At 36.3% G+C, this 52,811-nt stretch carries 41 protein-coding genes and 7 pseudogenes; 18 read left to right on the top strand and 30 right to left on the bottom strand.

What is annotated here, in order from left to right; genetic code table 11:
• The 5 genes and pseudogenes from IGK14_RS16840 to IGK14_RS16860 form a co-directional block, all read right to left on the bottom strand.
• Nucleotides 1–725: DUF6414 family protein (locus IGK14_RS16840; RefSeq protein WP_016630100.1), on the bottom strand; the 725-nt coding region annotated here is incomplete at its 3' end.
• Nucleotides 726–737: 12 nt separating this feature from the next.
• Nucleotides 738–1,460, bottom strand: a complete 723-nt coding sequence (locus IGK14_RS16845; protein ID WP_016630099.1) for a toll/interleukin-1 receptor domain-containing protein — start codon at nt 1,458–1,460, stop codon at nt 738–740.
• Nucleotides 1,461–1,633: 173 nt separating this feature from the next.
• Nucleotides 1,634–2,326 carry a hypothetical protein gene (locus tag IGK14_RS16850; RefSeq protein WP_142960515.1) on the bottom strand — a complete coding sequence of 231 codons (693 nt, stop codon included), beginning with the start codon at nt 2,324–2,326 and terminating at the stop codon, nt 1,634–1,636.
• Between the two features lie 48 nt (nt 2,327–2,374).
• Complete coding sequence (locus tag IGK14_RS16855; protein WP_010821312.1) at nt 2,375–2,974, bottom strand: tyrosine-type recombinase/integrase; 600 nt, start codon at nt 2,972–2,974, stop codon at nt 2,375–2,377.
• A 494-nt stretch (nt 2,975–3,468) separates the two neighbouring features.
• Nucleotides 3,469–4,218 (bottom strand): annotated as a pseudogene (locus IGK14_RS16860) (IS256 family transposase); the annotation flags it as partial.
• 62 nt (nt 4,219–4,280) lie between these two features.
• Between IGK14_RS16860 and IGK14_RS16865 the strand changes: the two are divergent.
• Nucleotides 4,281–5,795: pseudogene (locus tag IGK14_RS16865) on the top strand (IS3 family transposase).
• 238 nt (nt 5,796–6,033) lie between these two features.
• Here the strand turns inward: IGK14_RS16865 and IGK14_RS16870 are convergent.
• From IGK14_RS16870 to IGK14_RS16895, 6 genes are read right to left on the bottom strand one after another with little or no spacing between them, the layout of a single operon-like run.
• Nucleotides 6,034–8,580 (bottom strand): hypothetical protein, encoded by a 2,547-nt coding sequence (locus IGK14_RS16870; RefSeq protein ID WP_438712713.1) that lies wholly within the window; start codon nt 8,578–8,580, stop codon nt 6,034–6,036.
• A 22-nt stretch (nt 8,581–8,602) separates the two neighbouring features.
• Nucleotides 8,603–9,430 carry a carbohydrate ABC transporter permease gene (locus IGK14_RS16875; protein ID WP_412917480.1) on the bottom strand — a complete coding sequence of 276 codons (828 nt, stop codon included), beginning with the start codon at nt 9,428–9,430 and terminating at the stop codon, nt 8,603–8,605.
• Nucleotides 9,430–10,344, bottom strand: coding sequence for a carbohydrate ABC transporter permease (locus IGK14_RS16880; protein WP_438712715.1), 915 nt, complete (start codon nt 10,342–10,344; stop codon nt 9,430–9,432). The genes IGK14_RS16875 and IGK14_RS16880 overlap by 1 nt, the downstream gene beginning before the upstream one ends.
• Before the next feature lie 18 nt (nt 10,345–10,362).
• Nucleotides 10,363–11,598, bottom strand: coding sequence for an ABC transporter substrate-binding protein (locus IGK14_RS16885; protein ID WP_412917478.1), 1,236 nt, complete (start codon nt 11,596–11,598; stop codon nt 10,363–10,365).
• Nucleotides 11,582–12,496, bottom strand: coding sequence for an ROK family protein (locus IGK14_RS16890; protein ID WP_438712717.1), 915 nt, complete (start codon nt 12,494–12,496; stop codon nt 11,582–11,584). The genes IGK14_RS16885 and IGK14_RS16890 overlap by 17 nt, the downstream gene beginning before the upstream one ends.
• A gap of 16 nt (nt 12,497–12,512) precedes the next feature.
• Nucleotides 12,513–14,210, bottom strand: coding sequence for a class I mannose-6-phosphate isomerase (locus IGK14_RS16895; RefSeq protein ID WP_412917477.1), 1,698 nt, complete (start codon nt 14,208–14,210; stop codon nt 12,513–12,515).
• Between the two features lie 145 nt (nt 14,211–14,355).
• Between IGK14_RS16895 and IGK14_RS16900 the strand changes: the two genes are divergently transcribed.
• The 3 genes and pseudogenes from IGK14_RS16900 (at nt 14,356) to IGK14_RS16910 (ending at nt 16,584) form a co-directional block, all read left to right on the top strand.
• Nucleotides 14,356–15,075 carry a GntR family transcriptional regulator gene (locus tag IGK14_RS16900; RefSeq protein WP_438712719.1) on the top strand — a complete coding sequence of 240 codons (720 nt, stop codon included), beginning with the start codon at nt 14,356–14,358 and terminating at the stop codon, nt 15,073–15,075.
• A 514-nt stretch (nt 15,076–15,589) separates the two neighbouring features.
• Nucleotides 15,590–16,270 (top strand): annotated as a pseudogene (locus tag IGK14_RS16905) (IS6-like element IS1216 family transposase).
• A 41-nt stretch (nt 16,271–16,311) separates the two neighbouring features.
• Nucleotides 16,312–16,584 (top strand): Fic family protein, encoded by a 273-nt coding sequence (locus IGK14_RS16910; protein WP_438712721.1) that lies wholly within the window; start codon nt 16,312–16,314, stop codon nt 16,582–16,584.
• 156 nt (nt 16,585–16,740) lie between these two features.
• Here the strand turns inward: IGK14_RS16910 and IGK14_RS16915 are convergent, their stop codons facing one another.
• From IGK14_RS16915 to IGK14_RS16940, 6 genes and pseudogenes are all read right to left on the bottom strand, one after another.
• Entirely contained in the window at nt 16,741–18,288 is a 1,548-nt protein-coding gene (locus tag IGK14_RS16915) for a restriction endonuclease subunit S (RefSeq protein WP_438712723.1), read from the bottom strand.
• A 2-nt stretch (nt 18,289–18,290) separates the two neighbouring features.
• Nucleotides 18,291–19,742, bottom strand: a complete 1,452-nt coding sequence (locus IGK14_RS16920; protein ID WP_438712725.1) for a type I restriction-modification system subunit M — start codon at nt 19,740–19,742, stop codon at nt 18,291–18,293.
• A 105-nt stretch (nt 19,743–19,847) separates the two neighbouring features.
• A complete protein-coding gene (gene hsdR, locus IGK14_RS16925) occupies nt 19,848–22,217 on the bottom strand; it encodes an EcoAI/FtnUII family type I restriction enzme subunit R (RefSeq protein WP_201691751.1) in 2,370 nt (789 codons plus the stop codon).
• A 322-nt stretch (nt 22,218–22,539) separates the two neighbouring features.
• A pseudogene (locus tag IGK14_RS16930) lies at nt 22,540–22,657 on the bottom strand (helix-turn-helix domain-containing protein); the annotation flags it as partial.
• Nucleotides 22,658–22,878: 221 nt separating this feature from the next.
• Nucleotides 22,879–23,070, bottom strand: a complete 192-nt coding sequence (locus IGK14_RS16935; RefSeq protein ID WP_231473659.1) for a nucleotidyltransferase family protein — start codon at nt 23,068–23,070, stop codon at nt 22,879–22,881.
• A gap of 346 nt (nt 23,071–23,416) precedes the next feature.
• Complete coding sequence (locus tag IGK14_RS16940; protein ID WP_104872370.1) at nt 23,417–23,851, bottom strand: hypothetical protein; 435 nt, start codon at nt 23,849–23,851, stop codon at nt 23,417–23,419.
• Between the two features lie 969 nt (nt 23,852–24,820).
• Here IGK14_RS16940 and IGK14_RS16945 point away from each other — a divergent pair.
• Nucleotides 24,821–26,011 carry an IS256-like element ISLgar5 family transposase gene (locus IGK14_RS16945; RefSeq protein WP_002324630.1) on the top strand — a complete coding sequence of 397 codons (1,191 nt, stop codon included), beginning with the start codon at nt 24,821–24,823 and terminating at the stop codon, nt 26,009–26,011.
• 481 nt (nt 26,012–26,492) lie between these two features.
• On the opposite strand, the gene IGK14_RS16950 is transcribed toward IGK14_RS16945, so the two are convergent.
• The 3 genes from IGK14_RS16950 to IGK14_RS16960 all read right to left on the bottom strand — a co-directional run bounded on the left by IGK14_RS16950 (nt 26,493) and on the right by IGK14_RS16960 (nt 28,733).
• Nucleotides 26,493–26,807, bottom strand: coding sequence for a hypothetical protein (locus IGK14_RS16950; protein WP_438712728.1), 315 nt, complete (start codon nt 26,805–26,807; stop codon nt 26,493–26,495).
• A gap of 3 nt (nt 26,808–26,810) precedes the next feature.
• Nucleotides 26,811–27,098 carry a type III secretion system protein PrgN gene (locus tag IGK14_RS16955; protein WP_438712729.1) on the bottom strand — a complete coding sequence of 96 codons (288 nt, stop codon included), beginning with the start codon at nt 27,096–27,098 and terminating at the stop codon, nt 26,811–26,813.
• A gap of 135 nt (nt 27,099–27,233) precedes the next feature.
• Nucleotides 27,234–28,733, bottom strand: coding sequence for a primase C-terminal domain-containing protein (locus tag IGK14_RS16960; protein ID WP_002337539.1), 1,500 nt, complete (start codon nt 28,731–28,733; stop codon nt 27,234–27,236).
• Between the two features lie 657 nt (nt 28,734–29,390).
• Here IGK14_RS16960 and IGK14_RS16965 point away from each other — a divergent pair.
• The 5 genes from IGK14_RS16965 (at nt 29,391) to IGK14_RS16985 (ending at nt 33,113) form a co-directional block, all read left to right on the top strand.
• On the top strand, nt 29,391–30,248 hold the full coding sequence (locus tag IGK14_RS16965) for a ParA family protein (protein WP_005230883.1): 858 nt from the start codon (nt 29,391–29,393) through the stop codon (nt 30,246–30,248).
• A 1-nt stretch (nt 30,249) separates the two neighbouring features.
• Nucleotides 30,250–30,606: a hypothetical protein gene (locus tag IGK14_RS16970; protein WP_010731559.1), complete on the top strand. Its 357-nt coding sequence runs from the start codon at nt 30,250–30,252 to the stop codon at nt 30,604–30,606.
• Between the two features lie 336 nt (nt 30,607–30,942).
• Nucleotides 30,943–32,069, top strand: a protein-coding gene (locus IGK14_RS16975) for an IS3 family transposase (RefSeq protein ID WP_438712732.1) whose coding sequence is annotated in 2 segments (ribosomal slippage) — nt 30,943–31,171 and nt 31,171–32,069 — 1,128 coding nt in all. Because the reading frame shifts where the segments join, the coding sequence is not laid out codon by codon here.
• 238 nt (nt 32,070–32,307) lie between these two features.
• Entirely contained in the window at nt 32,308–32,886 is a 579-nt protein-coding gene (locus tag IGK14_RS16980; protein WP_119093559.1) for a recombinase family protein, read from the top strand.
• A gap of 71 nt (nt 32,887–32,957) precedes the next feature.
• On the top strand, nt 32,958–33,113 hold the full coding sequence (locus IGK14_RS16985) for a hypothetical protein (protein ID WP_438712734.1): 156 nt from the start codon (nt 32,958–32,960) through the stop codon (nt 33,111–33,113).
• A gap of 188 nt (nt 33,114–33,301) precedes the next feature.
• Here the strand turns inward: IGK14_RS16985 and IGK14_RS16990 are convergent, their stop codons facing one another.
• Nucleotides 33,302–35,218 carry a BglG family transcription antiterminator gene (locus IGK14_RS16990; protein WP_438712736.1) on the bottom strand — a complete coding sequence of 639 codons (1,917 nt, stop codon included), beginning with the start codon at nt 35,216–35,218 and terminating at the stop codon, nt 33,302–33,304.
• A 190-nt stretch (nt 35,219–35,408) separates the two neighbouring features.
• Here IGK14_RS16990 and IGK14_RS16995 point away from each other — a divergent pair, with 190 nt between their 5' ends.
• From IGK14_RS16995 to IGK14_RS17015, 5 genes and pseudogenes are all read left to right on the top strand, one after another.
• Nucleotides 35,409–35,717: a PTS sugar transporter subunit IIB gene (locus IGK14_RS16995; protein ID WP_438712737.1), complete on the top strand. Its 309-nt coding sequence runs from the start codon at nt 35,409–35,411 to the stop codon at nt 35,715–35,717.
• Between the two features lie 13 nt (nt 35,718–35,730).
• Nucleotides 35,731–37,005: a PTS sugar transporter subunit IIC gene (locus IGK14_RS17000; protein ID WP_438712739.1), complete on the top strand. Its 1,275-nt coding sequence runs from the start codon at nt 35,731–35,733 to the stop codon at nt 37,003–37,005.
• Between the two features lie 21 nt (nt 37,006–37,026).
• Nucleotides 37,027–37,368 carry a PTS lactose/cellobiose transporter subunit IIA gene (locus IGK14_RS17005; RefSeq protein ID WP_438712740.1) on the top strand — a complete coding sequence of 114 codons (342 nt, stop codon included), beginning with the start codon at nt 37,027–37,029 and terminating at the stop codon, nt 37,366–37,368.
• Between the two features lies 1 nt (nt 37,369).
• A complete protein-coding gene (locus tag IGK14_RS17010; RefSeq protein ID WP_438712741.1) occupies nt 37,370–38,881 on the top strand; it encodes a glycoside hydrolase family 1 protein in 1,512 nt (503 codons plus the stop codon).
• Between the two features lie 383 nt (nt 38,882–39,264).
• Nucleotides 39,265–39,945: pseudogene (locus IGK14_RS17015) on the top strand (IS6-like element IS1216 family transposase).
• 32 nt (nt 39,946–39,977) lie between these two features.
• Here the strand turns inward: IGK14_RS17015 and tnpA are convergent.
• From tnpA to IGK14_RS17050, 7 genes and pseudogenes are all read right to left on the bottom strand, one after another.
• Nucleotides 39,978–40,225, bottom strand: a pseudogene (gene tnpA / locus IGK14_RS17020) (IS200/IS605 family transposase); the annotation flags it as partial.
• A 253-nt stretch (nt 40,226–40,478) separates the two neighbouring features.
• Nucleotides 40,479–42,662, bottom strand: a complete 2,184-nt coding sequence (locus tag IGK14_RS17025; RefSeq protein WP_325833186.1) for an alpha-galactosidase — start codon at nt 42,660–42,662, stop codon at nt 40,479–40,481.
• Between the two features lie 23 nt (nt 42,663–42,685).
• Nucleotides 42,686–43,510: a carbohydrate ABC transporter permease gene (locus IGK14_RS17030; protein WP_096741247.1), complete on the bottom strand. Its 825-nt coding sequence runs from the start codon at nt 43,508–43,510 to the stop codon at nt 42,686–42,688.
• A 68-nt stretch (nt 43,511–43,578) separates the two neighbouring features.
• A complete protein-coding gene (locus IGK14_RS17035) occupies nt 43,579–44,430 on the bottom strand; it encodes an aldo/keto reductase (RefSeq protein WP_438712748.1) in 852 nt (283 codons plus the stop codon).
• A 29-nt stretch (nt 44,431–44,459) separates the two neighbouring features.
• Nucleotides 44,460–45,332 carry a carbohydrate ABC transporter permease gene (locus IGK14_RS17040; protein WP_216387729.1) on the bottom strand — a complete coding sequence of 291 codons (873 nt, stop codon included), beginning with the start codon at nt 45,330–45,332 and terminating at the stop codon, nt 44,460–44,462.
• A 131-nt stretch (nt 45,333–45,463) separates the two neighbouring features.
• On the bottom strand, nt 45,464–46,714 hold the full coding sequence (locus IGK14_RS17045) for an extracellular solute-binding protein (protein WP_325833187.1): 1,251 nt from the start codon (nt 46,712–46,714) through the stop codon (nt 45,464–45,466).
• A 352-nt stretch (nt 46,715–47,066) separates the two neighbouring features.
• Nucleotides 47,067–48,098 carry a LacI family DNA-binding transcriptional regulator gene (locus IGK14_RS17050; protein WP_325833188.1) on the bottom strand — a complete coding sequence of 344 codons (1,032 nt, stop codon included), beginning with the start codon at nt 48,096–48,098 and terminating at the stop codon, nt 47,067–47,069.
• 174 nt (nt 48,099–48,272) lie between these two features.
• On the opposite strand from IGK14_RS17050, the gene IGK14_RS17055 reads away from it, so the two are divergent.
• From IGK14_RS17055 to IGK14_RS17065, 3 genes and pseudogenes are all read left to right on the top strand, one after another.
• Nucleotides 48,273–48,791 (top strand): DUF3737 family protein, encoded by a 519-nt coding sequence (locus IGK14_RS17055; RefSeq protein ID WP_428216668.1) that lies wholly within the window; start codon nt 48,273–48,275, stop codon nt 48,789–48,791.
• Entirely contained in the window at nt 48,779–49,441 is a 663-nt protein-coding gene (locus tag IGK14_RS17060; protein ID WP_438712745.1) for an HAD-IA family hydrolase, read from the top strand. Before IGK14_RS17055 ends, IGK14_RS17060 begins: the two co-directional genes overlap by 13 nt.
• A gap of 224 nt (nt 49,442–49,665) precedes the next feature.
• Nucleotides 49,666–50,658 (top strand): annotated as a pseudogene (locus tag IGK14_RS17065) (IS30 family transposase).
• A 213-nt stretch (nt 50,659–50,871) separates the two neighbouring features.
• Here IGK14_RS17065 and IGK14_RS17070 read toward each other — a convergent pair.
• Nucleotides 50,872–51,468 (bottom strand): PBECR4 domain-containing protein, encoded by a 597-nt coding sequence (locus IGK14_RS17070; protein WP_142960517.1) that lies wholly within the window; start codon nt 51,466–51,468, stop codon nt 50,872–50,874.
• A gap of 216 nt (nt 51,469–51,684) precedes the next feature.
• A partial coding sequence (locus IGK14_RS17075; protein ID WP_142960516.1) for an AAA family ATPase occupies nt 51,685–52,811 on the bottom strand: 1,127 nt, incomplete at its 5' end.

The following is a 52,811-nucleotide window of genomic DNA, read 5'->3' on the forward strand; positions in this document are numbered from 1 at the left end:
TAGACTACCCCTGCCAAAACAATATCATATACATCTAAAATCTCTTTACTGCGATCATCGTGAAATGAAGTCAATACTTCATCATTAACTTTTCTAGCCATATACTGCTGAAAATCTAAATCAGATCTGTCCATCGTCCCGACTTTAAATCCCCAAAATGATAAATTCATTTGTTCCAAATCCGCTACGTTATAATTATTAGAAAAAGCATTATTGTTGAATCTGAAGACCTTGAGAGCTTCATCATCAAATGCTAACATTTCATAATACCCTTTACTAAATTTAAGAGCCTCGTACATCTTAGAGATTGATAATCGAATACCATCACTGATTTCAACGTCTCCTTCTGTCATAACAAGGTATGGTGAAATAGTTTGATAATAAGCAATAGAGTTTTTCTCAGGAAATACTTTATGATTTTCTAATTTACATAAGCCGTTCGATTGCTTACGAGATTCAGAGAGAAAATCAGATAGTAATGCATTAGTAATAGATTTTTGTATTAATTTATCTGCGGATTTTCCCAATTGAGCATTCATATCTACACCGACACCAATAAAACCACTAAATAGTTTTGAAAGTCTTGGAGCAATTCCTATATTCCCTGCAACACTAGCTGATTTCTTTGATTCATTTTTTTCATCATGAATCTCTAATAGAGTTCCATTATTCAGTATGGTTAAATAGTCTGTGATAGTACCCTCATCAAAATAAACTAATTTCATATAGATTCCCCTTCAGATAGCCCAATATTTTTTCCATGTATCTTTAAATTCAAGCATATTTGATGGATCAGATAGTCCTAATTTAGTTATAGACGATGCTAGACCACTCATACTATTTACATCATTGATTTTTGTCATTTGTAAACTTGCCAGCGGGGTATCGCCTAAATCTTTATAATTTGTATCAGTGTATAGAACCGGAAATATTTTTTGATTCAACGCCCAAGCAGCCCCCATTTCGGCTAAAGAAAACTTACTCTCTAAAAAATTTTTTGTGATTAAAAAAATAACCACAGACGAATTTGTAACTTCTTTTTTTATTTTCCCGATAAACTCATCTCCGACTTCAATACTACCATTTAAGGATGTACAAAAAACATCTGCCTTCTTAATATCAAAAGCGCTACTTAAAAAATCAATAAATTTTAAAACTATATCTCTATCTTTTGAGCTGTGACTGATAAAAATTTTTTTCATGTTATTTGCCTCTTTCTGCTCTTTCGAATTCTCTATACATAAAATTGATAATACTTCTTCTAATTGACGCTTAGGATTACTATTCCTAAAAAAATATGCATTCTTAAAGTCTTTTTTTAACACGCTATCGCTGAGACTATTCTGAAAAAAAACATTTACATTTTTCATCCATGATATATATTTAGGATTGTCTTCTAAATTTTTCTCATTCTCTTTTCTTAACTCAACACCGCGGCTTATTAATTCTTCTAAATTCATATACTTCTCCTACATATTTTACCACTATCACAGTAGTTTATTCATAAATTACAAATACAATTTGGGATTGGTTAATAAATTAACATTAAATTTATTTTCATTTGAAATTTGACTAATAGATCAATTGGATTTTTCAAAACGCTAGCCAAAGAAATCACTAACTAACATTTTTATTAAAAATCAATTCCAAAAATACAATTAGAATACATAAAATCCAATATTTTTAAAGTATATATATCTTCTTCACTATTATAATATTCTGATAGCACTTCATTAAACCTTTTAACCATTACTTCTGGAATCGATAATAAGCCTGAACCATGATCAAACATAATTTTATTTGCAGTAATAAGAGCAGTCCTCTTATTATGATTCCCAAATATTTGATATTTTGAAATAAATAAAAACAGTCGCAACGCTTTTTCAGTTCCTGATACACTTTGGTCCATTAATTTCTGGTATCGATCCCTTACATCTTCTTCAGATAACATTGGCGGCACATACCTTCCCTGAATAGTCGATACTTCTACTCCACCGGTTCTTATTTCACCAGGAAAAAGGGCATCTTCCGCTGCAACGATCCGATTAATCCGCTTACTTGTCTCTAACAGGGGCTCTTGTACGTCATTTAAAAGCAGTTCAAAGCCTCTTTTTAAGTTAACGACGGTCAGGACATCATCTACAGCCACGTTATTAGCCCGGTTATACTTAATAATCTCTTCTGTTTGTAACAACGTTGTATCTAACCCTTCAAATTTTCCCGCATTATACACCAGTTCCACAATGTTTTTCTTCAATAAATACACAGACTCTTTGCGAGATAAGTGGTATTTATCAGGAAATTTCGGCCGCTTTTCTTCGTTCATCTTCTCACCTCTTGAATTTTTTCTTCTATTATATATGGCATTATTCTGTCATAGATCCAAACTCTTTACTGCGGTATCTTTATCTTCCTGGGTGATCCCAATATAGCGTAAGGTCTCCCGTTGCGAAGAATGGTTGAGCAGCGACTGAATGATCTCTGTTTTGGTCCCTTGCTTGTACAAAAAATAGCCAAAGGTCTTACGCATCGAATGGGGACCAATTTCTTTCAACCCAACCGCCGTTCCAGCTTCATGAATGATCCGCCAAAGGCTTTGTCGGGTCAAAGGCGTATCTGCTCCTTTTCGACTTGGAAACAAATACTTGCTGAAGTCTTGTACTTGCAGCTGCTCAGGAAATTCCGATTGAACATAATCAAGAATCACTTTTCGTAATTTGTTCGAAATGAAAACCGAATTGTGTTTGGCCGTTTTTTGTTCCTTCATGGCCAGACGTTCTTTAACAATCACCCGACCACGGGAAATTTCTAACACGTCACTTAATTTCAGCTGCCTTAAATCGGAGATTCGATACGCCGTATTGATCCCGATCGAAAAAAGCACCAAATTTCGCTGCCCATATTTTCCGGAAGCCAAAATTGCCTTCATGGCATCGATCTTTTTTTTGTCGCGAATCGGTTCCACGCTCTTCATTTTTAGTCCCCTCTCAAATGTTACTTAATATGATTATAACAGATAATAAGTCACATTTAAACATGCTATAGAAAAAAGGCCCTAAAAGAAAAGTGATTTTCTCTTAGAGCCTCTAAGGATGGAGCGATTTTAACGAATGTGACAGAATCAGTTTGTGTCACATTGAGCTTTTGAGATTTTCGGTATGATTTGATTATCTCAGAACATTAATATTGCCCCTTTAAAAAATTTTGTCAGTACTTTTAAGTTATTCTATTATGAAAATTCAAAATTTTCAGTCTATATAATTAACTTATATTCAGTTTTACCAAATGATAAGCTTTAAAAAGTATTCAGAATTTAGTCATGTTATGGATCCAATAAAGTAAATATGGAATATTTATTTTCTCTTGTCTAATTTATAAGAACTAAATGATTTCATCATTGTCTTGACACTTTTAGTTGGGAGCGTCAATAATTTTGTGTAAATGGTTCTTCCCTACTGTAGATTGTTTCTAATTCTCCATCGGTTGACTCAGCATTTGTTCGAGCTCGCCTTCGGCCTGTTGGAAACCTTTATGACTGCGACCTAGGAATTTTTGGTTGTAAGTATCAAAAGACGAGACTAAGAAACGTTCCATCGACTCTTCATTTTGGAACTGTTCCTTGCGGTGGCTGTATTTCTTGATTTGTTTATTGAAAGATTCGATTAAATTAGTTGAGTAAATGCTTCGACGGATACCAGGCGGGAACTCATAAAAAGTCAATAAATCTTGATTTTTTATCAGTGACTGCGTCACTTTAGGATAAGTTTTCTGCCACTTCTCAATCATACTCCCTAAAAAGGTATTTGCCTCTTCCTTTGAGCTAGCTTGATAAACAGCCTTAAAATCATCACAGATTTCTTTTCGATCTTTGACACGTACTTTATGAGCAATATTACGGGAAACGTGAACACAGCAACGTTGGTATTTAGCTTTAGGATAAATCTGGTGAATCGTATCTTTCATGCCTTTTAAGCCATCGGTAATAAACAGTAAGACATCATGATGAACCCCTCTGGAGTAAATGTCCTATAACAACTCATTCCAAACGTAGGTCGATTCAGTCGGAGCAATCGCATAACTTAGTACTTCTTTAGTGCCGTCTTCTCGTATACCAATGGCAATATAGATTGCTTCTTTGGAGACGGTTTGCCGTTTTAAAGGAATATAAGTAGCATCCATGAAAATAGCGACATACTTATTGTATTTTGCAAGGCTTTTATACATAAAAGGGGGTGCGGACATAATCCTGGACTAAAAATGAACACAGGAGGAATGTTCGTATGTTTTCCCACGAAGAACGTGTAAAAGCCATTCAGTTATTTTTAAAGTACGATTGCTCCTATGCCGCTACTATTCGTGAATTAGGCTATCCGTCCGTTGGCGCACTTCGCAAATGGTACAATGAATATTTGATATCTGGAGCGCTTCATCTAGAACACCGAAAAAAATCAAAGTATTCTGAAGAACAAAAACGAGTAGCTGTGAATCATTATTTTGAATATGGACAGTGCTATGCAAGGACGATTCGATTGCTTGGTTACCCTAATCGAGAGTCTTTACGGCACTGGTGTGAAGAACTAGCGCCTGGGGCTAGAAAACTTCGGAAAAGTGCAGTAAAGTTAACCCAAGATCAAAAAGATAACGTGTTGAAAAAATTCTATGCGCCTCAGGCCAACAGAAAAAGCTTAGCTGAAGCCGAAGGCATCAGTAGAGTCACTTTGTATCAATGGAAAGACATGTATCTTGGAAGGGGTTTTCCACTGCGTATGACTCAAGAAAATCAAGAAGAACAAAAAGAGTTACTGTTAACGGAAGTTAAAGAATTGCAAAAACAAGTACACCAATTGCAACTCGAGAAAGCATTACTTGAAGGAGCTACTGAACTGCTAAAAAAAGAAGAAGGCATCAATCTCCTTCAACTGACAAATCAGGAAAAGACACGATTGATTGATGCCTTAAGAAATCAATTTAAATTAAATGAACTTCTTCAACAGCTTCATTTGTCTAAAAGCAGCTATTTTTATCAGAAACATGTAATTGATAAACCAGATAAATATGCTGAAGAACGTCAATTGATCGTGACCATTTTCAACAGTAACTTCTGCTCTTATGGTTACCGCAGAATTCATCAAGAACTAAAGAATATGGGGAAAATTCTTTCTGAAAAAGTTGTACGGATGTTGATGATCGAGGAAAATCTAATCGTTACATTTTCCAAACGAAAAAAATACTCTTCGTATGCTGGTGAGATCAGTACTGCACAACCAAACTTATTGAATCGTAATTTTAAAGCGACAAGGCCTAATGAAAAATGGTTGACTGATATTACTGAATTCAAAATCCCGGCAGGAAAAGTTTATTTGTCGCCAATTGTTGATTGTTATGATGGAGCTATTATTAGTTGGACAATTGGTACCAAGCCTGATGCAGCATTAGTGAATACTATGTTAGATGTTGGACTATCTACACTTCAAAACCAAGAACGGCCAATTGTTCATTCTGATCGCGGGGCTCATTATAGATGGCCTGGTTGGATTGAAAGGATGAACAAAGCAAATTTGCCACGTTCCATGTCAAAAAAAGGTTGCTCACCAGATAACTCTGCGTGTGAAGGCTTCTTTGGGCGATTAAAGAATGAGATGTTTTACCAACGGGACTAGAAAAACACCTCAATAAATCAATTTATGGATCATTTGGATGACTACATCCAGTGGTATAATAATCATCGAATCAAGTTATCTTTAGGAGGACTAAGTCCTCTTCAATATCGGAAGAAACAGGAATGTAATTGCTGAAAAAGGTCCAAAAAAACATCCGCACCCCCCTTATCTAGCATAAATAATGCTTAGTCAAAGACTTAATGTAGTACTGAATATAAAGCTAACAACTGATTTTTTTACTAATTATAAATCTTATAACTCAATATTCTAATGAACGAAGGATGTATATCTTTTTAATACTAAAAAAAATCTATGAACATTAATTCAAATGTTCATAGATTTCTTTAGATGAATCTAGTATCAATTTAGCAACTCAATAAACTATCGTTGCATAGCTAAATGAATTAGGCGCTATTATCAATTCTCTCTTTGGATTATCTACTGGCGCCCCGTAAAAATCCGTTTGCTGAAGTTTTGCAGGCGAGTTATCGCTAACACTAATTTTTCCGGACTCTAAAGAATAGTTTTTTAAGAATAGATTTACGCCCTCAGTACCTCTCTCTACGGATAAGATTTCAGTATTTTCACAGTCTATTGGTAAACTCAAGAAACTCTTCTTCGCGATATCACTCCATGAAACTTCAATTGGGTTATTTACTCTAGTTCCAATAGCAATTTGTTCAGATTTGTTATAAGCTTCAAAAGGTTGTATTAAGAATGTATACTCAATCTCATTTTCATCTGATGCAGAGAAGTTTGTATCCCAATAATTATTGTAGAGCCATGGAAGAAATAGTGGATTTTCATCCCGTGTAATTTCTTTAGACTCTCTTCCAAAAGAAAATCCGTTTAGTTGGATCAATGGTGCATCTGAGGTGGCGAGATAAAAGCCTTTATTATCATCAAAAATCGCAATACTATTATTGAGTGTGAGCCAGTCCTTACTTACTGCTCCAATTTGGTCATCATCTAAACGACAGAGTGTGTTTGCTGATTCAAAAATAGCTTGCCAACCTTTGTCAAAGTTAGTTGGAATGGTTAGATAATGGGCATTAGGTTTATTATTTTGCTTTCTTTTAACTGTCACGCTAACTCTAATTTCTTGACTATCGTCTGTCAAAATTACCCTTCGATCTAACCATTCAACAAAATCATCATTTACATATACACGCTGCTCAAGAACAAGTTCATTTAAAATTCGATAAACTTTTATTTCTGCATGTCTATCTAATACTTTACGCTGGCCAATCCACTCGTGATTCCAAACACTGACAGAATAATTGGCCAATTCTATGTCCCGAGGAAAGAAAGTTCGTCTTTCTGCTTCATTTTTCGACTCATCAATTGTTTCTGTCACATAATCAAATAGGCCAAATTCAGAGTTAGAAGTTAATTCCCAGCCACTGTTTTTATCTCTGATTGACGAGATTGATCCTGTTTCCACATCATAAGCTATTTCATAAATATCATTTTCGAGAATTCCTGTTACTGTCTGATTAACAGGGGTTTCTATCTTTTGAAAATCAGAAATTAAAATTGATTTCGTTTCAAATGGTGCTAACTCGACTTCAGGTCCATAACGTAGTTCGGAAATTTCTCCAATCTGCTCATGAAGATAAAGATTTGATTTTAAAGCCGATAAATACGGGCTATTTTCAAAAAGCCAATCAGGAACTTTCAAGCTTACTTTTTGTGATAAGAAACTAGTATTTGTAAAAGTTAAATACTTGATCTCCTCTAATTGAAATGGTGTCTCTAAATACCCATCTTGAAGTTTATTTAATACAAAGGCACTCTGTGACAAACCATCATAACAGTAGTTTTGTTTTTTGCTTTTTCCGATAATAGCTTGCAAGGAAGTAGAATCCGTTACAGAGTTTGCAGCTCCCCAAGTATGTTCATTATATAGCAATATGTTATCAAGCGATTCTCTCATTAGTCGTTTTGTTTGTTGTGTAATCTCACTATTAGCTATTCCTAGAAGTGAAGCTTTTTTGATATTTTGATTAGCAATTCTGTTATATTTTACTTCCATAGGTGTGCTTCCAGAACCAAAATTCCAAAAATCTGTCCAGTCTCCGGAAACTTTTTTCTCTGTTTTCTCCATTTTAAGAATATCTCTTAGTATTTCAGGAGTTATCATTTCAATCTCGAATTCCGGATAATTATTATTGAATTCTGTAATCAAATCATATAAGCCTGAATCAGGAGAATTGTTATCAAGTAGCGGGGGATTAGTCGCTGTTAAAACTACGTAGTCTTTAGCATAACCTTGTTTATTTAGGTGATTTAGATATTCCGTAAGTCCTTGATACATAATCGAGATATCACGCTTATCCGTTTTTAGGAATTGACTAAACAGAGAATAGTGTTCCCCAAGATAACAAAGTAATTCTCGTTTGGAAGGCGTTTCCCAAATAAAGTCTACGGGTCTCGGGAATGGGATACCACCAAAATGGATATTTTCTCCTGTTAAATAAAATTCAACACCACTATCAATTAACAAATCTGAAAACGACCAAGGTTGTCCATTTATATCATGATTGATGGCTGTCTTAATAGAGATATCTAAGGTTTCTTCAATTTTACGTTTAGATTCCAGTCCCTTTTTTATCTGGAAAGCATCATTTAGAGGTGTTGTATGCATTGGAAGTGCACAAACTGAAATCAAATTATGATTTATCGCATATTTCATGCGTTCAATTTCATCTTCTGATGCATCAGCTAGCCACTTTTTCAAAGGTAGTGTGGCTTCTATCGTCCATCTAAATGGCTTTTCTTCATTTTTATATTTCTCACAAATTTCTAAAGCCTGAGAAATGTATGCTTCCTGTAATTCTAATATTAATTCCTGTGGATGAGTATATCCTAGATCGAAATGACTATGATGAATACAATAAATCTTCTTTATTTCGCTCATATTTCTATTCTCCATTCATTGACTAGCCTTTGACGGCTCCATTCATAAATCCTGATAAGACCTTTCTAGAGAAAAACGCAAACAAGATCAAAATAGGGATCGTGGATAATACTGATGCCGCTAATGCGGTATCCATATTATTAAATAAATTGTTTGTATACTTTACGACTAATAATGGCACAGTCTTCTTAGTATCTGTTTGTAAGAAAATTAGTGGAATAAAGAACTGATTCCAAATATTGACAGAACTTATGATACACACCGAAAATACAACTGGTTTTGCCATCGGGAACATGATAGAACGAAATATTTTGAATTCCCCTGCTCCATCTAGTGTTGCCGCCTCATATAGTTCATCAGGCAATTGACTAAAAAATTCTGTTAGCATCAAGACTGGCATACTAATGGCCGTACCCAATATTAAAACTACGCTGGCATAAGAATCCATCAACCCCATATTTTTAATAAGAAGAAAGATAGGGACAATTCCTAATTGAACTGGAAACATCATCCCGATTAAAAAGAACACGCGTAAAAATCTATTTCCTTTAAACGCATATCTTCCTAAACCATATGCAACAAAAGAGGACAAAATAACCAACAATATGACTGAGAATAGTAAGATAATCACACTGTTTAAAAAATACTTTTCAAAATGGTCATTAACAAACAACTTGACATAATTTTGAATGCTAAATCCTTTGGGAATTCCTAACGTATTCGTCATAAAATCAGCTTTTTCACGAAATGAGTTAAATAATAAGTATCCTAAAATGAATAAGATGAAAAATGCAGCTATCCACATCATGATATTGATGATTTTTTCACCTATGCCTTTGTGTTTATCCATCAATCCTCATCCTTTCTCATAACAAAATACATTTGGGCACTTGCAACTACAAAAATCACTAAAAATAGTACACAAGCGATAGTCGTACCCATTCCCATTGAATTCTCAGATAAGTTCCCGCCCAGAGGATTATTATCACCAAATGCAATCCGATAGAAGAACAAACTGACTACATCAACACTTCCGTCTACACCGCCAGAAATACCACCAAGAATATAACTGTAGTCAAAAATCGTCATTGCCGTAATATATGAAATTAGAGTCAAATTGATAATAGTGTTTTTAATTTGAGGAATAACAATCAGCCATAATCGTTTCCAATAACCCGCACCTTCCATATAAGCCGCTTCTATACTGTCGTCAGAAATCATATTCATCGCTGCGATAAAATACATCATTCCAACCCCAAATCCTGCCCATGAAATCATAAGCCAAACTACATAGATTCCTACACTAGGCATGCCTAACCACGGCTGGGCTAAACTTTCTAGCCCAACTTTAGTTAGCAGTTCATTCACTAATCCGATATTTCCGTCTAATAGCAATGTAAACAGAAATACAATTACCGGTGTTGAGATGAACTGAGGGGAAAAGATAACTGTTCTTAATACATTGTATCCTTTTGTTTTACTATAAATCATATACGCATATATGATTTGTAAAGGAATCATAATAAAAATCGTTAGAATAAACAGCATTAAGCTATGTTTCAATGCATTTAATAGTTGATTAAATAAAACTGGGTTTGAGAAAAGTTCTACATAGTTATTGAATCCCACAAAAACTTTCTCACCAATTCCATTCCATCTATAGAAACTTATACGTGCAGCTGAAAAAATTGGATAGATAACAAAGAGGCAGTAAAAGATAGATCCTGGTGCTATAAACCATAGAAATGGCTTTTTTCGCTTCATATCAATCATCCTTCATTCTTATTTTTCCAGTTCAGCTTTTAGTAAATTAACTGCTTCATCAGGAGTGATTTTCCCTTGCATTAGATCAGGCAATAAAGAGGTCAAAAGTAGGTCTTGAGGTTTTGATGACTCACTTGCTACTTGAGATAATTTGTTATAAATATTTGCACCAACTTCATCAAAATCAGCTAAATCTTTTACCTGATCATCTTTTGGTGTAATATCATCCATCATTGGTACTTCACCAGTCTCATCTTCAATAATCTGTTGTGCTTCTTTACTATTCAAAAATTCAATATACTTTTTGGCTTCTTCAGGATGCTTCGTTTTCTTGGAAATCGCATAAGTATTAATATTACTTGGTCCAGTTTGTGCATATTTCTTACCATCAATACCAGGCAGTGCAAAAGTTCCAATATTCATTCCACTTTCAAAATATGATTTGCTGTTCCATGTCCCATCGGGAATCATTGCAGCTTTTCCATTAGTGAAAAGTAACTTAGCTCCGTTCCCATCTGTTGAGGCAAAGTCTTTGCCAAAATCATTCTCTTTACTATAATCATAAAAATTTTGAAAAACCTTTTCTAATTGATCAAATGATGCACTGGATTTGTCCTTCACAATACTATCAATATCTTGTGTAGCAAGAGCTGCCCCTGTTGTTTGAATATACCAATACCGATCAAAGTCTCCACTGCCTCCTAGTGCAATTGGTGTAATATCGGCATTCTTTAATTTATCTACAATTGTTGTAAACTCATCCCAGCTAGTTGGTTCTTCCAAGCCGTTTTCTTTAAAAATGTCTTTATTATAGAAATAGGTAACATAGGAGATGAAGGATGGTAATGAGCTATATACCTTTCCATCAACCGTAGCATATTCTATCGCTTCCTCAGAAAAGCGATCATAGTTTAAGCCTTCTATTGGTAATAAGTAACCATTCTTAGCCATTTCTGCCATTTTAGTAGATTTATTTCCTTGAACCCAAAATAGATCTGGTAATGAATCTGATTGAACAGCAACATTAATAGAATCCAAAGTACCTGAAAACTGATAATTTAGCTTAATGTTTGGATTTTGTTTTTCAAACTCTTCATTAAGCTTAGTAAATGCTGCTTCATGAACTGCTTGATTATCTGCATCTCCCCAAACATTCAATTCTACTTGATCTTCAGAGGAACTGTTTCCGTTTCCACAAGCAGATAGTGTTAGAATTCCCAGTGCACCAAGTATGATTTTACTGAATTTTTTCATAAATATTTTCCTCTCCATTCTTAATTATAAATAGCCCCTCTAACGTCCGTAGTGTCGTATCTTTACTTACTCTAATTACACAATCATTTCCAAATTCTTTTTCTAGTTCTTGCCCAAAATATTTAAAACTTTTACTTATCTGGCCTCCAAAACAAATCTCTTCTGGTTGGAATATTTCAATATAGGGTCTTATTGCTTCACATATTAAACCGCCAAATTCTTTAAAAACTAATTTTGCATCCTGTGACCCAGATTCCGCTTGCGTAAATAATTCAGCTCCCGAAATTTTCTCAAAGTATTTTCTTTCTATTAATGATTCCAGCCCTCGTGCTGAAATATAGTCATCTATAATTGATTTTTGAAAGACTTCGTTAAAAATCATTCCAGTTGAAGGGATACCTTGCTGACCAATAACTCGACGTTGATCCTCAATGAATGTAGAGCCCAATCCAGTACCGATCGTAAAATATGCGCCTCTACTTGCGTCAGAGTATGCATTCTCTCCTAATGCGAATGCTACTGCATCATTTTCAAAAAATAAACCTGTTTTACAGAACCGTTTATCTGAAGAAATAATTGTTTTGAAAGATTCTGCTAAATTAATACCGTATAGTTGATCAAATTTGTTAAGATCTTTAATCATGCTAATTCCATTTTCATAGTCGAAAGGCCCCGGAAATGCTATTGCAATTTTTTCCACTCTCCAAACTTGCTCATCATAAGGCTCTAACAGATCAAAAAATATATACTCAAAATTTTTGAAAATTTCTTCTTTTGGTGCCGTTGAATTGGCTGGATAGTAATGAATATCCGTATACTTTTTCTTGAACTCATTAGAGAAGATTGCACCCTTTATAAAAGTCCCACCTACATCTAAGCAAATCGCTAATTCTTTCATCTTCAACATCAACATCCTATCTGATATATGCTTTCATAACTTTGTATGTTTTGTCAGATCCTGCTGGGTTCAGCATATATTCACGAATTCCTTCTGGAATAATGAAGGTTTCGCCATAATAGACATCAAAAGGTTCAAATTCATTAGCAAGAGAATTCACTGTAATATGATCTCCTTCAACGAGATTCAACATATTTACACTGTTTTCTGTTTCTTGTCGTATTGGTATGGCGAATTCAAGCCTTCTAGTTTCAATTGCTTCTAATTCGTGCAATCCTGTGTGTTCTTCAGTATAATTTTCTTCAGAATGAATCGTCTGAATCGCGTTGATAAATTCTCTTTTAACAAAATCAGTATCAAAGTCTTGATTAATAACGTGTTTCCCATGTTCAATTGAAATAGGCCTTGGTTTTCCGTCAAGATCGACCCTTCCCCAATCCCATAACTTGAATGTAAATCGATTAGGCGTAGCGCTTATTTCCAGAACCACACAGTTTTTGCCACTGCTATGAACTGTCCCAGCTGGAATTAAAATATGATCATGCTTATTTACTTTAAAGTTATTTACAAATTCTTCATCTGGAAACTCTCCTGAAACTTGTGCATTTTCCAAAGCTTGTACAAGCTCATCCCTGCTAACATTATTTTTTAATCCCAGGTAGACAGATGCACCTTCTTTGCAATCAAGGATATAGTAGCTTTCATCTTGCGTATACTTAGCTCCAAAATTTCTATATGCATAATCTAAAGTGGGATGTACCTGCAGACTTAAATTTTGTCCGTTCATTGTATCTAAAAAATCAAAACGAATTGGGAAGTCTTTTCCAAAACGGCCGTAGACTCTTTGACCTAATAATTTTTGAGGATAAGTATCAACTAAAATCTGTGCTGGCATCTCAAATTCAACTTCTTCAATCTTTGCCAGAATACTATTTTCTTCTGGAACACCATCAAAACTCCAAGCTAAATTACTTTTATCCATTCCTACTTTAAATTTTTCTTGCATCCATTCTCCGCCCCAAATACCTGGATCAAAATAAGGTACTAGTCTAAAGGGTTGCTTCGTAAATTGATTTAATACACTGCCCAAATCCTTTGTGGCAATCATTTTAGGGACTTCTATATCGTTAGAATCAATATAAAAGTTACTTTTAAGTAGTTTTTCTCGTCTAAGGTCATCTCCTGCTGGCCACTCAAAATAATACGAACGCTTTAACTTCTCTGCGAATTCACTTTCTTTATATGCCATCCAATTTTTGGCACCTTTTTTGTACCCAAGCTGTAATTCCCAGCGAGAAATATCCATATAAATAAGAAGTTCAGATTCAATAACTTCAGAAGCACATACTCCAATAACGCATACTCGATTTTTCACACCAATTTTTTTAATCGCAGATCTTACTCGTTCAAAATTTAGAAATTCGACAAATTTTCTGTGTGAAAATCTACCGAAGACAAAATCGTCTGTTAAATCAGGTTCTATAATCGTAAATATCTGTTGTGGTGATAAGAATAACTCTTCCGTTAATAATATCTCAACATCAGGTGCTTGCTCTCGGATTGCAGAAAGGAGCGGTTCTATATTAATCCCCGGATAAGTTTCAATTGCTGTAGTTTTCTGTTGTCCCCCAAAAATTTTCTCGACAATTTTATCGTAGTTTTGAACTATTTCAATTTTGTCATTTATTGAAATAGATGGTCTTAATCTATACATTAGATTTCCTCCTCATGTATTGCTCCAATGTTATGACAATAGTATAATAGATAAATGAACCGCTTACAATCACTTTTAATGGCTATAATACACTAGCTATTCATAGGTGTTTTAAGCTATTGTTATAACAAAAGGAGAAGTTATTATGAATGAAAACCTACCACTTTATGTTCAGATAACCCAAGAACTACGCGAAAAAATTAAACAAGGAATTTGGGCAGAAGGTTTTAAAATACCAACGGAATATGAACTCTGTGATATTTATCACGTAAGTCGTATCACGGTTAGAAAAGCTCTGGATGAACTTGAAAAAGAAAACTTGATTATTCGGAAAAAACCTATTGGAACTTTTGTTAATCAAAGCAAAGATTTTCAAGCAAAAAGTAACTATACACTTGTAAAAAGTTTCACCAAAGAAATGAACGAGCTAGGGATCACCATAGAAACGCTTAAAGTAAATGTTATCGTCTCACATGCAGACCACACAATTGCAAAATTTTTAAAAATACTTCCAGGTGAAAAAATTATTATTTTGAAACGACTACGAGGTTCTAATAAGAAACCAATTGGTTATTTCATTACCTACTTCAAATTCGAAGATTTCTTTTCACTAGATTCAAATGATTATCAAGGCTCATTTTATGAATATCTAGGCAGTAAAAATATTCATATAACTAATAATCAAGAGGTAGTTGAAGCTATTCTTCCACTACAACAAATAGCACGCATCCTGAAAGTCTCTAATTCTACTCCTATTTTACGTAGATGCCGTTTTACTTCCGATGAAGAACACAACTTTTATGAATATACTGAGTGTTACTATATTGGAAGCGAATATAAATACTATATTGATTTTACTAATTGAAAAAGCATATAAAAAAGTGCCGAGAGCAGGTTAAAGAGAAGATAATAACTTGCTTTCAGCACTTTACATAATTTTTTCGATTTGTACGTTTACTATCTTATTAAATATTTCTATTTAACAGATAAAAACTGTGCTTTCTTTGATTTGCTTAACTAAAGAAATCACAGTTACCTATAATTTAGAACATTCTTCTTTAGCCAGTTTGTAATTCATTAATCGTGGAAGATTTTAGAAGTAATATTTTCCCCCAAATTTCAAGAACAAGTTAGCCACTTTTCGAAAAAAGTGAAATGCCTGTGTTATTGCTAGATTCCGCGGTTGATTTGATCATGAGCTGCAGCATGGTAGTCTGAATTGGACATGTTGGCAGTGCCAGGCTTTCCAGACGAAAGTCATGCTGCAGGAGGCTCATTGTCAAATCAACTTAGTGTTATCTGAAGGGTTCTGTTGCAAAGTTTTAAATCTACTATCAAATAAGGTAGAATAATAGAAAAAGATAGCAGGAGGAATGACGATGAATCATTTTAAAGGAAAGCAATTTCAGCAGGATGTGATTATTGTAGCCGTGGGCTACTATCTTCGTTATAACCTTAGCTATCGTGAAGTTCAAGAAATCTTATATGATCGTGGCATTAACGTTTCTCATACGACGATTTATCGTTGGGTGCAAGAATATGGCAAACTACTCTATCAAATTTGGAAAAAGAAAAATAAAAAATCCTTTTATTCATGGAAAATGGATGAAACGTACATCAAAATTAAAGGAAAATGGCATTATTTGTATCGAGCCATCGATGCAGATGGTTTAACCTTGGATATTTGGTTACGTAAAAAACGGGACACACAAGCAGCCTATGCTTTTCTTAAGCGGTTAGTGAAGCAGTTTGATGAACCGAAGGTTGTAGTCACAGATAAAGCCCCTTCTATTACAAGTGCCTTTAAGAAACTAAAAGAATACGGCTTTTATCAAGGGACAGAACATCGTACCATTAAATAGCTGAATAATTTGATTGAACAAGACCATCGTCCAGTAAAGAGACGCAATAAATTCTATCGAAGTTTACGCACTGCCTCTACCACGATTAAAGGCATGGAAGCCATTCGAGGATTATATAAGAAAACCCGAAAAGAAGGCACTCTCTTCGGGTTTTCGGTCTGTACTGAAATCAAGGTATTATTGGGAATCCCAGCTTAAATCATAGATACCGTAAGGGATTTTATTCTTTATTTAAAACTTTGCAACAGAACCCGCATATCCAATTCGAACGCATTCACCCGTTCTCGGACGGTAATGGTCGAACTGGTCGCATGACATTAAACTATTCCTTATTACAGCAAGGATTTCCTCCTTTAATTATTGAGAAGGAAACCAAAGCTCAGTATATCGAGTTTTTGGGTAATCAAGATGTCGATGGGTTTGTTCAATTTGGAAAGGAAACTTTAAAGAAGGAACAGAAACGTATGCAGGCGTTTGAGAACGCGGAGAAAGAACAGATTAAATATGAATAAAAAGTGATCCAAGGGTATATTACATGTGCCTTTGGGTCACTTTTATTTCCACATATTTATAACGTCAAAAAAACATAACATATAGTGTCTATTGTATCATAATGTTCGCTAGAGGCTGACTTAAAGGGGGCACTACAGAAGGAGGGTGGCTTCTTCTTATACTACTTTTAATTTTGTATTCATTTCTGATGTCCCATCAAATACGGCTTCCATTTGGTCACAAATCGCCATGATTTCATCGATTTTTTCGACGATACGCTCTTGTTCCGCGAGTGGAGGAAGAGGGACTAATAAATTATTCAGCACTTTCATTGGGGGTATATTTTTGATGGCGGAACCTTTTCCTTGAGCTCCATCAGTTTGAATAACATGATTAAAAATCAATCTAAAATATTGTTTATTAATTGTATAAACCCGAATCCTCATTAAGGCTTGATTTATAATTCCTAATCTTGCACCGTCTGGGACAATATACGATTTACCAATTGTTCCTGCACAACTGACTATTATATCTCCGGGCATAACGGTATTAGATGCCATTTTTTCTTCATAGTAGTCTTTAGTTATAAAGTATTCTCCCAGAGTCCAATCATTTTGAATAGCATTCTTTTGCTCATATACTTTTATAGATTCTAATGAATCCTCTACGAATATACTTTTGGTTAATGCACTTCCAAATGGGCCTTTTTTAAAAAAACCTAACTCTCCCAATCTAGTCCATCTCCAACTTTTTGGAATATCGAATGGTATCTCATCCACTTCAATTTCTGGTAGCGGTTTTTCTTTCTTTATCTTCTTTTCTTTAACCAACTTTTCTTTTTCTGTCTGTATCTTTTCGTATAGGACTGATGCTGGTTCATCATTTTCGTCTTGCTCCACCAATACACCCATAATGGCATCCTGAAGAGCTGTTTGGCGCATGTTTCGGATTATAGACAAGGCCTCTTTCTTCTTGGTGCCAATCTGATCAATAACCGTGAAAATTTCCTCTATTTTGGAGACGATACGCTTTTGTTCAGAGAGGGGTGGAAATGGTACTGATAACTGTGCTAATTTTTGACGACTCAGATTGTAGAATGCCTGACCAGATTTATTTGTAATCTCTTCCAGTCTGTCCCTATGAAATCCTGAATTTAAGAAATTGAAAATGTATTTGCTTGTCCAGATATTTTTCAAATATGGGCTCATAATGAGTACAAAACCGCCTGCAGTTACATTCGTATAGTCTTTTTCAATCATTCCGATTTTTCCAATATTTACTAGGCTTGTTACTGCAGGTGAAATCATGTCTTGTTCCTGTAAAATAAGTTCATCTTTTACAAATTCTCTAGATATTAATATATCATCACCTTTTAACTCATAAGAACCTTCAGATATATTTCCACCTCGTAATACTCTTACCATATCGTCAGATTCAACTGATAAATCAGCTTTTTTATAACCCAGTCCGGATTTAATACTAAGCAAACTTCCTAAAGGTAAAAACTTCCAATTTGATGGAACTTCATAAGGATTTTCAGTTGATTCAATGTCCCCTATTTCCAGCTTTTTTCCTCTGCTATTCCTTAGATTCTCTTCCTTTGCCATGTTAAATCTAGATATTAGGTCCTCTGCTGTTCCTTCTTCTGCTCGCTGCTCCACCAATTCCCCGCGTATTGCCATATCCAATACGCGTTTTCGCATTAGTTCAACTGTATCTGCCATTACTACTTCTCTCCTTTCAGAACAGTGGATAGTTCTTCCAGCAGACTTTCAATTTCTAGAGCTTTCCCTTTCAGGTCTTCCATCAATTCATCTAAGGTAAACACTTCTTCATCTTTAATATTTAGCGGATTGCGAATATCAATATTAAAGTTACGTTTTTCAATCTCTTCAATGGTTACTGAATAGGCATTCTCATCTCCATTTTCACGGTATAAATACCACTCACGTGCTCCTTCGATATGTTTTTTCATAAATGGTCGCGTTTTCGTAAACCCATTTTTTAAACCTTCAGGTAGTGGGATTTCATATAAATCTATTTTCTCTGTAGTGCCTTTGTTTTCAAAGAATAGTATATTGGTTTTAATCGACGTATATGGAGCAAATACACCTGCTGGCAATCGTACAATCGTATGCAAATTAAACTCTTTTAACAGTTTTTTCTTAATGTTTACCTTTGCCCCATCTGTTCCAAACAAGAATCCATCAGGTAAAATAACCCCTGCACGTCCATTCTCTTTCAAATGATACATCATCATTGCTATAAAGAGATCGGCCGTTTCTTTCGTCTGCATATCGCTTGGGAAGTTTGCTTGAATGCCGGGTCCCTCAACACCACCGTAAGGTGGATTCATAGCAAAAACATCTACTTTATTCTTATCAGATACTTCACGCACATTGTCTGTCAATGAGTTTCCGCGTTTTATACCTGGTTCGTCAATGTCATGCAAAATGAGATTTGTCATGGCCAACATATAAGGAAGACCTTTTTTCTCAATCCCGACAATGCTTCTATTAATTGTTTCACGGTCTTCCGGGGTTTCTTCTTGTAGACGCAAGTGTTCCAATGCACTGGTTAAAAAACCACCTGTTCCGGCAGCGTAGTCTGCTACAACCTCACCAATTCTCGGATCTAACATTTCTATTATAAAGTCAGTCAACACACGACTGGTGTAAAACTCACCTGAGCTCCCTGCACTTTGCAGACTCTTTAAGAATGTTTCATATACATCGTTAAAGGCATGCCGTTCTTGGTAATCATTAAAGTCTACTTCGTTTAAGATATTTATAATTTTACGAAGCAAAACGCCATCTCGCATGTAATTATAGGCATCTTCAAAGATTGTCTTTACGATTGCTGCTCGTTGTGGTGTGTATTCGTCTACCTCCAAATCTTTCAAAGATGGAAATAATTGATTGTTCACAAAATCGAGCAACGCTCCCCCAGTTAATGCTTTGCCGTCTTTGTGATCCGGTGCCCATGATCGCCACTTTAATTCTTCCGGAATAATCGATTCATAGTTATCATCCATAAATTCCCATTCTTCCTCTTTGGCATCATAAACCTTTAAAAATAATAGCCATACCAACTGGGAAATACGTTGTGCATCCCCATCCACACCTGCATCTTGTCGCATAATATCCTGAATTCTTTTGACTAAATTTTCTATTGTCATGTTAGTGCTCCTTCAACTCATGTTTTATTTGTGAGCTTTTTTCTTAAGTATGCTCCAAACTTTGAAGTATCAAATTAACTCTATTAGAGCTAGTCTGATACTTTTTTAAGCATAAAGAGAATCTTCTAACTCTTTCATCGTTTCAATAAACGAAGCTTTGCCGCCAAAAGATTGCGCAATACTCATAGGGTTTCCAAACTGATTCAATGGATCCAATTTTAACACATGAATATCATCAAAATCAGCATACCCTGTATCTTGATACTTTTGAACCAATGCATCAATAACCTCACGGGCCACACCCGAATAGCTTGCTAATTTTTCAGACTGTTTCGCCCGTTGCGCACGTTCAGAACGTGTCATCATCTTTTGCCCATATGCAACATGAAGAATAAGATCAAAGGCATCATACTCAGAACCAAACTCTTCTTCCAACTCTTCTATTAAGACGCCTTTATCCAAAAGCTCTTCAATGATAACATCTTTTCGTTCTTCTTCCGACCAACGTTTAATGAAGTCATCCATGGTCGAAAATTCAGCTCGGATCGCTTTTTCATTGTATTCACGCATACCTTCTGCTACAATCTTCCCGTCTTTATCATAATAATAGACGGTTTCATTCAGAACGCGTACTGGAACATGGTTCACATAATACTTTATGTGCCCTTCTCCTCCTCCAGCCGGTGCGGGCGGAACATCTCCAGGCTTCTCTTTGTTGTCGGTATCTCCGTCTTCACCATTTGTTAAGACCTCTTCATCATCACCAATTCCTCCCTCATTACCCATATCATGGTCGTCACTAGGCATCTCTTCGCCATCAGTCACGTCAATAACTGATTCTGCAGGCCCATCGAAGTTTGGGTCTGCAAAGAGATTCGTTGCATTACGAAAGTCCATAATCGTAAAATAATATTTTCCAACATCAGTGCGCAGGCGAGTACCCCTACCAATGATTTGCTTAAATTCGGTCACAGAAGCAATGTTCGCATCTAATACAATCAGTTGGACCGTTTTTGCGTCCACACCTGTTGTGAGAAGTTTGCTGGTTGTGACAATAGTTGGATAAGGACTGTTTACATCAATAAAATTGTCTAATTGGGCTAACCCTTCGATATCGTCCCCGGTCATTTTCATGATGTAACGCGAATCCTTTTGCATCATATCTTCATTAAGGGCCACGAGCTCTTTTCGCATCCGTTCTGCATGTTCGATATCCACGCAAAAGATAATTGTTTTAGCCATTCGATCGTTTTTCTTAAGATACTCTGTTACACGCTTGGCTACCGTCTTAGTTCTATCCTCAATGACCATATTCCGATCGAAATCTTTCCCGGTATAGATTCCATCTTTAATTTCTAAGCCATGGATATCTGTTTCACCTTTTACAGGACGGTATCCCTCTACGTCCTTATCCATAGATACCCGCACGATTTTATAAGGAGCTAAAAATCCATCATCAATTCCTTGTTTGAGTGAATAGGTATACAGTGGATTACCGAAATAGTCAAACGTATCAACGTTATCATCTTTTTTAGGTGTGGCAGTCATCCCTAAGTGGATTGCTGAATCAAAATAGGTTAAAATCTTTCGCCAATTTGATTCTTCACGTGCACTACCACGATGGGCTTCATCTACAATAATCAGGTCGAAGAAATCGGGTGAGAATTGTTTAAATGCTTCAATCCCATCTTCACCAGATAACTGTTGATATAGAGACATATAAATCTCAAAAGAACTATCAAGATTTCTTTTCTCAATTTTAGTCATAACATCAGCCAATGGTCCAAAATCATTCGCCATTGTTTGATCAATCAAAATATTACGGTCAGCTAGGTATAACACTTTTTTAATCTTACCCGCTTTCCAAGCACGCCAAATAATTTGGAAAGCAGTATATGTTTTTCCCGTTCCGGTGGCCATAACTACCAACATGCGTTTTTTCCCATTTGCTATTGCTTCAATCGTACGATTGATTGCGATACGTTGATAGTAACGTGGCGTTTTATCTCCTTTTACATAATGATATTTTTCTGTAATAAGTTCTTCTTTTTCTGGATTATTTGCAAAACCTTTCCCAACGCTGTATCTTTGCCACAATGCTTCAGGAGATGGGAAATTCTGCATACGTAGTTCTCTTTCTTTTCCTGTGAAGAAATCATATTCTACAAATCCGTCACCATTACTAGAATATACAAAAGGAATATCAAGTTGACGGGCGTAACCCATTCCTTGTTGTAGCCCAGCTGCAATTGTATGTTTGTTATCTTTTGCCTCGACTACAGCTAAAGGAATGTTGGATATATGGTTTAAGACATAGTCCGCAAACTTAGGATTCGCACGCGTCACTACTTTCCCTCGTGTAATAATACGACCATCTGTAATTCTAAACTCTTCCCGAATTTGTTGTAGTTTGTCCCATCCCGCATTTACAATAGCTGGTGTAATAAAGTTTGTACGTATTTCTGTTTCGTTCATATCTTTTTTTAAACGGCTCACTTCTTTTCCTCCTCTCGAGTTCTCGCTTTTCAACGAGTAAAGCAACTTTATGTTTAGTTTAAGTATATTACAGTCAATTCATTAAACAACTTTTCTTGTTAAGCTGACCTTTCCATAATCGGGTTGAAGGTCATTAGTTTTTGTAAATAGAAGTTACTTTCTTCCGTCTCTTTTCCTGCACAATAATCCGTATAACCAACTTTTTTAATTGAATTGACACTCTTTGATCCCTTTACTCCGGGCATATTTTTGGCGGAATCATAGACATCAAGTAAAGTAACCTCTTCATTAAAAGCTAGATATGAATCGTTTGTCGCGCACGTCCTTAAGCATTGCGCAGTTTTGGAAACGGATTGATTATTTTTGAAATAAGACTCTATGATTACTAGTTCGTCTGTTGTAAGATGGGTGTAGGTCATTTGTACTCACTCCTTAGTAATTCTTTGGTCGGAACTATTTTGAGTGTAGCACAAATGATCTTTTTAGTTGTCTAGCTTAATTTTACAATCGACGAATCATAAATCATTACACAATCTGCTTCTATATTTTCTTTGAGAAGAGGGTTTCTTTTTTTGTTTGTTTCTGCGTTGATTGCACGTAGTGTAATAATGTCTATCTCTTTTTTTAATGCGCTACTTAATTAACTTTTTAACCGAATCACATCAAATATATTGTGGAGCAAAGACCCTTCACCGTCGATTAAAATATCTAATTCACTGGTTTCTGTTGCTTCGTTTCGAGCGTATGATCCAAACAAAAAAGCTTTTTTTATTTCCCATTCAAAAAATATTGGTGTAAATAATTTTTGAATGTCACTAATTGTATAAATCAAATAACCGAACTCCTTGTCTTCAATTTGAATATTAAAATAAAAATGAAAAGCGACAATTAATACTCAGCGTTTAGGAAAAAATATTGATAAAAAAGGGAAGGAACAGGTAAATCGATTGCTACTTTTAGATCAAAAAAGGGAAAGAGCATAAGGTAAACGCACCACTCTCATGTTGAAAGTGGGAAAATAGGCTGTGCCTATTGCGTTTTGAAGAAAATGAATGTGATACCACAGCATAGTTTTTAGCAGTTGTCAGGGAGTTGTTCAGAGACTACTCAAGTAGTCATTTTTGCGAAAAGTAGTCTCTAGGTACCACCATCGATCGTCCTTTTTGAAAGACAAATTTTTACAAATACTTCGCAATCAGATCATTGTAAGTGAGCGATTCTGAATTTAGTTTTTCTTCTTTTGCTTTCTCTTTTTGATTATTAACGGGTCTTTTTTGTGATTTATTTTTTGCTTTTTTTCGCCGACTATTCGCCCATTTTCCTCTTTGTTGTGCCTTTACTTCTTTGTATTTTTCAGAGTTTTCGAGATCAAAAATATCGACGTCCATCGTTTCTGCAAAACTATTTGAATAAATTAAAAGTTCATCCAAACGGTTTAAAAGTGCCCGCATTTGGATATTTTCTTTTGTCTTTAATCGATACAATTCCAAAATAATATAGCGAATTAAGGCACTATCCGTTGCCGAATCTTCCACTGCTAACAGTTCTTTTAATTCTTCTAATGCTTCTCTATGTTCAGGATCAATATAAATTTGCAGCCGTTCCTTTGTCATTTGTTTTCACTTCTTTCAGTCTGTTTATTTTTTAGTCATATATTTTGCTACTTCTTAAGTATAATAAATATAAGCAATTAAAATATTCAGAAACAACGGTGCACATAATGTTAGTGGGTTTTGGTTGTGCTAAACACTTTATATAAATCTTCATATTGTATTATCCCCCTCTATTTGTAACAACCGTCATGCATTTTACGAGCTTTATCTAAATGATCAATAGGATTTATCTTATTTATTCCCTAGTCCATATTGTTTTCCATATGATATTCTAGATAGTCTAAATTATTAGTATAGTGAAGTTTATTCTCTTCTTTACTTCTATTTACCGCCTCACCTATTGTATTAATAAATCTCGATCTTGGTTAATAAGATCAATTTTTAAAACCAAATATATATCCTGATTTCAATCACTGACAACACATAGATTCTTCTTCTCTAACGAATCTATTATAAATTGAGATAGTTCATAATCGCTAGATATTAATTTATCCACTGTCAAATTTGCTGGATTAGATACTAGTATTATAAATGTATTTTAAAGAAAACAAGTGTCTTCTTCATAACTATTACATCTCCTCCATCCTCAAAAATTTATACCAAAAAATAAGAAAACAAATGCAATATAAAGGAGGATTCCCCCTCCCAAAACAATAAAAAAGTAGAAAACGTATTTAGTCGTTTTGCTAATATCATTCGCATTTCTTATCTTAATACTAATAAAAATATAAAACCCTATGAGTATTAAAAGTGGTAGCATTTTGATCAACAATTTTTATCCTTCCTTTGAGAAAATCATTTTGGAACTTTTTTTTTTATGTTAACCGATATTATAATTTAAATTTTAATGATTATTCATACACATTATATGCGTCGAGAGTGTAAAATATTTTGTGTAAATAGAAAAAAGGAAGTCCCTTCTGTAGAATAGAGTTACCACAACACATTCACAGAAGAGAGGACTTCCCTATGAACGATTTTACTACAGAAATTCTAAAGACTCTAGCGAACAAAGGCGATTTGAATGAATTATTCCGTGTCCATTTGGAGAAAGCAGTCAATACGCTTCTCAAAACGGAGTTAACGGCTTTCCTAGATTACGAAAAGTATGATCGCATTGGTTTTAACACGGGTAATTCTCGTAACGGCTCCTATGACCGTACGGTCAAGACCGAGTATGGGGAACTTCATCTCCAGATTCCGCGCGACCGCAATGGTGAGTTCAAGCAACAGACTGTTCCTGCTTATAGACGGACGAATGACACGTTAGAGGAGACCGTCATTCACCTCTTCCGAAAAGGTATTACCATGTCGGAAATCGCAGACTTGATTGAGAAAATGTATGGGCATCACTACACGCCCCAAACCATGTCCAATATAACAAAATCATTTACAGAAGAGGTAACGGCGTTTAAAGGGCGGGAGCTTCATGACCGTTATGCTGCTATTTATATGGACGCAACGTATATTCCGTTAAAGCGGAAAACCGTCGCCAAGGAAGCTATTCATATCGCAGTTGGCATTCGCCCGGACGGATCAAAGGAAGTATTGAGCTATGCGATTGCACCGACTGAATCCATCACGATTTGGGAGGAAATTTTATTGGACCTTCAAGAGCGCGGTTTGAAAAATGTCCTCCTGTTCATCACGGATGGCTTAAAGGGGATGGTAGGAGCGATTAGTCGGTTCTATCCCAAAGCTCGTTTTCAACATTGTTGTGTACACGTTTCCCGTAATATCAGTCACAAAGTGCGTGTCGATGATCGTAAGGAAGTCTGTGATGATTTTAAAATGGTGTATCAAGCCTCATCTAAAGAGGTGGCGTTGGAAGCACGTGGTGCTTTTGCGGAAAAATGGAAAACCAGCTATCCAAAAGTGGTTGAATCGATTCTTTCGAACGATCACTTGCTCACTTTCTATGATTTCCCCTTGGCCATACGCAAGAGTATTTATTCTACGAACTTGATTGAATCCTTTAATAAGCAAATCAAGAAATACAGCCACCGCAAGGAACAGTTCCAAAACGAAGAGTCGATGGAACGTTTCTTAGTCTCGTCTTTTGATACTTACAACCAAAAATTCCTAGGTCGCAGTCATAAAGGCTTTCAACAGGCCGAAGGCGAACTTGAACAAATGCTAAGCCAACTGATTGAGAATTAGAAACAATCTGCAGTAGGGAAGAATCATTTACACAAAATTATTGACGCTCCCTATGCGTCAAGTAAATCGCTATAATTAAAAACTAAGAAATATACTGTAACAACTATACATAAAATAGCAATGTATTTTGAAAATAGATCAACTTCAACGTTAAAAACACTTTTAATTATGTTAGATAAATTAATCGCCATAGTAACTCACCTGGTTTCTTGAAAACTAAAAATGCGGCCGCAATTCTTTAAGAATTTACTAAAGATCTACTCTGAAAAATAAAATAACTTCATTAAATTGAATTAAAACGTTTCTAAATACCACAATTTATTACACTTAAGTCTTTTGATAAAGGTCTACATAAAGATTTACACCATTTTTCTGACAAAATACTACCTGTCCAAATAATACTCATATTCCACCTGTATACATTTTAGAAACATAAGAGAAAGCCTAGTATTCTTTACTCAGCTTGTATAGATACATATATCTATACCTTCAATTCCTTCTTCCAACATTCATAAGACTCAACAGTTGCACTTTTTTTCATTCTCCTACAAATTCCACTAAACAATGACCACTTATAATCATCAAGAATGGCAGTACCTACTCCCCCTAATCCTAAAAAAAACAGTAAAAGTAAATATAAAAATAACATCAGATTCGTCCACAATGACAAAAGAACCATTAAAAGAGAAACTAAGCCAACTGTAACAAATGAAAAGAACAGAATACCATAATAAATCTTCAAAAGAACAGACCATTCTTTGATTCTATTAAGAACAGATAACTCCTCCTCCGTCATCAATCAATCCACCTGTTCTTTCTTCTTTTTTGGATCAATACTCTTTAAAAACCTCTCCTCCAATACCAATAAATGACGATAAACATCATCCATCGACAAGCCTGAAGAAAGACTAAGACAATATAAAAAATCACAAGGTAACGTTTTTACTGCACGGTTCCTTGTTACCCAGCTTGCTACTGTACTCTGCTTATAGCCATGCAACTCACAAAATTGCTCTACTGTCATACCTAACCGCGAAATAATAAATACATTGATCGGGTAGGGATATACAAAGGTATTGATACTCATAGTCAGAAAGACCTCCCACCATATTATTACGTTTGCGATAATATTACTACTCTTTCTTAAAACCAGCAAGCAAAGCGGAGAAAAGAAGGAACGTATCATAGATATAATGTAATAGGCAATTTGCACCTTTTAATTTCAGCCTGTATCGATCATGAACAGATCTGTTTGCACGCCGATCTTATTGGGATCTATCAAGCGTTTCAGTGCTGTCTGGACAAACGTGTATTCTTTTCCAAAAGCTTCTGAGATCGCAGCGAAATAAGCCCCCCGGCTTTCTTTTTTTAGCCGGATAACGGAGCGCATCAATCCATGTATCGAAGCTAGCATAATACCCCCATTACGACCAGCACGAACACGAAAATGAATTTTGTTCTCTTCTCTTAAATGCTTCAGTACTTTGTCCAGGGAACGTTTTGGGATCTTTAAACGTTCAGTTAACTCTTTTTTTGTAGAAATAATGTATGGTTGTTCTTCATAGGATTGCTCATTCAAATAGGACAGTAGATCTTCTGCCCATTCATGACTATGTGAATACTTGCGAACAGCTCTTTCTTTCTTGAATTTCCACCAACCCCGTTTTTTGTTGAATAGCTGCTCTTCAGAAAGATTGGCATCGACCCACTCTTGGCATAATAGGACAATTTTTTCTCTGTGCGCTGCTTGATATTTTCCGGAGTAAGCGGAACGAATGATTCTGGTTAATTCTCGATCAGATAAAGGGTTAGCCAAGCGGTCATTGAATTCTAACATCGTCAATTCACATGCTTCTACTTCGTATCCTGACGAAAAGTATGCCAAAGACAAGGTGAATATGACATTATTTCGACCATATACGCCCTTTTCACCTTGTATTTTTTGACTTTTTAGCAACAGCTGGAACCAGGGTTCATCGACTTGACGAAATTCTTGAGTAGATGGTAATACAAAAACGTTCTTGATCTCCGCTTTTTTGTCCGCATCTTCTCTCATTGACCAGTCGATCCATTCTTCGAAACTATAACGATACTGTGGTTCAAAGAATAAAACATTCTCTTCAGAAGGCATACGTGTGATCCCAAAATGATTGGCATTTACATCAACTGGAAACCGATAATCATTTGAAAATTTGTTCCTTAGATTTTTTGAGATCATTTTGGCCACATTGATCACTTTAAAATTTGATTTCTTTGTCACGTATGCAGGCTTGTCTAGTACATAGAAAGCTTGAAATCCATGCGGTGTACGTAGAATCATTGTCGGCATAAAGCCGATCTCGTGACTGGCCAAGATAATTTCTCCGTAGTCAAAGTTTGGATCCAATGTGTCAAAATCAACAAAGAAAGTATTGATTTGACGCAAATTGTCCTCAGAATGACCTTTTGTAAACATTCTAGCTTCATCAGCATACGTTCCATAGCGAAATACATTTGGTGTCCAATGAGTGAATCGATTATTGTTTTCGATCACCCCTTCTTCTGAAGTGATCACTAGTCCAATCCCCTCAATCATGTGTTCCTTTGAACGGTACGCAAAAATGGCCCCCTTCCCCGACTGATCACTAAAAGAGACCGGTTTTAGGTGGCTGTTTTTATATTTGAATTTACGGATACCATTTTGTAATACTGTCGAATATACGACATCCAAAGAAGCTGCCATGACTTTATTCCTTCCCAAACTAAAAGAGAACACAAATAATCTTAAAGATTTGTGTTCTCCCAATAGCTTAGAAGTCTTAAATGAATGACAAAATAAGCGTGCATATATTGAGTTGCTCGTCAAAAAATGGTAGAATAAGTCTGTAAGTTCGGATTGTCAGTCCGAAAGACTTATCAAAATTACATAAGTGGTTGTCAGCCACTTACATAACTTCTGAGACGAGCGAGAACACATAGTTGTTGTATGTGATTCAGATGAAAGAGTGACCCAATTCACTTTTTTTATCCGTCTCTTTTTTTATTTTTTTTTTTTCAGTTCTATAAATACAAACATAGCATATCTTACTTTTTCCATCTTGTAAACTCTTATTTTTTATAATTTAATATAGTTATTGTCGCACAAACCTATTAATACCAACAATTACATCGGACATTAAAACACTTAAGTACTTAAGTGTTTTAATGTCTTTTTTTAGTACTTAAGTACTATGACGTTTTAAAGTTGCATTTAATTGCTGATAAATCACATTCTAAACATAGCCGAATTAAAAGTACTTAAATACTAAAGGTGCTATTGACCCGTAACTTTCTAGGTGGTATTATTATATTGCATACAAGTATTTTAACACTTTAGTACTTAACTTAAGGAGGTAGGAAAATGAAAAAAAATCGATCGAATTCAGCAGAAATTATTTCGCTAGTTAAGCAAGTCAAAGATCTCGTTGCTGAAAAAGGTGGTCCCATTGTAATTTCTGTTGCAAATCAAAAAGGTGGTGTTGGGAAAAGTGCTACCGTAGATAATCTGGCTGAACTGTTTGCTAGTTTCGATCTTATAACAGATATCGTAGACATAGACGCACAGTCAAGTATAACTAACCTAAAAACTGATCTTAGAAATATCATCGATGAAAATCTACCAGAAATGACTCAAGTAATGCTAGAGGAAGAAACATTAGAGAACATTACTTATCAGATTAAGAATAATCTATTTATTTCCCCAACAACCTTGCGTCTATCAGATGCCGAACTTAACCTAGTTAACGCTACATTAAGAGAACTGATTCTGAAGAAGAACATAGAGAGCCTTGAGACAAAATTTGATATCATTTTGATTGATTGCCCTCCTTCAAGAGGACTGCTTACTGTAAATGCTCTTAGTGCATCAGATTACATCTTAATTCCTGTTCAGTCCGAATACCAAGCTCTAGTAAGTATAGAGTTGCTTTTTTCTACAATCAATAAAGTAAAAAATTCAATTAATCCTAATCTAAAGGAACTTGGCTATGTAGTCACTATGGCAACTAATACAAACCACAGTGACGAAATTATTGAGGAAGTTAAATCTGACGATAAAGCGGAAGTTATTTCTATCATCGATAGAAGCATCGTAGTTTCCGACGCTGGCGTTGCTAACATGTCAGCTTACGAATTTGATTCAAATAATAAAGCTGGCATTGCATACTATAATCTTGCGGTGACAGTTCTACAGAAAATAGTATCAGAAGGAGTTGTATAAAATGGCTAAACGTGTATCTATTAAAGACAAAAATATAGCTAAAACAAATGATATCGACACACTATTTCCTACTTCAAAACCACAAACTTCCAATCAAAATGGAACTAAAAAGAAAATTAATATTCTTAGAAAAATTGAAGATATAATTTCATATTACAAAAATTTTAAAGGCGGTAAACAAGTTTCGATATACTTGCCTGAAGAGATTCATCGAATGGTTAAAATGAAAGCCGCACAAGACGATCGAAATATGAAAGACGTAATGAAAGATTTAATTCTCGATAACTATCTAACTGAGTCGGAAATTAAAGAAGCCTACCGTTCATACGTTGATAAATTAGAAGAAGATAGCAAGTAGACATGAGACACTTTAGTACTAAAACATTTTTATTGTTTAGTGCTAAAGTGTCTTTTTCATACTATCATCATAACACGAACTTTTTAGTATTAAAGTACTTAACCGTTTAAGTGCTTAACCATTAAAACGTTTTGCTACTGACTTCTTTCGACGAAGGCAATCGAAACTTCGTAATCTTTATTTTTTGGATTAATTTTAGGGGGACTCCGCAGCTTCTTATTGTTATTAATTGTCAAATTAAGTTAGACAATTCCTCTTGGTGTTAGTATCAAATCTTAGACAGCTTTTCGTAGAGACAAGAATAAATTAAACTTATCTACGAGAGGATGAATTTTTATGACCCGATATAAAGAAAATTTTAAACAGATGACTGTTGAACTGAATCAAACTGGACGTTCTGTTCGAGGGTTGGCGAAAGAATATGGCTTATCTGAAGCAACGATTTACAAATGGAAGAATTTATATTTACCTAATCAGTCCACAGGACTGACTGGAAAAGAAGTGGCTGAACTGAGAAAAGAAAATGCTCGTTTGAAAGAGGAACTTGAAATCTTAAAAAAAGCCGTAGCCATATTCTCTCGAAAAACCTAAATTCGCTTGTTCAATTTATTGAAAAGTGGTGTAAGGATTACACTGTTTCTTTGTTGTGTCGGTTATTAGAAATCCCTAGAAGTGTCTATTATTTTTATAAGAACAAACCATTGACAGTTACAGAAATCAGAAATAATACGTTGAAAAAGAAGATTTCAACAATTTTTTTTACGAATAAACAACGCTATGGCGCCACAAAGATCCATCAAGTTTTATTAAAAGAAGGTATTTCAGTGTCTCTTAAACATGTCCAAAAGCTAATGAAACAATTAAATTTAAGGTCGATTGTAGTTAAAAAATATAGACCTCAAAGATCTAATAGACCGATTATTTCAAAAGAGAACCTCTTAAATCAGGACTTTTCTACTAAGACTATCTGTGAGAAATGGGCAGCTGACATTACTTACATTCCTACTAAGAAAAATGGTTGGTGTTACTTATCTTCAATCATGGATTTACACACGAAAAAGATTATTAGCTATACATTTTCAAAACGAATTACTGTGGATTGTGTCATTCAAACGCTGAACAAAGCAAAAATGCATTATGACACTCCAGAAGAAATGATTCTACACACTGACTTGGGTAGCCAATACACAGCCAGAGAAGTGGAACAATGGCTTGAAACCAACAAAATAAGGCATTCTTATAGTAGAAAGGGAATACCTTATGATAATGCTGGAATCGAATCTTTCCATGCTTCATTGAAAAAGGAAGAAGTCTACACGACTAGCTACTCAGATTTTGAAGAAGCAAATCGAGCACTATTTAGCTACATTGAAGGGTTTTATAACCGAAATCGAATCCATAGCTCGATTCACTATCTAACCCCACAGGAGTTTGAAGAGTTGGCAAAAGCAAAAATGACGTAACAGTCTCTACTAAAATATGTCCAAGATATTGACTCAAATCCAAATGTAACTTTTACGAGCGTTGGAAAAGGAATAGCAGTGTCCAGAAAATGGTTCATTTCTGGACACTTATTTTTTGGTACGATTCTTCTCAAAAAGAGCTGAAATCAGTTTCCATAAACCCGTTGCAAAATCTATGTTCAATTAATCCCTTTAAATAAAGTTATGGTACAATGAAATAAAAAAAAAAGGTGATTTTTTGAAAATTGGATACGCACGTGTTTCTACTGGATTACAAAATTTGGATCTCCAGGAAGATAGTCTGGAAAAATTTGGCTGTGAGAAAGTTTTTACAGATCACATGAGTGGCGCAAAGAGCAATCGCCCAGGTTTAGAAACAGCGATTGAATTTGTTCGATCAGGGGATACGCTCGTTGTGTGGCGATTAGATCGGCTGGGGAGAAATATGGAAGACTTGATTACGATTGTCAATCGTTTAAATAATCGAGGTGTTAGTTTTCACAGCTTACAAGAAAATATCACGATGGATAAATCAAGCTCGACTGGTCAATTAATGTTCCATCTGTTTGCGGCGTTTGCGGAATTTGAGCGGAATCTGATCCTAGAACGTTCTGCAGCCGGACGTGCTGCTGCACGTGCACGAGGCAGGGTTGGTGGACGCCCCGAAAAGTTAAGCAAGAGTGACTTGGAACTTATGAAGACGTTGATCGATAATGGAACACCTATTAAAACAATCGCCGAAAGATGGAATGTTTCCCGTACAACCATTTATCGTTACCTCAACAAATTAGAAGAAATGAATACTGAACAAGTGTGAGCGATTTGATGCTTTATTCGCGAATCATTGACCATAACCTCAATTGGAATGAAGCCAAAGGAGAGATAACCATGTCAAAACTAGCACTGACTGAAATCCAACACCAAAAAATGAAGAAACTTCTAGACGATACCTATCCGACAGGAAAAATCCTGCTGGTGGACACTAGCGCAATTCCTCTTGAACTAGGAAAAGGAATCAAGCATGTGCAAGATAAGCTTGAATAGTTAAGAGAGGCAGTAAGTAGTGTGGAGGGTATACTAACTTCCTCCCGTGTGAATTTTAACGAGGAATGTAAAAAAATAATATCCGCCACAGGAAAGAAGCTTTCCTGTGGCGGATATTAGAGGCTTATACAGTATTGGTACCATAGATAACGACATATATAAATTGAGCTTGCTTTTTAATTAATCAACTAATTTATGTCAAGTCCATTTATTTGAAGTGCGGTATTAACAAACTCCTGAAAATTTTTCGTATTGAGGAGTTTTGAGAGGACAGCTGGGGTCAAGAACAATTCAATTAGTAGATTGAAAGCATCATGGAAGTATTTCATATCATCTTGAGTAATTCCGATCATTAATAAAAAATTGACTTTATTGTTGGTCCAAGGAATGGGTGAGTCATTGTGAACAACACAAATGAATGAATGATCTGCATTTTGGCTAATCGTATGAGGAATTGCTACATAATTTGTAAAAGCAGTACTAGATATAGATTCGCGTAATAATACATCGCTTATAAAAGATGATTGAATGAACCCGAGTTTCATACATTCTTGTCCCATGAAATTAATGTATGAGGTAGGAGAATCCAGCTTTACATTTCTGAAATATAACTCAGAGTGAAACCAGCTTTTTAGGAACTTTCGTGCTTTTTCAATTTTTTTGTTTTCAACAAGTAAATCTAACGTATCTCGTATACTTCCCAAATTCTTCTTAGTGACAATGGGATTAATTATGATGGTATGAGGGTGATTAAGCGGTATATCTAATGTACTGATCAACAAATCACAATCTGGTTTGAGTACCCAGTATTGAATTGAGGACATTACTTGCCGAATGATTAACTCATTTCGAAAATTTTTCTCTATTTGTTGAACAATATTCTTTTGAAAATTTAAATAGTCCTCAACAATGATAATACACGTGAAGGCCGATTGATGATTCTGGTTGTTTTCCAAATAAGCTCCAAAGTGAAAGGTAATAAATGCAATTTCACTTTCAGATAGTGTGATATTGTATTTTTTTGAAAAAATATGTGAAAAATAAACCGCCATATCATAAATAGGAGCATATTCTGATTTAATTTGTTCCGCAATAGGGTTTGGATAACTTAAATTGAACTGGCTCCGTTCCTTCGCATTATACATATGCAAAGTGAGTTGAGAAATAAATTCTTGATTGAATTCTGAGATGTAATATTTTTTCGAAACATGATTTACCATATCTTTCACAGATGCCGTGAATGCGCTATCAATTATAGAATTTAAGCTCCCAGAATCATAGTTTGTAGACAGAAAAATCAAGAGTAAAATTTGTTGAGAGTCCTTCTCGGGAATTTTTATATCAAAATGCTCTTGGAAGTAGCATGAAATGGTTCCTGCTAACTGAATAATTTCATTTTTCTGTGGAAATTTGGAAAGAAGTTCGGCTACGTCGTCATTTTTTTCAAAACTCTTTAATTCTTCGTTTGAATTTACTCGTATCAAAATAATTAGTATATGAATTAAAAGATTATTCATTGAGAAGTTGTTAATGAATAGTTTGGAATTATCGCAAAGAGTGTACAAACTATTCATTACATTTTTGATATCAAAAGAGGGGAAAATTTTCTCCAAAGTATCTTCGGATGTAAAATAACCGTAATTATTATGAGTAACTAAGTGGCCAATCATTTTTCTTTTGTTTTGTTCAGATCCTGATAAGTAAAAGGCGTAGTTGTGAGAGTGAATCGATAAATTAAATGGAAGAATTATTTTTTTTATTTTTGGAATCAAGTTATTCAATACAGTACTTTCACTTACCATTAAGCCCTCAGATAGATGGAAAACAGATACTCCCTCCGGGGATGAAAGCAGTTTTGAAATAATAAAATAAGAGCGTTCATCCATTAATTGTTCCTTATCATTTGATGAAGGGATAATTTTTTTTAGGCGATAACCACTTTTTGAAGATTCGATTTCAGCTGCTTGTTCTAGAATGATTTGATTGATGTAATTCCGAATGGTTCGCTGACTGACGCCTATTAATCTGGCTAGAGATTCTGCAGACATCCAATCATTTGCTTCATTCAAAATTCTAAGAAGTTCATCAGTCTTAGGCCTTTTCATAAGTTATCACCCCATCATCAATTGACAATATCTCCCTTAATTATAGCTAAAGAATAGGAAATTTGAAAACAACCTTTTTTCCTTCAAGTGTAAAAATAGCTATATTGCCTACACATGGTAAAAAGATTGTTCGAAAGATTTTTGAAAAAGAGGTATTGTTAACTCATCAAAGAAAGGGAGGGGAATTAAGATGGTTAATATTTTGTTAGCTTGTGGTATAGGAGCGTCCACCGGATTTATGGCAGCCAGTATGCGAAAAATTGGGAAAAAGCAAGGATTAGATATTAAAGTAAATGCGGTAAGCAAGTCCCAGATCATGGAATATGCAGATAAGATTGACGTACTGCTCTTAGGGCCACATTTTTCGGCTGAAGTATCAAAATATCAAAAACAGTTAGAAGATTACCATGTTAAGGTTATGTCTATTGACCCAGAGTATTATGCTAGTTTAGATGGAGAAAGTATTCTGACAGATGCATTAAATCTATATAACAGTTAGGTGGGTGTCAATGATGAAGAAGATACAACAATGGATTGAAAAACACTTAGTACCTGTAATTACTAAGATTACTCAGAATTTTTGGTTTAGTATCGTAGCGGATGCAATTTTATATATTGTTCCATTTTCGATGGTTAGCGCAATTCCAAGTCTATGGAACATTGTCCGCACGTTTGCTCCAAGTTTACCAGATCTTTCTCCGATTAGTCAGTATTCATTCGGCTTAATTGGTTTATTCGTAGTATTTATCATTCCGTATAATTGTTTGGTAAAAATGGATAAGAAAGATCGAAGTATGATTGCCGGGTTTACTGGAATTGGAACATTTATGCTCTGTATGAACATGACAACAACTGAATCAGGAACACTTGTTGATCTGGTTAAATTTGGCGCCGGCGGAATGTTTACTTCTATTGTTGTAGGGCTATTAGTTGCGGTTATATATCGCAGTTTAATTAAGTTTTCCTTTTTTGGAGAGGATAGCTTAATTCCAGATTTTGTTAAGAACTGGTTTGATAATATTATTGCGATCTTTTTGAGTTTGTTTATAGGGTATGTTTTTTCCGTTGTATTAAAGATAGACGTATTCTCAATGGTTCAAATTCTAATGAAACCAGTAACTAATTTTGCTCAAAGTTTACCGGGGGTTGTTTTCATTGTTTGCTTACAAAATTTATTTTATTTCTTTGGCGTAAGTGGGTGGGTATTTACTCCTGTTACTCGTTCGATTACTCAAGCAGCTATTGCTGAAAACGCAGCAGCGGTGGCGGCCGGACTAAATCCAACGAATATTTATTCATATGGGTTTAGCCGATATTACCATATCGGTGGTCAAGGAGCGACATTGCCTATTGCGTTTATGATGCTATTCGCAAAAAGTAAGCGCTACAAAATTCTGGGTAAAGCAACTATTATTCCCTCAATTTTTAATATCAATGAACCTTTAGTATACGGTTCGATTGTAAACAATCCGATTATGTTTATCCCGATGATGCTACTGAGTATTATTCTTCCGGGAGTAGCTTATTTATGGATAAATCTTGGATTTGGTTCAGTAAACTATGTGAATTTTGATATGAACTTTATGCCTAATGCAATATCTGCTTTTGTGATGTCCGGAGGAGATTATCGTAATGCTATTTTGGTAATTGTTAACCTCATCATCGCTGCAGCTGTCTGGTATCCATTCTTCATAGCAGCTGATAAGCTTGAACTTAAGAAAGAAGAAAAAAAAGCTGCAGAAAAAGCTGCAAATACACAAGTTGAAAATATTGGCCAAATTCAATAAGAAAGATAAGAGGTTGTAGGTATGAAAACGGAAACGATAGATATTAACACAGTTGCCATGTCAGTTATTTTATATGCTGGGAATGCTCGTGAATCTATCGACGAAGCATTGGAAGCTCTAGAAAGTTTAGATTTTTCTGCTGCTGAAAAGCTTTTGGACAAAGCAGATGAACAGATTTTGAAAGCTCACAATAGTCAAACGTCGATTATTCAAAGACAGGCAGCAGGGGAAGATTTGGAATATTCACTTCTTTTTATTCACGCTCAAGATACCATGATGACAATTAACACGGAATTCAGATTGACAAAAAAGCTATTGCCAATTTTTAAGGCATTGTCTAAGCAAGCGGGAGGAGAAAAATAATATGACAGAAAAGTTTCCAAACGATTTTTTATGGGGTGGCGCTACAGCTGCAAATCAAATTGAAGGTTTTTTCAATGAGGGAGGACGAGGATTAGCAACTTCAGATTTTGCTCGCCTTATTACAGATGAAATCCGGGCTACTGAAGGATCTTTTGATAAACACGTTCCTCACAATGCTGCATCAGCAGAAATGATTGCAGATATGAAAGCAAATCCCCAAAATTGGGAGTTACCAAAAAGACGGGGGATTGGATTTTATAAAACGTATAAAGAAGATATTGCTCTGCTGGCAGAAATGGGATTCAAGGTATTCCGCATGAGTATCTCATGGTCACGAATTTTTCCAAACGGAGATGATAAGCTGCCAAACGAGGAAGGGTTAGATTTTTATGATGCGGTATTTGATGAATGTCATAAATACGGCATTGAACCTATGGTAACTTTGTGTCACTTTGATACTCCTCTACATTTAGCGGAAGAATATGGAGGTTTTTTAAGTCGTCATACTGTGTCAGCCTTTGTGAATTTTGCAGAAACAGTTATTAAAAGGTACAAAGGAAAAGTTAAATATTGGCTAACGTTTAATGAAATCAACAATGTGCTATCTAATCCGTATACAAGTAGTGGGTTAATTTTTGATGGTGCACCGACACCGGAATCGTGCAATCCATATTTGGATCATTGGCAAGAGAAATTCCAAGCCGTGCATAACCAAATGGTAGCGAGCGCTTTAGCCGTAATGAAGTGTCATGAAATAGATCCGGAGGCAAAGATGGGGAATATGTTGTGCCGATTAGAAAATTACGCGGAAAGCACCAAACCAGAAGATCAATTACAGGTGCTTTTTGAAGATAATTTCAATTGGTTCTTTACAGATGTTCAAGCTAAAGGAGAATATCCATATTATATGAAACGTTTCTTTGATGAAAACAACATCGTTATTGAAATGGAATCAAGCGATATAGAAGTTCTTAAACAAGGAAAAGTTGATTTTATTACAATTAGTTACTACATGACTTATGTGATGAGATATAAAGGAGAACCAGTTCCTAAACCGACAGGGCGTCTAGTGTCCGACATTAAGAATCCTCATTTACCGATGTCAGGTTGGGGCTGGCCCATCGATCCTATTGGATTCCGGATTACTCTTAATCACATCTACGATCGTTATCAACTGCCGATTTTTATTTCTGAAAATGGACTGGGTGCTATAGATGAGGTCGATGAAGATGGTTATGTAGTAGATGATTATCGAATTGATTACATGAAACAGCACATTGAGCAAATGGGGGAAGCAATTAAAGATGGAGTAGACGTGTTTGGATATGCTTGGTGGGGACCTATTGATTTAGTATCTTCCGGAACTTCAGAAATGAGAAAACGCTACGGCATGATTTATGTGGATCTTGATGACTATGGTAATGGTTCTGGTAAGAGAAGTCGAAAAAAATCTTTCTATTACTATAAAAAAGTAATTGCTTCAAATGGCAATGATTTAGAAAATGATATTTAAAGATTCAAAATAATATTTATGACTACCAATTTTGAAAAGCAATTTAGACAACAATATAAGAACGCCACTAGCTGTTGTTAGCCTTGATAATGAATTGAGTATTTTATCGAAGGGACATCAATTGCTGACGATATATTTCTGTAATGGATTCACAACTCCATATTCGTAACACTGCTCGGTTGTTTCCGAAAGCTACCAAATTCCAGTAGGAAAGTTGGTGGCTTTTTTGAATTATATAAAGAAAAGCAATAGTGTTGCATAAAGATTGTAGGTCTCCATCTAATATGTTCTGTGAAAAAAGAAAAATATGGTTCTGTTGCAAAGTTTTAAATCTACTATCAAATAAGGTAGAATAATAGAAAAAGATAGCAGGAGGAATGACGATGAATCATTTTAAAGGAAAGCAATTTCAGCAGGATGTGATTATTGTAGCCGTGGGCTACTATCTTCGTTATAACCTTAGCTATCGTGAAGTTCAAGAAATCTTATATGATCGTGGCATTAACGTTTCTCATACGACGATTTATCGTTGGGTGCAAGAATATGGCAAACTACTCTATCAAATTTGGAAAAAGAAAAATAAAAAATCCTTTTATTCATGGAAAATGGATGAAACGTACATCAAAATTAAAGGAAAATGGCATTATTTGTATCGAGCCATCGATGCAGATGGTTTAACCTTGGATATTTGGTTACGTAAAAAACGGGACACACAAGCAGCCTATGCTTTTCTTAAGCGGTTAGTGAAGCAGTTTGATGAACCGAAGGTTGTAGTCACAGATAAAGCCCCTTCTATTACAAGTGCCTTTAAGAAACTAAAAGAATACGGCTTTTATCAAGGGACAGAACATCGTACCATTAAATAGCTGAATAATTTGATTGAACAAGACCATCGTCCAGTAAAGAGACGCAATAAATTCTATCGAAGTTTACGCACTGCCTCTACCACGATTAAAGGCATGGAAGCCATTCGAGGATTATATAAGAAAACCCGAAAAGAAGGCACTCTCTTCGGGTTTTCGGTCTGTACTGAAATCAAGGTATTATTGGGAATCCCAGCTTAAATCATAGATACCGTAAGGGATTTTATTCTTTATTTAAAACTTTGCAACAGAACCGATATACTCATTTTAGGCGGCACCCGAACTAGCATATGAATATAGTCTGGCATTGCACGTGCTTCGATGATTTCCACATCTTTCATTTCACGTAACTTCCTTAGTATTTTTCCAATGTCTTTTAATCATTGTCCATAAATGACTTCCGTCTATACTTTGGTGTAAAGACAATGTGATACTTACAATTCCAACGAGTATGCGCTAAACTTTTATCGTCATTTGACATGAAAAAAATCCTTTCGATACGATGAGCGGTTGGTAGCAACTCACTAGTATATCGAAAGGAGTTTTTTATCGCTAAAGTTACTTCACCCACGCGTAGGAACGCGCGGTTTTCTTGTTTCGCACGCTTTACGCACGAAACTGACTAAAGTCATTAATAAAAAGAAATTTCACGGACATCCATGAAGAGTGTTCGTCAAATCTTTTTTTAGTGCGTAGAGGCGATTTTGTCCCAGCCTCTTTTTCTCAACGTAGCTTTAGTCTTGAAGCTTTTTCAAATAAAAACGTTGCGATACATAATCCCCAGTTAATTCAGGGTCAATATAAAAACCGATATTCATCAGCTCATCACCATAATAGATATCATCATTGAACTGATAGGACCCCTTAGGATCCAAATCGGCCAGTTTCAAATTAAATAAAGGATAAGAAGCTTCAGCCAGCACGCGGAAATAAAAAACTAGCGCCTCGCTTTGATCAGGGGCGGTCACCATCCACGCCACATCGTTACTTTCAAAAGGACTCACTAGGCGGGTGAATTTCCCAAATTGCAACAAGTGACGGTATTTTTTATACTCGGCCACTTGCAGCTTAATGGCTTCTTTTTCAGCTAGAGACAAGGCAGTCAAGTCTAGCTCGTAACCAAAAATTCCGGCAAATGCCGTATCGCCGCGGGTCTCAAGACTTGTGATTCGTCCTGTTTGATGGTTAGGCACGGCTGAGACATGGGCTCCCATAGTGGATAGCGGATAAGCCAGGCTCGTCCCATATTGAATCTTCAAACGCGCGACGGCATCGGTATTGTCACTGGTCCAAGTTTGTGGCATATAATGCAGCATCCCCGCATCAAAACGGCCACCACCACCTGAGCAACTTTCAAACAAAATATCCGGAAATTCTGTGATCATTTTTTCCAAGAAGTCATATAACCCCAGCATGTAGCGGTGACTGACTTCTCCTTGTTGTTCTGGTGCCAATAAAGTAGAGTAGATTTCAGTCATATTACGATTCATATCCCATTTGACATAATCGATATTGACAGTCTTAAAAATCTGGCGCATTTGTCCATAGATATAATCTCGAACATCTTGTCTGGAAAAATCTAAGACATATTGGTTACGACCAAGAGAGCGGCCTCGCTGAGGGACTTGCAAGATCCAATCAGGATGGGCTCTAAAGAGATCACTATCTTCTGAGACCATCTCCGGCTCAAACCACAGCCCAAACTGCAACCCTCTTTGGTGGGCTTCATCAGAGATCCGCTTCAATCCTCCTGTGATCTTGCCTTCATTTTCATACCAATCCCCTAGAGAGGTGAAGTCACTTTCTCGGGCGCCAAACCAGCCATCATCGAGAACGAACATCTCAATCCCCAGATCAGCTGCTTCATCTAATAAAGCCAACAGTTTTTCCGAATCAAAATCAAAATAGGTCGCTTCCCAGTTGTTGACTAAAGTGGGCCGTTCTTGCTGTTGATACTTCCCTCTTACCAAATGTTGATTGATAAAATGATGGAAAGACTGGGACATCTGGTTCAAACCGTTGGCGGCATAAGTCATCATGACTTCTGGTGTTTCAAAAGTCTCTGTTGGCGCCAGCTGCCAAGTAAAGTTAAAGGGATTGATCCCCATCATGATGCGCGTTTGCTGATAAGGGTCCACTTGTACGGTGGTGCGGTGATTGCCGCTATAGATCAAGCAATAACCATAGGCATCCCCGGCAAATTCTGTCGTATTTGGCGCAACTAAGACGGCAAAAGGATTTTGTTGGTGAGAGCTAGATCCTCTTTTACTGTCAATACTCTTGATGCCAGTATGCAAAGCTTCTCGGGTGATTTGTCTTTCCCGTGCCCAAGTACCATTCAATTGGATCAGTTCAAGGGACTGTTGCGGGAAATCCATCGACATGCTAGCCAAATGATCAATCGCCACCACTTGAGACCCCCGATTTTCCACTGCGGTGGAACGCACTAGAACATCACTATCTGGAAACAAGCTATAGCTCAGCGTCAGACGCAGGGCAGCGACTTCATCCACCAAATGGATCTTTAATGTCTGGGCACCATTTGCAGCATAGGTGGCAGGCAGTCCCTTTAGTGAAGGTTTACTATCTAAGATCTCATAAGACTCATAGCGAAAATCGGTTTCCCGACTGCCATTGGTATGTTTGAAATTATAAGCCGGTTCCCGAAAATCGCCATAACCATAGCCAGGATACTCCATCAGTAACGTATCGATGGAAAACAGCCGGTCAGGATGTTGTGGTGGGTTAGGAGAAAAGGAACGGTCAGTTCGTGGATAAGCTAAAAGACCGTGGTAATTGCTGATCGCCTTGCCATAATAAAGATGGGACAGATAACCATATTCCTCGACTTGGATCAAATAGCTAAAGCGCTCATTGCTTAGATGGAAAACTTTGTGGGTAGCATCGTATTGAATCATGGGAAAAATCCTTTCTTTCACGTTTATTTAACAGATCCGCTGGTCATACCGGAAATGATATTCTTCTGGAAGATCAGGTACACGATCAAGATCACTACGATCCCCACCACATAAGAAGCAAAAGATGGGCCGTAATCGCTGAAATATTGACCTTGATAATTGTATTGGAACAAAGGCAATGTCCAGTTGGAAGAATCTTTGTTCAAGATCAACAACGGCAACAAGAAGTCATTCCACAACCATAGGGCATTGATGATCAAGGTGGTGGCATGCATTGGTTTCATCAATGGAAAAGCGATCTGGAAATACATCCTTAATTTGCTACAACCATCGATCTCGGCCGCTTCATCCAGTTCCACAGGGATCGCTTGTTTGATATACCCTACATATAAGAACAATGTTTGCGGGACGGAATAAGCCAGATACAAAATGATCAAACCGCCGATATTTGACAGTCCTAATTTAGTCATCATGGAAGTGATCGGGATCATGATCACTTGGAAAGGAACGAAGATCCCCAAGATCAAGAATGAATACATCAAGGCAAAGGCTTTTTTACGGGAAATATTACGGGCGATGGCAAAAGCCGCCATCGGCACAAAGATCGTGATCAATACGATCGTCACTACTGAAATAGTAGCTGAATTGAAGAAATAATGACCGATACCATCTGAAACCAACCGTTGATAATTATCCGTGGAAAAAGGATTCGGTAAGCCAAAGAAATTATTGGTGATCTGAGAGGTCTCTTTAAAAGAACTGACAACGGTCAAATATAAAGGAACCAAGATCAAGATAAAACCTAAGATCAAGAAGAGATAATTTAAGGGACTACTTTTTGTTTTCATGGTAAACCTCCTATATTTTGCAGCCTGCTTATCAGCTGATCCTTTCAATGAAAGATCCTGATAGTTGTTTAGAAGTCGGTGGTATCCGGATCTTCGGCCTTGCCTACGACACCACCTAAGCTGTCGATGATCTGCATATCTTCGGCGCTGAGTTGGAAATCAAAGACTTCCGTATTTTCCTTGATCCGACTAGGGGTGATCGATTTGGGTAATGGTAAAAAGCCATGTTGCAAGGACCATCTCAACACCACTTGCGCGATGGTCTTGTGATACTTGTCAGCTAATGCCATGATCTCTGGCACTTGGAAGATCCGCCCAGTCCCCAGTGGGGAATAAGCCTCTAATAAAATCTGCTGGTCTTGACAATAGGCGACCTCTGCCGGTTGTAACTCCCCAGGCGCTAAAAACATCTGGTTGACCATCGGCTTGATCTCTGCTGTCTGCAGCAACGCTTCCAGATGATGTTGCCGAAAATTCGATACCCCGATAGCGCGGGCTTTCCCTGCTCGATATAAGGCTTCTAAACCCCGCCACGTCTCCTTATTAGCTTGTTGCCAATGGTCACGGAATTCTGGTGGATTCGGCCAATGGATCAATAATAGATCCACATAGTCGGTGGCCAATTTTTCCAGAGATTCTTCAAAACTAGCCAGTGCTTTATCATAGGTATGTTGATCGTTCCAAATCTTAGTCGTGACAAACAATTCTTTTCGTGAAACGCCACTTTGCTGGATCGCCCCGCCGATACTAGTTTCATTTTCATAGACTTGGGCGGTATCGATATGCCGATAGCCGATCTCTATGGCGGTTTTGACAGCCTTGATGGTGGCTTCACTATCGGGAGCCTGCCCCGTTCCTAAACCTAAAACTGGGATCTTGACACCATTTGCTAAGGTATAAGTCGCAGTCAAATCTTTCATTTCTATCATTAGGAAGTTCCTCCTATCTACTATGCTTCAAAGCGTTTTGATGTTTTGATCTGGATCAATGAGATCACCGCCACTGCCAAGAATAACAAGACAGCGATGGCATTGGCATAACCGTATTGGTTACTCTTGAAGGCATAATTGTAGACCAATAGCCCCATCGTGGTGGTCTTATCACTAGGACCGCCACCAGTCAGTGCGTAGATCAAATCAAAAGCCGTCAAACCAGCTTTTAGTGCCATGATAAAAACCATACTCAAGGAAGGGATCAAATAAGGGATCTCTATCTTCAAGAATTTTTGCCAATTGTTGGCCCCATCCATCGCAGCTGCCTCTAAGATCTCACTGGGGATACTTTGAAGACCGGATAAGAAGATCACAATGGGCATTGCCACCCCTTGCCATAATGCGACAAACAAAACACCCCAAAAGACAGTCTTTTCATCGGCGATCAGATTGCTTTGCAACCAGCTGATCCCCAGTTTTTCTCCTAGTTGAGGAAGACCATAGTTGAAAATCTGTTTAAAGATCAACCCTAGGGTCACGGTACTCAAAACTGCTGGGAAGAAATAGGCTGTGCGAAAGAAGCCCACGCCTTTTAATTTTTTATTCAAGAAACGGGCAATAACGATCCCCAGTACGATCTCACCAACAATAAGTCCTAATGTGAAAATAATGGTGAAGCCCACTGATTTGGCAAATTTCTGATCGGCAAAGACCGCTGTAAAGTTTTTCAAGCCGATAAAGTTGTAGTTCGAGGTCAAACCAGTCCAGTCCGTCAAGCTATAGAAAAACCCTTGGATCATGGGGATATAAAAGAAGATCAGTTGTAACACGATGGGCACTAAGACGAAGAGATAGGCCCAGGTCAAGTTGTGACGTTTTTTAATATTCATGATTTACCTCCAATTAGAAAGGGCACGTAAGCTCGACGTGAAGCAAAAATTTGTCGAGGTCTCTTATCGTGCCCACAATGTTTATTTACTTCGTTGCGATTGTAGATACGACCGGAATATCATAGAGACGATCATTTCTTCATCGTGTCGAAGAAATTATTCAGATTGTCCGCTAATTGCTGCTTGTCTTGTGAATTGACATATTCAACAGTCATATGGTGGAAGGTTTCTTCAGAAGTCCATTCTTTTTGCAACCAAACGATTTGGCGATCAGTAAAGACATATTGCGTAATCCCTTGGGTCTCTGGGAACTTGCCTTCCTGATCCACGGCAGTTACAGAAGTTGGGGCACCATCTTTGTCATAGTATTTTTGCATCGCTTCTTTGGTGGTCATATATTCCACGAATTTCTCAGCTGCTTCTTTATGTTTTGACTTCGCAGAGATGGACAAGGCTAAATCGGCTGCCCCCACGGTCATTTCTTCACCGTCTTTCAAACCAGGGTAAGCAAATGAAGCGATCTTGAATTCTGGTTTTTGGTTTTGGATCGCTGGTAACGCCCAGATACCATTAGGGAAGATCAGTGCGTTGCCCTTTGCAAAAGCCGCGATGGCATCGTCATAAGTAGCCCCGTTGGCATTTTTTTGGCCGTTCCCATGAAGAAGATCCAATTCTTTGGTGACTTCTTGGAAATCGGGATTGCTGGTCTTGATGGCGCCTTTAGGACTATGCACCAACGCATTGTTGGCACCCTCAAAGCCACCATCTACTGTTGCCCAAGCTAATTGGTGGTAACCGTTCAATGTCCAAGCATCCGCTTGGGTCAATGATAAGGCGAAAGGTGTCTCCCCTTTTGCTTTGATATCTGCGACGAGTTTTTCAAATTCAGCCCAAGTTTTTGGTGGTTGTAAGCCTAATTCGTCAAACTTATCTTGGTTGAAGAAGAAGCCCCAGGCGTTACTCGTCAATGGCACGTTATAGACTTTATCATTGATGGCGTAAGTCTCAGCCGCCCCTTCTTTTAGATTTTTCAGATAGTCTTTGCCAGTTAGATCTTCCCAGATACCTGCTTTGGCCCATTCTTGAAAATCAGCATTTTGTGGAAAAACATTCACCACATCCGGTGTGTCATCGCTGGAGATCCGCGTCTTCAAGACCGTTCCTGCATCAGGTACATTGGTGAATTTGACTTTGATATCAGGATTGGCTTTTTCAAAATCATTGATGATTTCTTGCAAAGTCGGCTGCATTTCCTTTTTCTGGCTGAAAAACTCGATCTCAGTTTTGCCACTGGCTGTGTCTTTCCCTCCGCCACAGGCCGCCAAAACCAATAGGCTCACTCCGGAAACTGCCGCTGTAATCCATTTTCTTTTTCCCTTCATAATTACCCCTCCCAAATAGTATGCGCTTTCTTTTCTACACTTTCATCATAATGTTCACTAAATGTTTTGTCAACTGTTTATTACAAAAAAATCGATTTGTTTATTTATTTGTTTTCGATGGATTTTACTTTTGTTACGTAACTATTGTTACGTGTAATTGAAACTAGTTCGACTTCACCTTCCCTTCAGTAAATTTCCGAAGAGCATCCCAATCAAGCAAAAAAAACTTGAAAAATCTACAAAGAAACCACTTCAAAAGTGAAGTGGTTCATCATTTGTTCGGTTTTTGTGACATCGCCAAACGAGATTGTTATAGCAGTCCTTCCTAACTCTTTTCGTGTCCGTTTTTTTATCAAGGGACCGCTGTTTCACTATCCCGCAGAATAATCTCATTGGATAAGGTGACCTGAACGGCTACTTCCCGCTGACCTTGGATCCGTTCCATAGCAAGGCGCACCGCGATCTTTCCCAGCTCTTCTGTTTCAATATTGACCGTGCTCAAAGGCGGGGTGAGATATTCCGACATCTCGATATTATCAAAGCTCACCACCGAGACATCATCTGGCACGCGGTAACCATGCTTTTGCAAACCGCGATAGACTCCCACGGCAATAGGGTCACTGGCCACCATCACAGCAGTAGGCATCTTTTCCTGATTTTCTCTGATCAACTTTTCAGTGACCTTCAAACCCTCGATTGTACTCCAATCACCTAAATAGACTTTCATTTCAGCCTGTAAGTCATGGGCCAACATCCACTGTTGGTAGGCCAAATGTCGCACATCGTTGTTTTCTTTCATCTCTTGACCAGCTTCATCTGTGATGGTCCGCTGCGCACCGATAAAAAAAATTCGGCGGTGACCTTTACCATATAAGCGATCCAGTTGACGGGCCGTCGCACCAGGAAAATCGGTGGCGACTGTGTCGGCCCCGATTTCTAACAATTCAGGACGTGAATCATCCACCACCACCACATGAGGATTGACCTCCCTGATTTTACGGATTACTGCCACCGGTACTTGGCCGATCACCAAGATTGCGGCGCTAGAGCGCAGGTCTTGATAGTCTAAAGTCTGCTCTCCCAAGCGGATCACTTTTTTTGTGGCGATCTTACTCAACTCAGACTGTTGCTGGATTCCGATCCGAATCGAGCGAAAATACGGATCTTCCAACTCTTTGATTTCGGAAACAGTCGTAATCAAGCTCAATACGTGTTTACTCTTGGTCACCCGTTCTTTTTTCTCATAATTAAAATAGGCTACTGCTTCTAAAATTCGCTCTTTGGTTTCTTTGGTGACAGATAGAGTCTTATCCTCATTCAAGACTCTAGACACAGTCGCTGCTGAAACACCCGCCCGCTTTGCCACAGTTCTAATTCCAACCATTTTTCTCACCTCAAGTATGTATTCATGTACACTATAACTGTTTTAAGTTAACAATGCAATGTTTACCTACAGAATTACCGATCTCTGTGGCTACAGAAAAGCAAACAACAATCGCACTAAATTAATTCGCGTCATCTTTTCAAGTGCTAGCATTAATCACAGCGAGAATAGTCAATGTGGCGAGCTCGCCTACTAGAACCGCATCAGTATTCCCGAAACGAAATAATCAAGCCATGTTATATTTACCTTATTTCATCTGTCGTAACAAGTGATGGAGACAAAAATATCATCATTAAAAATTCAAAATTGTTATCAAAAGACGCCTTCTGGAATTGTGAAGATGTTACTGTCTATGATTCAACGATCATCGCCGAATATCTTGGTTGGAATAGTAAGAATTTGCGTTTCGTGAACTGTTATATAGAAAGGGAACAAGGTATGTGTCACATCGAATATCTAGTAATCGATGGCGCTAAAATCATCAATACCGATTTAGTTTTTGAGTACTCCACAGTGGACATCAATGTCACATCAGCAATCAGTAATGTTAAGAACACGTATTCAGGTTCTATTAGCGCTAGTGAGATCAAAGAGCTAATTTTGGAACAACCCAACAAGAAAAAGCTGAAGTTACTAGTAAAATCCTTGGTTTTGATGTTCGTTTTCCAACAGAGCATGAAATGGAACTTCTGAGAATAGATAAATGTGATCCAGTATATGAGATTCAGCGAGTTCGTTATGTAGATGGGCAGGCTAAAAGCATTGAAAATTCTGTTATGCCACTGAATCTGGTTCATGGTTTGAATGAAGAAATCTTGCGCGTTTCAGTATATAATCATATAAGAAGTGAGTTAGGACTTACGATTAGCGCCTCACAGAGAATAATCATTGCATCTAAAGCTGATAAGCTATATGCATGTTGGTCCGAAAATGTTAAACAATACTCTCATCTTGCGACTTTGTTTCCCAAAGTGGAAGAATCATTGACTAAGTTAAAAGAAAATGAGATACAAATTGGGATCGTTACATCCAAAACAAATGAAGAAATGGAAAATGAATTTGAACATTTTGGTTTAAGTAAACTTTTTGATATTTCAGTAACTGCCTCTGATACAACGAAACATAAACCTAATCCTGAACCAATTCTATATGCATTAAATAAATTAGGAAGTTTACCCGGAGAATCAATTTACATAGGTGATTCAATCTATGATATGCATAGCTCACAATCAGCTGGAGCTAAATTTGCTTTAGCAAAGTGGGGAGCAAAAGAAAATCCACTATTCTCAAGTGCAGATATTAGTTTAGAAACTCCTCTAGAAATATTACAACACTTAAAATAGATCAGCTTACTAGCTTACTAAAGAAATTATGTTATTTCATTAACGGTTAACATAAGTGGGGATTATTTAAAGTAATTGTCGTAGCAAGGATTTAAAGTATCTAAATTGTGAAATGAGATTGGTCTACTCACAAAGGTATTGTCACTAAGCAATTTTTGAGTAGTATTCTTTGTGATTTCTGAGTAGCGTAGTTTACTAAACTTGTTTTTTTAGGAGGGTTTTAAATGTCGTATAACCATTTATCGTCTGAAGAACGTGGGCAGATTGAAGCATATGTAAGTGAAGGGGTTTCTCAAGCTGAGATAGCTCGTCGCTTAGATAGGCATAGATCTACGATCTCTAGAGAAATCAAACGTGGTACTGAACAAAGAAAGAAGAATAGTCTCGCTAGTTTACCGTATCAAGCAACAAGTGCGGGTAACCTAGCACGTATTCGCAAGAAAAATTGTGGAACAACAACTAAGGCTACCATACACAACACAAAAACGATCATGAAGTATCTTAATATGAAATATTCGCCAGAGCAGATCGCTAATGCCGTTCGTAGCGTAAAGGTTTGTACATCAACTATTTATGGTTGGATTTATAAAAAAATTGTTCCTTTCGACATAAAAAAATTACGTAACCGTGGAAAACGTTACCAAATAAAAAATACGAGTAACCGATTAAAACATCCAGATCGAGCTTTTTTTGAGGGACGTACGTTGAGTAACAGGCCTGAAGAGGTACAATTACGAACGGAGTTCTGTCATTGGGAAGCTGATACTGTCGTCTCTAGACAAGGTGTCTCAGCGTGCCTAGCGACGTTTATCGAACGTAAAACGAGGCATTATATAGCGATTAAGATCCCAAATAAAACAGGTAGATCAATGATGTCAGCAATTAAATGTTTAGTCGAAATGTATCCAAATGGTGTGAAAACAATCACATGTGATCGTGGAAGCGAATTTGTTAATCAGTTCGAAATTGGACTTATTGAAGATACTTTTGATTGCAAAATCTATTATGCTAATCCGTACGCACCACATGAACGCGGTTCTAACTAAAATCATAATGGATTACTACGAGAATATTTTCCAAAACCATCTAACTTTAAAAATATTTCTCAACATAAAATCAATCAGGCCGTTCAAAGTATGAATTTACGACCAAGAAAACTTTTCAAATGGAAATCACCGCAATTTAAATTTGATTTAGAGTATTCGAAAATTTCTTAGAAACAATTAAAATGATTTTACATCGTTATAAAAAGAAAAAAACGAACAATAAGCTATATATCAAAAACGGAACATGATATAATAGACCAAATCACGAATGATTGTTATATGGTCTTATTTAGTTGTTGCGCTTAATCCTAACATTCGCCAAAAATATATAACTTCGCATAATATATCTTATGTAAACTAAAAATATTAAAGAGTGAACCTAAATCACTCTTTGTAAGCAGGGTTTTTATACCACACTTCTTCTTCTTCGGAAATTTTATTTATTGCTTTTGCTTGGAGTAATGTGTACTTGATTTGTCCTGATCCATAGTCAACATTTTTCTTGAAATTTGAAACACATACATAATTAGCAGGCTTTGCTCTATATTCTTCCAAAAATAGATATCCGGAATCAGTTGTATTATAAGTAAATTCAAGAAGATATGTCCATCGAATTTTACTATTAGGAATCATTAGCTTTCTAAATTTAAAAACACTATTTATATTGAAAAATAGGTTTTTTAAAGATAAAAGTATTGATATTCTGTCTTGTATTAAAGTATAGAAAGAGGAGGCCTCTAAATCTCTTAAGCATATTTCTCTTTCAAGTATTTTTGAAAAAACTATGCTCGCATTTTGCTTATAGACTTGTACTATGTCAGTTAATTTGTGTAAACCAGCCAGATGATGAAAATCACTATCTTCAAAAATAATTGTAAATACTTCTGCCTGGCCTTTTCTTCCTATTGTAATCTCAATTTTATAGGATTTAATTTCTTCAAAAATTTTAGCTGCTTGGTACAATATATCATTATTTTCCATTGATTTTTCCTTACAAAAAAAGAGATTTCTTTCGAAATCTCTAAAAGTCAAAGTATGAGTGTTTTAACTGCTGGTTTGAGGTGTACACACACAACCCTATTAAAGCTCAAATCTCCAGTGCATGCCAGCGCACCAATGATTATCACAGCTAAAGTAGATACTCAAGTTATCTACACTATTATATTCTCATCTTTGCTCTATTTTGTCAAATATTTCTTATGAATTGTCACTAATTATTCGTTTAAATAAAGTAAGGTTTAAATCCTGTTTTATCAAATTATCAATATGTCTAAAGTTCTTTAGCTGATTTCCATAAGAAAGATATTTATCCAACAAGTCTTCTTTATTTCCCAAAAACTTTATTTCTTTTTCAGTTAGTAATTTCCATCTATTTTCAAAAATTCGTTCTATTAATATTTGTTTACTAATTAGAGTTAAATCATTATAAAAAATAATATCATCAAAGCGAAAATAAATAGGATCACCCAGTGCCGATCTTATCTCATTTTCATTTCTGTAATTCGATGTACATATAATAATACTGTTATGCATTTCAACTAAATAGTTTGAGTCTTCAAATACTCCTTCATCGAAAAGCTGATAGAATGCGGTTAGGATCTCAGGATGTGCTTTGTCGAACTCGTCAAAAAGTACTATGTTAGTTTCTCTTTGAATTAAATCTTTTGCTAGGCTTGGTTCATCATGGCTACTGCCAAAGGTATAGCTAAATGATTGATTTGATTTTGACATAGACATTTGTTTCCTAACTAATCCTCCCCCCATAACATTTGATATGATTTTAGCAGTTTCAGTTTTACCTACCCCTGATGCACCATACAACATAAGAACAATAGGTTTTGATTTTTTATTCTTTGTTAACGAATACATATTAGCCATCACTCTATCTAATGCACTATCTTGACCTACAATATTATTTCGTAAATATCTATTAATCTTTTTCAAATTATTTACATTAATATTTTTATACCTAAATAAAATTTCTTCGTAATCAATATTTCTCTTATAATTGGATCTTATCATATGCAAAACATTTTTAGGTGGGTTTTGCAGAAAGATCCCATCTGAATAATCAAATAAAAGATCCAATATATTTTTAAAATTTTGTACAGCGCCCGTCTTAATAGATGAGTATGCGTTTGTTTCAGCCACGACGATTTCCGAAGAAAGATAATCTTCAACTTTAGTGTAGTCAAACTCTTTAAGAATATTTACGGTAAGTGAGTCAGTAAATCGAATATAATGCTCTAAAGGAATATAGTTCTCAGGAATTTGCTTTTGGAAAAATGTATTGGGTCCAAAAATAATTTTAATTTTAGCCATGT

The organism is Enterococcus sp. DIV0970a (assembly GCF_051711265.1).
Classification (GTDB): domain Bacteria; phylum Bacillota; class Bacilli; order Lactobacillales; family Enterococcaceae; genus Enterococcus_D; species Enterococcus_D casseliflavus.

What these genes read in the sequence shown, in the direction of transcription:
- IGK14_RS16845 (WP_016630099.1), bottom strand. Translation starts at nt 1,460, where the DNA reads ATGAATTTAGAAGAATTAATAAGCCGCGGTGTTGAGTTAAGAAAAGAG.
- IGK14_RS16850 (WP_142960515.1), bottom strand. Translation starts at nt 2,326, where the DNA reads ATGAACGAAGAAAAGCGGCCGAAATTTCCTGATAAATACCACTTATCT.
- IGK14_RS16855 (WP_010821312.1), bottom strand. Translation starts at nt 2,974, where the DNA reads ATGAAGAGCGTGGAACCGATTCGCGACAAAAAAAAGATCGATGCCATG.
- IGK14_RS16870 (WP_438712713.1), bottom strand. Translation starts at nt 8,580, where the DNA reads ATGAGCGAAATAAAGAAGATTTATTGTATTCATCATAGTCATTTCGAT.
- IGK14_RS16875 (WP_412917480.1), bottom strand. Translation starts at nt 9,430, where the DNA reads ATGGATAAACACAAAGGCATAGGTGAAAAAATCATCAATATCATGATG.
- IGK14_RS16880 (WP_438712715.1), bottom strand. Translation starts at nt 10,344, where the DNA reads ATGAAGCGAAAAAAGCCATTTCTATGGTTTATAGCACCAGGATCTATC.
- IGK14_RS16885 (WP_412917478.1), bottom strand. Translation starts at nt 11,598, where the DNA reads ATGAAAAAATTCAGTAAAATCATACTTGGTGCACTGGGAATTCTAACA.
- IGK14_RS16890 (WP_438712717.1), bottom strand. Translation starts at nt 12,496, where the DNA reads ATGAAAGAATTAGCGATTTGCTTAGATGTAGGTGGGACTTTTATAAAG.
- IGK14_RS16895 (WP_412917477.1), bottom strand. Translation starts at nt 14,210, where the DNA reads ATGTATAGATTAAGACCATCTATTTCAATAAATGACAAAATTGAAATA.
- IGK14_RS16900 (WP_438712719.1), top strand. Translation starts at nt 14,356, where the DNA reads ATGAATGAAAACCTACCACTTTATGTTCAGATAACCCAAGAACTACGC.
- IGK14_RS16915 (WP_438712723.1), bottom strand. Translation starts at nt 18,288, where the DNA reads ATGGCAGATACAGTTGAACTAATGCGAAAACGCGTATTGGATATGGCA.
- IGK14_RS16920 (WP_438712725.1), bottom strand. Translation starts at nt 19,742, where the DNA reads ATGACAATAGAAAATTTAGTCAAAAGAATTCAGGATATTATGCGACAA.
- hsdR (WP_201691751.1), bottom strand. Translation starts at nt 22,217, where the DNA reads ATGAACGAAACAGAAATACGTACAAACTTTATTACACCAGCTATTGTA.
- IGK14_RS16940 (WP_104872370.1), bottom strand. Translation starts at nt 23,851, where the DNA reads ATGACAAAGGAACGGCTGCAAATTTATATTGATCCTGAACATAGAGAA.
- IGK14_RS16945 (WP_002324630.1), top strand. Translation starts at nt 24,821, where the DNA reads ATGAACGATTTTACTACAGAAATTCTAAAGACTCTAGCGAACAAAGGC.
- IGK14_RS16950 (WP_438712728.1), bottom strand. Translation starts at nt 26,807, where the DNA reads ATGACGGAGGAGGAGTTATCTGTTCTTAATAGAATCAAAGAATGGTCT.
- IGK14_RS16955 (WP_438712729.1), bottom strand. Translation starts at nt 27,098, where the DNA reads ATGAGTATCAATACCTTTGTATATCCCTACCCGATCAATGTATTTATT.
- IGK14_RS16960 (WP_002337539.1), bottom strand. Translation starts at nt 28,733, where the DNA reads ATGGCAGCTTCTTTGGATGTCGTATATTCGACAGTATTACAAAATGGT.
- IGK14_RS16965 (WP_005230883.1), top strand. Translation starts at nt 29,391, where the DNA reads ATGAAAAAAAATCGATCGAATTCAGCAGAAATTATTTCGCTAGTTAAG.
- IGK14_RS16970 (WP_010731559.1), top strand. Translation starts at nt 30,250, where the DNA reads ATGGCTAAACGTGTATCTATTAAAGACAAAAATATAGCTAAAACAAAT.
- IGK14_RS16985 (WP_438712734.1), top strand. Translation starts at nt 32,958, where the DNA reads ATGTCAAAACTAGCACTGACTGAAATCCAACACCAAAAAATGAAGAAA.
- IGK14_RS16990 (WP_438712736.1), bottom strand. Translation starts at nt 35,218, where the DNA reads ATGAAAAGGCCTAAGACTGATGAACTTCTTAGAATTTTGAATGAAGCA.
- IGK14_RS16995 (WP_438712737.1), top strand. Translation starts at nt 35,409, where the DNA reads ATGGTTAATATTTTGTTAGCTTGTGGTATAGGAGCGTCCACCGGATTT.
- IGK14_RS17000 (WP_438712739.1), top strand. Translation starts at nt 35,731, where the DNA reads ATGAAGAAGATACAACAATGGATTGAAAAACACTTAGTACCTGTAATT.
- IGK14_RS17005 (WP_438712740.1), top strand. Translation starts at nt 37,027, where the DNA reads ATGAAAACGGAAACGATAGATATTAACACAGTTGCCATGTCAGTTATT.
- IGK14_RS17010 (WP_438712741.1), top strand. Translation starts at nt 37,370, where the DNA reads ATGACAGAAAAGTTTCCAAACGATTTTTTATGGGGTGGCGCTACAGCT.
- IGK14_RS17025 (WP_325833186.1), bottom strand. Translation starts at nt 42,662, where the DNA reads ATGATTCAATACGATGCTACCCACAAAGTTTTCCATCTAAGCAATGAG.
- IGK14_RS17030 (WP_096741247.1), bottom strand. Translation starts at nt 43,510, where the DNA reads ATGAAAACAAAAAGTAGTCCCTTAAATTATCTCTTCTTGATCTTAGGT.
- IGK14_RS17035 (WP_438712748.1), bottom strand. Translation starts at nt 44,430, where the DNA reads ATGAAAGATTTGACTGCGACTTATACCTTAGCAAATGGTGTCAAGATC.
- IGK14_RS17040 (WP_216387729.1), bottom strand. Translation starts at nt 45,332, where the DNA reads ATGAATATTAAAAAACGTCACAACTTGACCTGGGCCTATCTCTTCGTC.
- IGK14_RS17045 (WP_325833187.1), bottom strand. Translation starts at nt 46,714, where the DNA reads ATGAAGGGAAAAAGAAAATGGATTACAGCGGCAGTTTCCGGAGTGAGC.
- IGK14_RS17050 (WP_325833188.1), bottom strand. Translation starts at nt 48,098, where the DNA reads ATGGTTGGAATTAGAACTGTGGCAAAGCGGGCGGGTGTTTCAGCAGCG.
- IGK14_RS17055 (WP_428216668.1), top strand. Translation starts at nt 48,273, where the DNA reads ATGTGGCGAGCTCGCCTACTAGAACCGCATCAGTATTCCCGAAACGAA.
- IGK14_RS17060 (WP_438712745.1), top strand. Translation starts at nt 48,779, where the DNA reads ATGGAACTTCTGAGAATAGATAAATGTGATCCAGTATATGAGATTCAG.
- IGK14_RS17070 (WP_142960517.1), bottom strand. Translation starts at nt 51,468, where the DNA reads ATGGAAAATAATGATATATTGTACCAAGCAGCTAAAATTTTTGAAGAA.